Annotated in this window: 55 protein-coding genes; 33 read left to right on the top strand and 22 right to left on the bottom strand. The window is 65.3% G+C overall.

What is annotated here, in order from left to right:
* Positions 1 to 58: 58 nt before the first annotated feature.
* From JEY66_RS37750 to uca, 6 genes are read left to right on the top strand one after another with little or no spacing between them, the layout of a single operon-like run.
* A complete protein-coding gene (locus JEY66_RS37750; protein WP_016847037.1) occupies positions 59 to 1132 on the top strand; it encodes a putative urea ABC transporter substrate-binding protein in 1074 nt (357 codons plus the stop codon).
* Positions 1133 to 1164: 32 nt separating this feature from the next.
* The gene (locus tag JEY66_RS37745) at positions 1165 to 1983 is read left to right on the top strand and encodes an ABC transporter permease (protein ID WP_016847036.1); all 819 of its coding nucleotides are present in this window, start codon (positions 1165 to 1167) and stop codon (positions 1981 to 1983) included.
* Positions 1980 to 2813 carry an ABC transporter ATP-binding protein gene (locus tag JEY66_RS37740; protein WP_016847035.1) on the top strand — a complete coding sequence of 278 codons (834 nt, stop codon included), beginning with the start codon at positions 1980 to 1982 and terminating at the stop codon, positions 2811 to 2813. The genes JEY66_RS37745 and JEY66_RS37740 overlap by 4 nt, the downstream gene beginning before the upstream one ends.
* Positions 2810 to 3655 (top strand): urea amidolyase associated protein UAAP1, encoded by an 846-nt coding sequence (locus tag JEY66_RS37735; protein WP_016847034.1) that lies wholly within the window; start codon positions 2810 to 2812, stop codon positions 3653 to 3655. Before JEY66_RS37740 ends, JEY66_RS37735 begins: the two co-directional genes overlap by 4 nt.
* Positions 3652 to 4305: an urea amidolyase associated protein UAAP2 gene (locus tag JEY66_RS37730; protein WP_016847033.1), complete on the top strand. Its 654-nt coding sequence runs from the start codon at positions 3652 to 3654 to the stop codon at positions 4303 to 4305. The genes JEY66_RS37735 and JEY66_RS37730 overlap by 4 nt, the downstream gene beginning before the upstream one ends.
* A 3-nt stretch (positions 4306 to 4308) precedes the next feature.
* Positions 4309 to 7851 (top strand): urea carboxylase, encoded by a 3543-nt coding sequence (gene uca, locus JEY66_RS37725; protein WP_016847032.1) that lies wholly within the window; start codon positions 4309 to 4311, stop codon positions 7849 to 7851.
* A gap of 18 nt (positions 7852 to 7869) precedes the next feature.
* Here uca and JEY66_RS37720 read toward each other — a convergent pair whose 3' ends face one another.
* On the bottom strand, positions 7870 to 8160 hold the full coding sequence (locus JEY66_RS37720) for a hypothetical protein (protein WP_016847031.1): 291 nt from the start codon (positions 8158 to 8160) through the stop codon (positions 7870 to 7872).
* 304 nt (positions 8161 to 8464) lie between these two features.
* On the opposite strand from JEY66_RS37720, the gene JEY66_RS37715 reads away from it, so the two are divergent.
* Positions 8465 to 9511, top strand: a complete 1047-nt coding sequence (locus JEY66_RS37715) for an AraC family transcriptional regulator (protein ID WP_240537204.1) — start codon at positions 8465 to 8467, stop codon at positions 9509 to 9511.
* Positions 9512 to 9803: 292 nt separating this feature from the next.
* Here JEY66_RS37715 and JEY66_RS37710 read toward each other — a convergent pair whose 3' ends face one another.
* From JEY66_RS37710 to JEY66_RS37685, 6 genes are all read right to left on the bottom strand, one after another.
* Entirely contained in the window at positions 9804 to 10499 is a 696-nt protein-coding gene (locus tag JEY66_RS37710) for an ABC transporter ATP-binding protein (RefSeq protein ID WP_016847028.1), read from the bottom strand.
* Positions 10499 to 11248 (bottom strand): ABC transporter ATP-binding protein, encoded by a 750-nt coding sequence (locus JEY66_RS37705; RefSeq protein WP_016847027.1) that lies wholly within the window; start codon positions 11246 to 11248, stop codon positions 10499 to 10501. Before JEY66_RS37705 ends, JEY66_RS37710 begins: the two co-directional genes overlap by 1 nt.
* Positions 11245 to 12537 (bottom strand): branched-chain amino acid ABC transporter permease, encoded by a 1293-nt coding sequence (locus JEY66_RS37700; RefSeq protein ID WP_016847026.1) that lies wholly within the window; start codon positions 12535 to 12537, stop codon positions 11245 to 11247. Before JEY66_RS37700 ends, JEY66_RS37705 begins: the two co-directional genes overlap by 4 nt.
* The gene (locus tag JEY66_RS37695) at positions 12534 to 13481 is read right to left on the bottom strand and encodes a branched-chain amino acid ABC transporter permease (protein WP_016847025.1); all 948 of its coding nucleotides are present in this window, start codon (positions 13479 to 13481) and stop codon (positions 12534 to 12536) included. The genes JEY66_RS37700 and JEY66_RS37695 overlap by 4 nt, the downstream gene beginning before the upstream one ends.
* A 162-nt stretch (positions 13482 to 13643) precedes the next feature.
* Positions 13644 to 14882: a branched-chain amino acid ABC transporter substrate-binding protein gene (locus JEY66_RS37690; RefSeq protein ID WP_016847024.1), complete on the bottom strand. Its 1239-nt coding sequence runs from the start codon at positions 14880 to 14882 to the stop codon at positions 13644 to 13646.
* A 396-nt stretch (positions 14883 to 15278) separates the two neighbouring features.
* Positions 15279 to 16505 carry a TetR/AcrR family transcriptional regulator gene (locus JEY66_RS37685; RefSeq protein ID WP_162136767.1) on the bottom strand — a complete coding sequence of 409 codons (1227 nt, stop codon included), beginning with the start codon at positions 16503 to 16505 and terminating at the stop codon, positions 15279 to 15281.
* Between the two features lie 246 nt (positions 16506 to 16751).
* On the opposite strand from JEY66_RS37685, the gene JEY66_RS37680 reads away from it, so the two are divergent.
* Together JEY66_RS37680 and JEY66_RS37675 are read left to right on the top strand one after the other, a co-directional pair.
* Positions 16752 to 17816 carry a ketopantoate reductase family protein gene (locus JEY66_RS37680; protein ID WP_016847022.1) on the top strand — a complete coding sequence of 355 codons (1065 nt, stop codon included), beginning with the start codon at positions 16752 to 16754 and terminating at the stop codon, positions 17814 to 17816.
* 141 nt (positions 17817 to 17957) lie between these two features.
* On the top strand, positions 17958 to 18152 hold the full coding sequence (locus JEY66_RS37675) for a hypothetical protein (protein ID WP_016847021.1): 195 nt from the start codon (positions 17958 to 17960) through the stop codon (positions 18150 to 18152).
* 5 nt (positions 18153 to 18157) lie between these two features.
* On the opposite strand, the gene rnk is transcribed toward JEY66_RS37675, so the two are convergent.
* The 3 genes from rnk to JEY66_RS37660 form a co-directional block, all read right to left on the bottom strand.
* The gene (gene rnk, locus JEY66_RS37670) at positions 18158 to 18577 is read right to left on the bottom strand and encodes a nucleoside diphosphate kinase regulator (RefSeq protein WP_038376471.1); all 420 of its coding nucleotides are present in this window, start codon (positions 18575 to 18577) and stop codon (positions 18158 to 18160) included.
* A 303-nt stretch (positions 18578 to 18880) separates the two neighbouring features.
* On the bottom strand, positions 18881 to 19411 hold the full coding sequence (locus JEY66_RS37665; protein ID WP_016847018.1) for a chromate transporter: 531 nt from the start codon (positions 19409 to 19411) through the stop codon (positions 18881 to 18883).
* Positions 19408 to 19974 (bottom strand): chromate transporter, encoded by a 567-nt coding sequence (locus JEY66_RS37660; RefSeq protein WP_016847017.1) that lies wholly within the window; start codon positions 19972 to 19974, stop codon positions 19408 to 19410. The genes JEY66_RS37665 and JEY66_RS37660 overlap by 4 nt, the downstream gene beginning before the upstream one ends.
* Positions 19975 to 20090: 116 nt before the next feature.
* On the opposite strand from JEY66_RS37660, the gene JEY66_RS37655 reads away from it, so the two are divergent.
* Complete coding sequence (locus JEY66_RS37655; RefSeq protein WP_026192226.1) at positions 20091 to 21008, top strand: LysR family transcriptional regulator; 918 nt, start codon at positions 20091 to 20093, stop codon at positions 21006 to 21008.
* Between the two features lie 190 nt (positions 21009 to 21198).
* Positions 21199 to 21747, top strand: a complete 549-nt coding sequence (locus tag JEY66_RS37650) for a carboxymuconolactone decarboxylase family protein (RefSeq protein WP_016847015.1) — start codon at positions 21199 to 21201, stop codon at positions 21745 to 21747.
* A gap of 54 nt (positions 21748 to 21801) precedes the next feature.
* Here the strand turns inward: JEY66_RS37650 and JEY66_RS37645 are convergent, their stop codons facing one another.
* Positions 21802 to 22797: a GlxA family transcriptional regulator gene (locus JEY66_RS37645; protein ID WP_026192227.1), complete on the bottom strand. Its 996-nt coding sequence runs from the start codon at positions 22795 to 22797 to the stop codon at positions 21802 to 21804.
* 64 nt (positions 22798 to 22861) lie between these two features.
* Here JEY66_RS37645 and JEY66_RS37640 point away from each other — a divergent pair, with 64 nt between their 5' ends.
* Positions 22862 to 23575, top strand: coding sequence for a DJ-1/PfpI family protein (locus tag JEY66_RS37640; RefSeq protein ID WP_026192228.1), 714 nt, complete (start codon positions 22862 to 22864; stop codon positions 23573 to 23575).
* Positions 23576 to 23582: 7 nt separating this feature from the next.
* On the opposite strand, the gene JEY66_RS37635 is transcribed toward JEY66_RS37640, so the two are convergent.
* On the bottom strand, positions 23583 to 24074 hold the full coding sequence (locus JEY66_RS37635) for a hypothetical protein (RefSeq protein WP_370145377.1): 492 nt from the start codon (positions 24072 to 24074) through the stop codon (positions 23583 to 23585).
* Between the two features lie 247 nt (positions 24075 to 24321).
* Here JEY66_RS37635 and JEY66_RS37630 point away from each other — a divergent pair, with 247 nt between their 5' ends.
* The 5 genes from JEY66_RS37630 (at position 24322) to JEY66_RS37610 (ending at position 30188) form a co-directional block, all read left to right on the top strand.
* Entirely contained in the window at positions 24322 to 25386 is a 1065-nt protein-coding gene (locus JEY66_RS37630; protein ID WP_026192230.1) for an amidohydrolase family protein, read from the top strand.
* Positions 25387 to 25453: 67 nt separating this feature from the next.
* Positions 25454 to 26566, top strand: coding sequence for an amidohydrolase family protein (locus JEY66_RS37625; RefSeq protein WP_016845317.1), 1113 nt, complete (start codon positions 25454 to 25456; stop codon positions 26564 to 26566).
* A gap of 231 nt (positions 26567 to 26797) precedes the next feature.
* Positions 26798 to 27211 (top strand): Rieske (2Fe-2S) protein, encoded by a 414-nt coding sequence (locus JEY66_RS37620; protein ID WP_016845318.1) that lies wholly within the window; start codon positions 26798 to 26800, stop codon positions 27209 to 27211.
* 226 nt (positions 27212 to 27437) lie between these two features.
* Positions 27438 to 28052, top strand: coding sequence for a glutathione S-transferase family protein (locus JEY66_RS37615; RefSeq protein WP_016846446.1), 615 nt, complete (start codon positions 27438 to 27440; stop codon positions 28050 to 28052).
* Between the two features lie 60 nt (positions 28053 to 28112).
* Positions 28113 to 30188, top strand: a complete 2076-nt coding sequence (locus JEY66_RS37610; RefSeq protein ID WP_018269728.1) for a 2Fe-2S iron-sulfur cluster-binding protein — start codon at positions 28113 to 28115, stop codon at positions 30186 to 30188.
* A 406-nt stretch (positions 30189 to 30594) separates the two neighbouring features.
* On the opposite strand, the gene JEY66_RS37605 is transcribed toward JEY66_RS37610, so the two are convergent.
* Positions 30595 to 30951, bottom strand: coding sequence for a hypothetical protein (locus JEY66_RS37605; RefSeq protein ID WP_018269729.1), 357 nt, complete (start codon positions 30949 to 30951; stop codon positions 30595 to 30597).
* 132 nt (positions 30952 to 31083) lie between these two features.
* Complete coding sequence (locus JEY66_RS37600; RefSeq protein ID WP_016846449.1) at positions 31084 to 31659, bottom strand: TetR/AcrR family transcriptional regulator; 576 nt, start codon at positions 31657 to 31659, stop codon at positions 31084 to 31086.
* A 125-nt stretch (positions 31660 to 31784) separates the two neighbouring features.
* Between JEY66_RS37600 and JEY66_RS37595 the strand changes: the two genes are divergently transcribed.
* Positions 31785 to 32762, top strand: a complete 978-nt coding sequence (locus JEY66_RS37595) for a zinc-dependent alcohol dehydrogenase family protein (RefSeq protein ID WP_016846450.1) — start codon at positions 31785 to 31787, stop codon at positions 32760 to 32762.
* Between the two features lie 89 nt (positions 32763 to 32851).
* Here JEY66_RS37595 and JEY66_RS37590 read toward each other — a convergent pair whose 3' ends face one another.
* From JEY66_RS37590 to JEY66_RS37580, 3 genes are all read right to left on the bottom strand, one after another.
* On the bottom strand, positions 32852 to 34852 hold the full coding sequence (locus JEY66_RS37590; protein ID WP_244620800.1) for a hypothetical protein: 2001 nt from the start codon (positions 34850 to 34852) through the stop codon (positions 32852 to 32854).
* Between the two features lie 192 nt (positions 34853 to 35044).
* On the bottom strand, positions 35045 to 35458 hold the full coding sequence (locus JEY66_RS37585; RefSeq protein ID WP_016846452.1) for a sulfite exporter TauE/SafE family protein: 414 nt from the start codon (positions 35456 to 35458) through the stop codon (positions 35045 to 35047).
* Positions 35459 to 35612: 154 nt separating this feature from the next.
* Complete coding sequence (locus JEY66_RS37580) at positions 35613 to 36011, bottom strand: hypothetical protein (protein ID WP_038376309.1); 399 nt, start codon at positions 36009 to 36011, stop codon at positions 35613 to 35615.
* Positions 36012 to 36189: 178 nt separating this feature from the next.
* Between JEY66_RS37580 and JEY66_RS37575 the strand changes: the two genes are divergently transcribed.
* Positions 36190 to 36561, top strand: a complete 372-nt coding sequence (locus JEY66_RS37575; RefSeq protein ID WP_018269731.1) for a cupin domain-containing protein — start codon at positions 36190 to 36192, stop codon at positions 36559 to 36561.
* Positions 36562 to 36583: 22 nt separating this feature from the next.
* On the opposite strand, the gene JEY66_RS37570 is transcribed toward JEY66_RS37575, so the two are convergent.
* Positions 36584 to 37192: a TetR/AcrR family transcriptional regulator gene (locus tag JEY66_RS37570; RefSeq protein ID WP_016846455.1), complete on the bottom strand. Its 609-nt coding sequence runs from the start codon at positions 37190 to 37192 to the stop codon at positions 36584 to 36586.
* 112 nt (positions 37193 to 37304) lie between these two features.
* On the opposite strand from JEY66_RS37570, the gene JEY66_RS37565 reads away from it, so the two are divergent.
* From JEY66_RS37565 to JEY66_RS37530, 8 genes are all read left to right on the top strand, one after another.
* A complete protein-coding gene (locus JEY66_RS37565; protein WP_018269732.1) occupies positions 37305 to 38000 on the top strand; it encodes a PspA/IM30 family protein in 696 nt (231 codons plus the stop codon).
* Positions 38001 to 38056: 56 nt separating this feature from the next.
* Positions 38057 to 38332 (top strand): YiaA/YiaB family inner membrane protein, encoded by a 276-nt coding sequence (locus JEY66_RS37560; RefSeq protein WP_016846457.1) that lies wholly within the window; start codon positions 38057 to 38059, stop codon positions 38330 to 38332.
* 184 nt (positions 38333 to 38516) lie between these two features.
* Entirely contained in the window at positions 38517 to 39584 is a 1068-nt protein-coding gene (locus JEY66_RS37555) for a hypothetical protein (protein ID WP_018269733.1), read from the top strand.
* A complete protein-coding gene (locus JEY66_RS37550) occupies positions 39581 to 40456 on the top strand; it encodes a HesA/MoeB/ThiF family protein (protein ID WP_016846459.1) in 876 nt (291 codons plus the stop codon). The genes JEY66_RS37555 and JEY66_RS37550 overlap by 4 nt, the downstream gene beginning before the upstream one ends.
* Complete coding sequence (locus tag JEY66_RS37545) at positions 40453 to 41652, top strand: hypothetical protein (RefSeq protein WP_018269734.1); 1200 nt, start codon at positions 40453 to 40455, stop codon at positions 41650 to 41652. The genes JEY66_RS37550 and JEY66_RS37545 overlap by 4 nt, the downstream gene beginning before the upstream one ends.
* Positions 41649 to 42770 carry a hypothetical protein gene (locus tag JEY66_RS37540; RefSeq protein ID WP_016846462.1) on the top strand — a complete coding sequence of 374 codons (1122 nt, stop codon included), beginning with the start codon at positions 41649 to 41651 and terminating at the stop codon, positions 42768 to 42770. Before JEY66_RS37545 ends, JEY66_RS37540 begins: the two co-directional genes overlap by 4 nt.
* A complete protein-coding gene (locus JEY66_RS37535) occupies positions 42767 to 43762 on the top strand; it encodes a nitroreductase family protein (protein WP_016846463.1) in 996 nt (331 codons plus the stop codon). The genes JEY66_RS37540 and JEY66_RS37535 overlap by 4 nt, the downstream gene beginning before the upstream one ends.
* An 82-nt stretch (positions 43763 to 43844) precedes the next feature.
* Positions 43845 to 44051 carry a hypothetical protein gene (locus tag JEY66_RS37530; protein WP_026192232.1) on the top strand — a complete coding sequence of 69 codons (207 nt, stop codon included), beginning with the start codon at positions 43845 to 43847 and terminating at the stop codon, positions 44049 to 44051.
* 349 nt (positions 44052 to 44400) lie between these two features.
* On the opposite strand, the gene JEY66_RS37525 is transcribed toward JEY66_RS37530, so the two are convergent.
* Entirely contained in the window at positions 44401 to 44769 is a 369-nt protein-coding gene (locus JEY66_RS37525; RefSeq protein ID WP_075968996.1) for a DUF2478 domain-containing protein, read from the bottom strand.
* A 220-nt stretch (positions 44770 to 44989) separates the two neighbouring features.
* On the opposite strand from JEY66_RS37525, the gene JEY66_RS37520 reads away from it, so the two are divergent.
* Complete coding sequence (locus JEY66_RS37520; RefSeq protein ID WP_018269736.1) at positions 44990 to 45370, top strand: hypothetical protein; 381 nt, start codon at positions 44990 to 44992, stop codon at positions 45368 to 45370.
* A gap of 262 nt (positions 45371 to 45632) precedes the next feature.
* On the opposite strand, the gene JEY66_RS37515 is transcribed toward JEY66_RS37520, so the two are convergent.
* Positions 45633 to 46484: an SDR family NAD(P)-dependent oxidoreductase gene (locus JEY66_RS37515; protein WP_026192233.1), complete on the bottom strand. Its 852-nt coding sequence runs from the start codon at positions 46482 to 46484 to the stop codon at positions 45633 to 45635.
* Between the two features lie 192 nt (positions 46485 to 46676).
* On the opposite strand from JEY66_RS37515, the gene JEY66_RS37510 reads away from it, so the two are divergent.
* Positions 46677 to 48173: an aldehyde dehydrogenase family protein gene (locus tag JEY66_RS37510; RefSeq protein WP_016846468.1), complete on the top strand. Its 1497-nt coding sequence runs from the start codon at positions 46677 to 46679 to the stop codon at positions 48171 to 48173.
* A gap of 474 nt (positions 48174 to 48647) precedes the next feature.
* Here JEY66_RS37510 and JEY66_RS37505 read toward each other — a convergent pair whose 3' ends face one another.
* Positions 48648 to 49031 (bottom strand): winged helix-turn-helix domain-containing protein, encoded by a 384-nt coding sequence (locus tag JEY66_RS37505; protein WP_016846469.1) that lies wholly within the window; start codon positions 49029 to 49031, stop codon positions 48648 to 48650.
* Between the two features lie 160 nt (positions 49032 to 49191).
* On the opposite strand from JEY66_RS37505, the gene JEY66_RS37500 reads away from it, so the two are divergent.
* The 3 genes from JEY66_RS37500 (at position 49192) to JEY66_RS37490 (ending at position 52692) form a co-directional block, all read left to right on the top strand.
* Positions 49192 to 50319, top strand: a complete 1128-nt coding sequence (locus JEY66_RS37500; RefSeq protein WP_016846470.1) for an alkene reductase — start codon at positions 49192 to 49194, stop codon at positions 50317 to 50319.
* A gap of 62 nt (positions 50320 to 50381) precedes the next feature.
* Entirely contained in the window at positions 50382 to 50897 is a 516-nt protein-coding gene (locus JEY66_RS37495; RefSeq protein WP_018269737.1) for a GFA family protein, read from the top strand.
* Positions 50898 to 51027: 130 nt separating this feature from the next.
* The gene (locus JEY66_RS37490; RefSeq protein WP_018269738.1) at positions 51028 to 52692 is read left to right on the top strand and encodes a thiamine pyrophosphate-binding protein; all 1665 of its coding nucleotides are present in this window, start codon (positions 51028 to 51030) and stop codon (positions 52690 to 52692) included.
* A gap of 188 nt (positions 52693 to 52880) precedes the next feature.
* On the opposite strand, the gene JEY66_RS37485 is transcribed toward JEY66_RS37490, so the two are convergent.
* Positions 52881 to 54263: an LLM class flavin-dependent oxidoreductase gene (locus tag JEY66_RS37485; protein ID WP_018269739.1), complete on the bottom strand. Its 1383-nt coding sequence runs from the start codon at positions 54261 to 54263 to the stop codon at positions 52881 to 52883.
* Between the two features lie 238 nt (positions 54264 to 54501).
* Here JEY66_RS37485 and JEY66_RS37480 point away from each other — a divergent pair, with 238 nt between their 5' ends.
* Positions 54502 to 55887 (top strand): M20 family metallopeptidase, encoded by a 1386-nt coding sequence (locus JEY66_RS37480; protein ID WP_038380180.1) that lies wholly within the window; start codon positions 54502 to 54504, stop codon positions 55885 to 55887.
* The last annotated feature ends 177 nt before the right edge of the window (positions 55888 to 56064 follow it).

The following is a 56064-nucleotide window of genomic DNA, read 5'->3' as shown; positions in this document are numbered from 1 at the left end:
CGGAGCGATGGTCTTTTCGCCAGTCCCTTTTTGTGAAATTTCGCAAGAGGGATCGGCAATGAACAAATTCGTTTTCTTCCTTCGCTCTGTTGTCATCGGCTGCGCGGTCGTGCTCGCGGCTGCGCCTGCGGCCGACGCCGCGCCGAAGAAAAGCTTCAAGGTCGCCTGGTCGATCTATGTCGGGTGGATGCCGTGGGGTTATGCGGCCGACACCGGCATCGTCAAGAAATGGGCCGACAAATACGGCATCGCGATCGAGGTCAAGCAGTTCAACGATTACGTCGAATCGATCAACCAGTACACCGCCGGCGGCTATGACGCCGTCACCATCACCAACATGGACGCGTTGTCGATTCCGGCCGCCGGCGGCGTCGACACGACAGCGGTCGTGATGGGCGATTTCTCCAACGGCAACGACGCGGTGATCCTGAAGAACAAGGCCGATCTCGCTGCGATCAAGGGGCAGACGGTCAACCTGGTCGAGTTCTCGGTGTCGCATTATCTGCTGGCGCGCGCGCTCGAGACCAGCAAGCTGAGCGAGAAGGACGTCAAGGTCGTCAACACCTCCGACGCCGATATCGCGGCCGCCTACAAGACGCCCGACGTCAGCGCTGTGGTGACCTGGAATCCGATCGTGACCGAAATCCTCGGCTCGCCCGACGCGAAGAAGGTGTTCGATTCCTCGCAGATCCCCGGCGAGATCATGGACCTGATGGTGGTGAACACCGCGGTCGCCAAGGACAATCCGGATTTCGCCAAGGCGCTGGTCGGCATCTGGTACGAGACGCTGTCCAAGATGACGGCGAACGATGCCGCGGCGAAGGCCGCCAAGGAAGCGATGGCCAAGGCCTCCGGCACCGACCTCGCCGGTTTCGACAGCCAGCTCTCGACCACAAAACTGTTCGACAAGGCGATCGATGCCGAAGCCTTCACGCGCAGCCAGACGGTCGGCGCGACCATGGATCGCGTCCGGAAATTCCTGTTCGAGAAGGACCTGCTCGGCAAGGGTGCGAAATCGGCCGATGCGGTCGGCATCGAGCTCGCCGACAAGTCGGTGCTGGGCGACAAGTCGAACGTCAAGCTGCGCTTCGACCCGACCTACATGGACGAGGCCGCCAAGGGCAAGCTGTGACCAAGTAGTGCCGCATCAGGCAGGAGCGGACCATGCGACTTGTGAACATACGGCCGGGACGGCAGACGCGGTTCTATCTGCTCGCGCTGCCGTTCGTATTGGTCGCAATCGCCTACTTCGCCGGCTCCAGCGCGCGGCTCGCGCAGAACCCCAACGACAAGCTGCTGCCGGCGCTGCCGAGCATGGTGCAGGCCGTCAAGCAGATGGCGTTCGAGGTCGATCCGCGCACCGGCAGCTATCTGATGGCCTCCGACACCGTCGCCAGCCTCGGGCGGCTGGGCTCGGCGCTGGCGATCTCGACGGTGGCGGCGCTGGTGCTCGGCATCGTGATCGGGCTGTTGCCGGGCGCCAACGCTCTGCTCGGGCCGTTCGTGTCCGTCACGTCGATGGTGCCGCCGCTGGCGCTGTTGCCGATCCTGTTCATCGTGATGGGGCTTGGGGAGAATTCCAAGATCGCGCTGATCGTGATCGGGACGCTGCCTTGCATGATCCGCGATCTCGCCATGAAGGTGCAGGAACTGCCGCGCGAGCAGATCGTCAAGGCACAGACGCTCGGCGCCTCGACCTGGCAGATTGCGCTGCGCGTCGCGATGCCGCAAACCCTGCCGCGGTTGATCGACGTGCTGCGCCTGCAGCTCGGGCCGGCGTGGCTGTTCCTGATCGCAGCGGAGGCGATCGCCTCCGATTCCGGGCTCGGCTACCGGATATTCCTGGTGCGCCGCTATCTCGCGATGGACGTCATCATCCCCTACGTCGCCTGGATCACGCTGCTGGCGTTCCTGATCGACGTCGGCCTGCGCGTCACGCAGCGGAAACTGTTTCCCTGGTTTGCGTCGGTGAGGGCGGAATGAGCGCGATCCGTTTCGACGACGTCTGGAAGGAATATGGCGACCACATCGTGCTCGAGCGCATCACGATGGAGGTCGAGCCGCGCGCCTTCATCGCGCTGGTCGGCCCGTCCGGCTGCGGCAAGACCACGCTGCTGCGCATGCTGCTCGGCGAGGAACAGCCGACCCGCGGGCAGATCCTGGTCGACGGCAAGCCGTTGCCTGGCGAACCGGACGCCGACCGTGGCGTGGTGTTCCAGCGCTACTCGGTTTTTCCGCATCTGACGGTCTTGCAGAACGTCATGCTCGGCCGCGAACTGCGCGACGCCAAATTCACCGGCCGGCTGTTCGGCGCCGCGCGCCGCGCTGCTACCGACGAAGCAATGAAGCTGCTCGCCGAGGTCGGGCTCGCCGGCCAGGAGAGCAAATATCCGTCGGCGCTGTCGGGCGGCATGCAGCAGCGGCTCGCGCTGGCGCAGGCGATCATGCGTGGCCCGAAGATCCTGCTGCTCGACGAGCCGTTCGGTGCGCTCGATCCGGGTATTCGTGCCGACATTCACCTCCTGATGAAGCGGCTCTGGAACGAGACCCATCTCACCGTCGTGATGGTGACGCATGACCTCAGCGAGGCCTTTGGGCTCGCGACGCGTGTGATCGCGCTGGAGCGGCAGCGCAACCGGCCGGAGGAGCGCGACCGCTACGGCGCCACGGTGTCGCGCGACCTCGAGATTTTCCCACGCCGCAGCGCAGAGCTGCGGTCGTCAGTTCAACCAGCTCCGACCGGGACGACCCGGTCAGGCAAGGAGCATCAGCCGGGACGGCCCGGCGCTCTCGTCTTGAAGGAGCAACCATGATCCTGTCAGAGGAACAGAAGGCCGAGATCGCGGCGCATACCCGGCGGTATAACGAGCTGAAGGCAGCGGGACAGGAGCACGCGCCGCGAGCACTGCCGGCGCCGACTGCGCGCGACGCCGCGCCGATCGATGCCGACGCGGTCATTCACCGTGAAACGATCCCGTCCGGCTGGTACTGGACCACCCGGCTGAACCGCGGCGATACGCTGCGCATCGTCAACACGTCGGGGGCGTCGACCGTCAGCCTGCTCGCCTGGAACAGCGCCGACACCACCGAGCGGCTCAACCACGCCGACACCATCAAGGTGCAGTGGGCGGCGCGGCTGCAGAAGGGACGGGTGCTGCTGTCTGACATGGGGCGCGCGCTGCTCGGCATCACCGAGGACAGCAGCGCCGCGCATGATGCCGTAGTCGGCGGCTCGACTGCGGCGACCAACGTGGCCAAATACGGCGACGGCAATTTCCGCAACACACGCGACAATTTCATTCTCGCCGCGGCCAAGCTTGGCCTTGATCGCCGCGACGTCCATCCCTGTGTCAGCTTCTTCGCGCCGGTCGCGATCGACGCCGACGGCAAGTTCATCTGGTCGGAGCAGCGGCGGCAGCAGGACGATTTCGTCGATCTGCGCGCGGAGATGGAGCTTCTGATCGCGCTGTCGAACTGCCCGCATCCGCTCGATCCGGCGAAAGCCTATCCGCAGGCGAGTGTGGAGATCGTGCGCTATCGCGCGGCCGCGCCCGCGGCCGACGATCTGTGCCGGACCGCGACCGCGGAAGCGGTCCGCGCCTATCAGAACAATGCGCTGTATCTCGGCGAAACCCTGGAAGGAGCCGTGCGATGACCGTTCAATCTGTTCGCACCGGCGGCCGCATCGTCCTCGATGTCGAAATTCCCGCGCGCAAACCGTGGTCGGCGATCATCCGCAAGGGACAGACGCTGCGGATCACCGATAGCCATGGCCAGCAGGCGGTCGACACGCTGTTCTATTGCGCCAGTGATTTCGGCGAGCGCTACAGCGGCCAGGATACGCTGCGCGCGCAGGGCTCAGCCTATGTCGGGCTGGGCACCAGGATCATGTCCAACGAAGGTCGCGTGATGCTGCGCGTGACGGCCGACAGTTGCGGCCTGCACGACACCTCGGCGGGCGCCTGCTCCTGCGAGAGCAACACCGTGCGGTTCGGGCACCAGACCCGCTACCAGCACGCCTGTCGCGAGAATTTCGTGATCGAAGCCGCGAAACACGGCATGTCGAAGCGCGACATCGTGCCGAATCTCAACTTCTTCATGAACGTGCCGATCGATCCCGCCGGCAATTTCACCGTGGTCGATGGCGTCTCCAAGCCGGGCGACGCCATCGAGCTGGTGGCCGAGATGGACGTGCTGTGCCTGATCTCGAACTGTCCGCAGATCAACAATCCCTGCAACGGCTTCTTCCCGACGCCGGTGCAGGTCACGATCTTCGACGTCGCGATCGTCGAGCCGGAGGCGTGAGGCATGTTCAGCAAGGTCCTGATTGCCAACCGCGGCGAGATCGCCGGGCGGATCGGCAGAACATTGCGCCGCATGGGCATCTCTTCGGTCGCGGTCTATTCCGACGCCGACCGCTTCACCCGGCCGGTGCTCGACGCCGACGAGGCGGTGCGGATCGGTCCTGCGCCCGCCGCGGAGAGCTATCTCAATGTCGATGCGATCATGGCGGCGTGCCTTGCCACCGGTGCGCAGGCGGTGCATCCCGGCTACGGCTTCCTGTCGGAGAACCGCCGCTTCGCCGAGCGGCTCGCCGAGCATGGCATCAAATTCATCGGGCCGCGGCCTGAGCATCTCGACGCTTTCGGCCTCAAGCACCGCGCGCGTGAGATTGCCGAGCGCAGCGGCGTGCCGCTGCTGCCGGGCTCAGGCCTGCTCGAGACCATCGACGAGGCGGTGCAACAGGCGGAAGCGATCGGCTTTCCGGTGATGCTAAAGAGCACGGCGGGCGGCGGCGGCATCGGCATGCAGCTGTGTCACGACATGGCGACGCTGCGCGAGCGCTTCGAATCGGTGCAGCGCACCGCGCGGGCAAGCTTCGGCGACGCCCGGGTCTATCTCGAACGGTTCGTCGCCCGTGCCCGCCATATCGAGGTGCAGATCTTCGGCAATGGCAAGGGCGACGTGGTCGCGCTCGGCGAACGCGATTGCTCGCTGCAGCGGCGCAATCAGAAGGTCTTTGAGGAGACGCCCGCGCCGGGGCTGTCCGCCGACATCCGCCGGCGACTGCACGCGGCCGCGGTCTCGCTGGGCAAGGCGGTCTCGTACGAGTCCGCCGGCACGGTCGAGTTCATCTACGACGTCGAGCGCGAGGATTTCTACTTCCTCGAGGTCAACACCCGCCTGCAGGTCGAGCATCCCGTCACCGAGCAGGTCACGGGCGTCGACCTCGTCGAATGGATGATCCGGCAGGCGGCCGGCGATGACGTGCTCGGCCAGGCGGGCGCGCTCGCGCCAAAGGGAGCTGCGATCGAGGTCCGGCTCTATGCCGAGAATCCGGGCACCGGCTTTCGCCCGAGCGCGGGCCGCCTGACGCAGGTCAGCTTTTCGCCGGATGCACGGATCGACGGCTGGATCGAGACCGGCACCGAAGTGTCGCCGTTCTACGATCCGATGCTGGCCAAGATCATCGTTTCAGCCGAGACGCGCGAGGCCGCGATCGCGCGGCTTTCACAGGCGCTGGACGATACGGTTGTGGCCGGCATCGAGACCAATCTGGACTATCTGCGCGCGATTGCTGCCTCCGACGTGTTCCGCGGCGGCCAGGTGGCGACCAGTGTGCTCGGCGCCTTCGCCTATCGCCCGCGCACCATCGACGTGGTCGCGCCGGGTGCGCAGAGCGGGGTGCAGGAACTGCCGGGCCGCTTGCATCTCTGGCACGTCGGCGTGCCGCCGAGCGGCCCGATGGATGAACGGTCGTTTCGCCTCGCCAATCGCGTGGTCGGCAATCCGGAAGTAACGACGGCGCTGGAGCTGACGGTCAACGGACCGACCTTGCGCTTCAACACCGATGCGATCGTCGCGCTCTCGGGCGCGCGGATGAGGGCATCGCTCGACGGCACGGATGTCGCGTATGACGAACCGCTCGCCGTGCGCGCCGGCCAGACGCTCGCGATCGGCAGCATCAAGGGTCCCGGTCAGCGCAGCTATCTCGCCGTGCGCGGCGGCATCGACGTGCCCGAAATTCTCGGGTCGCGGGCCGTATTTGCGCTCGGCGCCTTCGGCGGCCATGCGACGGGTTCGCTGAAGGCCGGCGACGTCTTGCATATCGGCGCCGAGCCATCGGGCCTTGCGGCGCCGCGGCGCGCCACGGAGGACGAGCGGCCGCAGCTCACATCGGCGTGGCAGATCGGCGTGGTCTACGGCCCGCACGGCGCGCCGGACTTCTTCCTCGACGAGGATATCGAAACGCTGTTCGCGGCAAGCTATGAGGTGCATTTCAACAGCGCGCGCACCGGCGTGCGGCTGATCGGGCCGAAGCCGCGCTGGGCCCGCGCCGATGGCGGCGAGGCCGGGCTGCATCCGTCGAACATCCACGACAACGCCTACGCGGTCGGCTCGATCGACTTCACCGGCGACATGCCGATCATCCTCGGCCCCGATGGACCGAGCCTCGGCGGCTTCGTCTGTCCGGCCGTCGTCGCACGCGACGAGCTCTGGAAGGTTGGCCAGCTCAGGCCCGGCGACACGGTCCGCTTCGTTCCGGTCAAGCGCGACGATCCGGTGGCCGGCCCCACGGTGCTGCGCGCGCCCGAGCTCGGCTCGGCAGTTGTCGGACGTAACGATGACGGCCCGATCCCGGTGGTGTACCGGCGCGCCGGCGACGACAATCTGCTGGTCGAATACGGCCCGATGGAGCTCGACATCGCGCTGCGGCTGCGCGTGCACGTGCTGGCGCAGGCGCTGGAAGAGGCGAAGCTCGCCGGCCTGATCGATCTGACGCCCGGCATCCGCTCGCTGCAGATCCATTATGACGGCACCATGTTGTCGCGCGGAAAATTGCTCGACGTGCTGCGGCGGATCGAGCGCGAATTGCCGCCGGTTGACGCCATGCGGGTGCCGAGCCGCACCGTGCATCTGCCGCTGTCGTGGCGCGATCCGCAGGCCGAGCTCGCGATGCGCAAATATCAGGAGCTGGTGCGCGCGGACGCGCCATGGTGTCCATCGAATGTCGAGTTCATCCGGCGCATCAACGGGCTTGCGAGCGAGGATGATGTCCGCCGCATCGTGTTCGACGCCGACTATTTCGTACTCGGCCTCGGCGACGTCTATCTCGGCGCGCCAGTGGCGACGCCGCTCGACCCGCGGCATCGGCTGGTGACCACGAAGTACAACCCGGCGCGGACCTGGACGCCGGAGAACGCGGTCGGGATCGGCGGCGCCTATATGTGCATCTACGGCATGGAGGGGCCGGGCGGCTACCAGCTGTTCGGCCGCACCATCCAGGTCTGGAACACCTGGCGCACCACGCGGGTGTTCGAGCCCAATCATCCCTGGTTGCTGCGGTTCTTCGACAAGATCCGCTTCTTCCCGGTCGACGCCGATGAACTGCTCGACGCGCGCGCCGCGTTCCCGCACGGGCAATACGACATCCGGATCGAAGAGGGCGAATTCTCCTACGCCGACTACGCCAAGTCGCTGGCCGAGGCGCGGCCGTCGATCGCCGCGTTCAAGGCGACGCAGCAGTCCGCGTTCGACGCCGAGCGCCAGCGCTGGCGCGAGATGAAGCTCGACGAGACGCCGGTGGAGTCGATCGATGCGGGTGTCACGGCGACGGGGATTCCCGACGGCCAGATCGGCGCCTTCTCCGAAGTGCCCGGCAACATCTGGAAAGTCCTGGTCGAGGAGGGCGCCAAGGTCGCGGCCGGCGACGTGCTGGCCATCATCGAATCCATGAAGATGGAGATTTCGGTGCACGCGCCCGCCGCGGGCCGCATCGCGTCGGTGCCGGTGAAGCCCGGCCAGACACTGCGCGCGGGCGATGTCGTGGCGTTGCTCCGGCCGGGCTAGAGCGGCTACACAGCCGCACTAGTCCTTGGGATCGGCCGGTGGGTCGAGCGGAGGGGGCGTCTCGACCTCCTTCTCCGGCCGCTGCGAGCGTTGATCATCAATTGACGCGTTTTGCCTTAACACCCGATCGATCTTCATCCTTACGCGGCGTGCCGCCAGCAATCCCAGGACCGCCTGAACCGTTCCCGAGAAGTTGCGATCGCGGACGGAAAACGAGTAACGCCAGGTGCCCGCAGCCTCGCCTTCAATGATCGTGTAATGAACTGAACGATGAATGCCGCTATGCTGGGCACGTGTTTCTTCAACCACGACCTAGCTCATATGGTCGTTCGCTTCGGCGCCAATCGCCTGTCCCAGCGAATTTGCATGCTTGACCAAGCCCATGACGAGTTCGCCCCCGCGCGGGCCCAATTGGAAGCCGACTGCCGTCGTTTCAAGGCAGCAATGGAGTGGCCGCGAAGCAATCGGCTAGACGATTTGCGTCCGTTGCGTCTTGCGATCCCGGGTCATTAAATTGCGAGATGGTGTCAGACCGGATGGGCTCATTTGACATAGGTCAAAATCGGATCCCGGAAGCTCCCGACGCTGCGCCACGAACACAGTTCGGTGCCGAATGAAAACCGCCATACGCCTTGCAAGCGCCTTGCCGTCAATACCGAGCTCTGCCGGGGGAATCGCGCGTCTCACATGTGCCCGGCTGCGCGAGGCGCAGGTTGATCCGGCCCCGATCGTGTCAGCTGCGGGCCTGGCAATCGACGACGTCGAGGACCGCAAGCGCCGCATCGATGCGCGAGCGCAGGTCAGGCTGCTCGAACTCGCCGCAAGGGAATTGCAGGACGACTGCTTCGGACTCCATCTGGCTCAAGGCTTCGAGCTGGGCGAGATCGGGCTTCTGTACTACGTCATGGCTTCATCGGAGCATCTCGTTGACGCCTTGCGAATCGGCGGACGCTACTGCGCGATTAACAACGAGGGTGTGCGGTTGCGGAGCTCGCTGGATCGCGGCTTCGCCATCGGGTTCGAATATGTCAACATCGATCGGTCGTCGGATCGTCACCATGCGGAATTCTGGCTGGTTACGCTGATCCGTATTTGCCGCGCACTGACTGACGGCAGGCTGGTCCCGAAGCAAATCAAGTTGAAGCACGCCAGACGAGAAACGCCGTTGGATGTGCGATCCCTTCTCGGATGCGAGATCGAATTTGCAGCGGACAGGGACGAGCTCTTGTTTCCGTCCCGGATCGGCGCATTGCCTGTCGTGGGTGCTGATCTGCATCTCAACAGGATGTTGCTTCAATATGCCGACGAAGCGCTTCGTAACCGGGCATCGAGACGAAGCAGCGTGCGCTCTCGCGTCGAAGGCCATATCGCCCAGCTGCTTCCGCACGGCAAAGCCAATGCCGAGGCGGTCGCGCGTCGTCTTGGCATGAGCCGCAGGACGCTCGCTCGAGCGTTGTCGTCGGAGGGGGCGGACTTTTCAGACGTTCTCAAGGCGTTTCGAATTGCCCTTGCCCGCCATTACCTCGAAGACGAGGAGCTGCCGATTTCCAAAATCGCGTGGCTATTGGGCTACAGCGAGGTCTCTTCCTTCACACATGCGTTCGTCCGTTGGACCGGCCTGACGCCAAGGGCCTATCGCAGTTCGAATGGCGATCGGTGATGGGCTGACACGAGCTCTCAAGTAGCTGGCACAGACTAGCAAGACCTGGCGGAGCGCACTCCGCTAGGGCAGTCCCATGCGGTCGAGCCTCTTTTCCCAACTCGCGTGTCGCTGTCGCCGCGCTTCGGCCGCGGTTTTCGGCCCCATGACCAGAGACGACTGGCTATTCCTGGCTTCGATAATTTGTTTCCACAGTCTCTTGGTCGTGCTGGTCTGGGTCGTGTTCGCGAACTGACCGATGGCGCTGCTAGGCCGACGTTCGATCGCTTTGTCGATCCGCCGGTGTCCCGCCTCAAACCTCGAGCCATTCCTCGCGGACGGCGGCATTCGACTTGAGCTGGTCGGGGGTGCCTTCGAACACGACGCGGCCGTGGCCCATGATGTAGACCCGGTTCGAGATCTTCATCGCGATCGACAGCTTCTGCTCGACCAAGAGGATGGCGACGCCGGCCTTGGCGATCCGTGCGATCAATTCGCCGACCTGCTGCACGATCAGCGGCGCCAGGCCTTCGGTCGGCTCGTCGATCATCATCAGTTCGGGGTCGCCGAGCAGCGTGCGGCAGGTGGTCAGCATCTGCTTCTCGCCGCCCGACAGCACGCCCGCCGGCGTGTCGGCGCGCGCGGCGAGGTTCGGGAACATGTCGAGCATCTCCTGCAGCCGCCACTTGCCGGGGCGGCGCGGGTCCTTGATGCCGAGGATCAGGTTCTGGCGAACTGTCAGCCCCGGGAAGATGTCGCGATGCTCGGGCACATAGCCGAGCCCGAGGCGGGCGATCTTGTGGCTCGGCAGGCCTGCGATGTCCTGGCCCTTGAAGCGGATGGTGCCCTGCGGCGGCACCTCGCCCATGATCGCCTTGACCGTGGTGGAGCGGCCGACGCCATTGCGGCCGAGCAGGCTGACCACCTCGCCGGCCGCGATGTCGAGATCGACGCCTTGCAGGATGTGGCTCTTGCCGTAATAGGCGTGAAGATTCCTGACCTCGAGCATCAGTCGATCTCCTCGCCGAGATAGGCTTCCTTGACCTTGGGATTGCCGCGGATCTCCTCCGGCGTGCCGGAGGCGATGATGTGGCCGTAGACCAAGACCGAGATGCGGTCGGCGAGGCCGAACACCACGCTCATGTCGTGCTCGACGATGACCAGCGTGCGCCCCTCGGTGAGGCGGCGGATCAGGGCGACGGCGCGCTCGGTCTCGGCGTGGCTCATGCCCGCGGTCGGTTCGTCCAGCATGATGACGCTGGCGCCGCCGGCGATCGTGATGCCGATCTCGAGCTCGCGCTGCTCGGCATAGGTCAGAAGGCCCGCCGGCACGTCGCGGCGGTGGCTGAGATGGATGTCGTCGAGGATCTGCGCGGTGCGCTGCTTCACCTCGGGCAGATTGTCGACGTTCTTCCAGAACGCGTAGCGGTGGCCGGTCGCCCACAGCACGGCGCAGCGGACGTTCTCCCACACCGTCATGCGGGCGAACACGTTGGTGACCTGGAACGAGCGCGACAGCCCGCGCCGGTTGATCTCGAAGGGCCGCAAGCCCGAGGTCACCTCGCCGTTGAGGCGGATCTCGCCCGAGGTCGGCTTGATGTGACCGCTGATCAGGTTGAACGTCGTCGACTTGCCGGCGCCGTTGGGGCCGATGATGGCGTGACGCTCGCCCTTGGCGACGCTGAGATTGAGATCGCGGATGATCTGGACATTGCCGAAGCTCTTCTCGACGGCGTTGACTTGAATGGCAGCGGTCATGCGAGATACCCCCGGTCACGGGCCACCGTCGCGGCGCGGTCCCAGGCTTCCGCGACGCGCCGCCAGGTGATGCGTGCGACCAGGAAGCCGCCGACGAGCAGAACCGCCGCGGTCGCCCAGGTCGTCGGCGCCGTCGCGACGAACGGGATGCCGAGCAGATTGATCGGCTCGCCGCCCGAGAAGCGCGCAACGGTCTCGATGGTCAGGATGACGCCGAGCGCCAGCGCCAGCGTCGGGATCGCCGCGACCAGATAGGACGGGATCACGGTGCTGAGGGTCCCGGCGCGGATCAGCGGACGGTGCTTCATCAGGATGCCGGCGATGCCGCCGGGCGCGAACATCACGATGCCGATGAAGATGATGCCGAAATAGAGCTGCCAGACCGAGGTGACGCTGGTCAGCCCGAGCTGCAGATAGGTCACCAGGATGGCGCCGAGGATCGGACCGAAGAAATAGGCGGTGCCGCCGATGAACGCGGAGAACAGCACGAGGCCCGATTGCGTCGCGCCGAGATAGGCCGAATTGGCGATCTCGAAGTTGATCGCGGTCAGCCCGCCGGCGATGCCGGCAAAGAAGCCGGCGAACATGTAGGCGAGGTAGCGCACCACATGCGGATCGTAGCCGATGAACTCGACGCGTTCCGGATTGTCGCGCACCGCGTTGCAGATCCGCCCGAGCGGCGTGCGGGTCAGCGCATACATCGCGATTGCCGACACCATCACCCAGAACGCGATCAGGTAATAGACCTGGATCTGCGGCCCGAAGGTCCAGCCGAACATCGGCATCAGCGAGGTGCGGTCGGTGGTGATGCCGGACTCGCCGCCGAACACGCTGCGCAGGATCAGCGACGACGAGGCGACCAGTTCGCCGATGCCGAGCGAGATCATCGCGAACACGGTGCCGGCGCGCTTGGTCATCACCCAGCCGACGAGGAGGGCGAACGCCATGCCGCCGATGCCGCCGACCAGCGGGATCACCGGCAGCGGGATCGGCCAGTTGTGGCTGGCGACCGCATTCATGACGTGCACGGCGAGGAAGCCGCCGAGGCCGTACTGCACGGCGTGTCCGAACGACAGCAGCCCGGTCTGGCCGAGCAGGATGTTGTAGGACAGCGCAAAGATGATCGCGATGCCGATCAGGCAGAACGAGGTCAGCGAGCCGCCGGCGCCGAACACCAGCGGCAGCACGACGAGCGTTATGGCTGCGAGCAGCCAGACGGCATAGAAGCTCAGGGCGCTGCCGGGCTCCTGCTTGGCCGCAGCGATGGAGGGCGTGGAAGCGTTGGTCATGACTCGCGCGTCCCCAACAGGCCCATGGGGCGGAAGATCAGGACCAGCACCAGCAGCACGTAAGGCAGGATCGGCGCGATCTGCGCGATCGTGACGTTCCAGATGTCGGTGAGCGGCGAGGGACCGAGGCTCGGATCGAGCGGGCCGAATACGCTGGCGAGCGACCCGTTCAGCGCGACTGCAAAGGTCTGGATCAGGCCGATCAGGAGCGATGCGATGAAGGCGCCGGGCAGCGAGCCGAGCCCGCCGAACACGATGACGACGAACAGGATCGGACCGAGCAGCGCGGCCATGTCGGATTGCGTCACCAGCGAGGGACCGGCGATGACGCCGGCGAGGCCCGCGAGCGCGCTGCCGACGCCGAACACCAGCATGAACACGCGTCCGACATTGTGGCCGAGATGGCCGACCATGCTCGGATGGGTCAGCGCGGCCTGCACGATCAGGCCGACGCGCGTCTTCTTCAAGGTGACCAGCAGTGCGATGAAGATCACGACCGAGATCACCAGCATGAAGATCTTGTAGGCCGGGTAGTTGGTGGAGAACACGGTGAAGGCGGGGAAGTCGAGCGCCGCCGGGACGCGGTAGTCGACCGGGCTCTTGCCCCAGATCATCGAGACGATCTCTTCGATCGCGAACGCCAGTCCGAAGGTCAGCAGCAGTTCGGCGACATGGCCGTGCTTGTGGGTGTTGCGCAGGCCGTAGCGCTCGACCGCCATGCCGACCGCGCCGACCAGCAGCGGCGCCAGCACCAGGGCAGGCCAGAATCCGATCCAGCGGGTGAGCTGAAAGCCGAAAAACGCGCCGAGCATGTAGAAGCTGGCATGCGCGAAGTTCAGCACGCCCATCATGCTGAAGATGACGGTGAGCCCGCTGGACAACAGGAACAGCAGCATGCCGAACAGGACGCCGTTGAGCGTCGAGATGACGATCAGCTCAGCCACGGCGCACTCGCTTGAGACTGGAACGGTTCACGTGATCAAAGACCTGTCGAACGAAAGGAACTTACCCGTCATTCCGGGCGATGCGAAGCATCGAACCCGGAATCTCGAAATTCCGGGTTCGCTCGCCAGCGCGAGCGGCCCCGGAATGACGGAAGTGGCCGATCAGGGCCGCTTCATGTTGCAGGTGGTCGGAAGCATCGTCTGCGCGGTGTCGATCTTGGACACGATGCGCCAGCCCCAGCCGGTGTTTTCCTCGTCGAACGGCTCCTTGGTCTTGTCGGCCAGCGAGCCGAACGAGGAGATGTAGATCGGCTGGAAGAACTGGTGGTCGTCCTTGCGGATGAAGCCCTCGCCGCCGTCGAACACTTCGAACTTCATGCCTTCGAGCGCGGCCGCGACTTTCACCGGATCGATCGAATTGGCCTTCTCGGCGGCCGCCTTGAACATCCGCATCTCGTTGACCGCGCGCGGATACCACACGGAAATGCCGGTCTTGGCGCGGAAGTCCTTCTCGAAATCCATCGCCGCCTTGTTGCCGGAGTTCGGGACGCCTTCGCTGATCTGGAACACCTGGCCCTCGAGGCCGGCCTGCTTGATCGCGGTCGGTCCGCCGGCGCCGCCGGCATAGTAGGTGTACCAGTTGACCTTGAGGCCGGCGTCAGCCGCCGCCTTCAGCAGCAGCGCGAAGTCCTGGCCCCAGTTGCCGGTCACGACAGTGTCGGCGCCGGACGCCTTGATCTTGGCGATGTAGGGCGAGAAGTCGGTGACCTTGAGCATCGGGTGCAGTTCGTCGCCGACGACCTGGATATCCGGCCGCTTTTCGCCCAGCATCTTGCGCGCTGTGGTGCGCACCGACTGGCCGAACGAATAGTCCATGTTGATCAGATAGACCTTCTTGATGGACGGCTGGCCCTTCATGTAGTTGGTCAGCGCTTCCATCTTGATGTCCGAGTTCGCATCCCAGCGGAAATGCCAGTAGCTGCACTTCTCGTTGGTCATCGCCGGATCGACCGCGGCGTAGTTGAAGTAGAGCACTTCCTTGCCGGGGTTGCGCGAATTGTGCTTGGTGACGAAATCTTCCAGCGCCGCGCCGACCGACGAGCCGTTGCCCTGGGTGATGTAGTGGACGCCGGCGTCGACCGCCTTCTGCGCCTGCACCAGGCTTTCCTGCGGATTGGTCTTGTTGTCGAGCGGGACGATCTCGACCTTGTGGCCGAGGATGCCGCCCTTGGCGTTCAACTCGTCGGCGAGATACTGAAACGTCTTCAGGCCGCCTTCGCCAACGCTGGCGCCGCCGCCGGAGAGCGGATCGATATAGCCGATCTTGATGGATTCCTGCGCGGACGCCGCGCCTCCCAACACCGTCAGCGCTGCCGCGGCGGCAACGATCAGCCTATGCATCCTGCGTTCTCCCTTGCTCGTGTTTCTTGATCTTTAGCGATCGAGGCCGTCTCATAACCCCAATCGCCGAACCTTCGCAACTTTCGCTTTGAATACTGCGTCAAGTTTTAGCAGAAGGTATCATGATGTTATAGGCCATATGTCGCCGGAATCGGGCGCTGTTTTGAATTGCAGGTAAACTTTTGGATGAAGCTGCGGCCGCTCTCGCGCCGGTTCACCTTTGGAACTGACGTCGTACGGGGCTGCCTCAAAACCTCCCCTTGAAAAGGGGAGGTCGCTTCGCTCGTCAGAGCGAAGCGGGTGGGGATCGGCTCTCTCCGCATACATCATAGCCTGCGGCTGACCCCCATCCCCCTTTCACGGGAAGGAGAAACCTGGATCGCTACCGTGGCGGATCTAGCCCGGATGTCGGCGCGGCTTGAGGCCCGCGAGGAAGAGCCGCGCGAAATGATCGGCGATCTCGGCTGGAGACCAGTCACGCCTGGTCTTGAACCAGATCGGATACCAGTGGCCCATTCCGGTGAGAATGCGCTCTGCGAAATAGGTATCGATGCGGCGGAAACGGCCCTCCTCGATCCAGCGCTGATAGCTGTTCTGGTCTTGCCGGATCGTCGCCAGCACGTCTCCGACATAGGCTTTCCGGTCATCGTCGTTGAGATAGTTGATGTTGTGGTAGGTCGCTTTTGGGCCGCAGGGCGTGTCGTGCAGCATCAACAGCAGGCGGATTCGCTGCACGATATGATCGAATGCCCCAAGGCTGTGCTCTTGCAGATGCTCGCGAATGCTGACCTCGCCGGCAAGCCCGCGTCGCAGGCAGGCCAGCAGCAGGCTCTCCTTTTCGCTGAAATGATAATAGATGCCGGCGCGGGTCATGCCCGCATCCACGGCGATGCTCTCGAGCGACGTGCCCGAGGCGCCCCTCCGGTTGAAGCTGTCCGAGGCGATCGACAGCATCCTGTCGAACTTGGCGGCCCGCTTGTTCAACGCTGCGCGAGCCTCGAGGAACGGCGCGAGGCTGAGCGGCTCGGGCATTTTGGGAAGCGCGATCTCGCGTCGATAGACGCCATGCGTGATGATGTCGTCGATGGCATCGATCGCCTGTTGCCGCGTGTAGTAGTCGCGTTCGGACAGCCAGAACGGAACCCAGTCCAGGATGGAGATCAGCGCCACCGCCGTGAGCTGTGGCTCGTCGCAGGCGATCGAGCCGTCCGCCACGCCCCGATCGAGGATGTCCGCCAGCAGCGCGGCGTTCTGCCAGCGCTTGGCATGGACCTCGCTGCTGTAGGGCGCGGCCAGCGCATCGATATCGCTGAACAGGATCATGCGCTGGCCTTCGGGCCTCAGCCTGCCGCGCACGAAGCGTCTGATGATCTCGAGCCCGTCGATGCCGGGCTCGGCGGCCGCCTCGATTTCGTGGCGGTAGATCGCAAGGCCGCGCAGATAACAGTGGAAGATGAGATCTTCCTTGTCGCGGAAATAGTGGTACAGCGCGCCCGGCACGGCCTGCACCGATGCTGCGACCTGCTCCATCGTCACGTTGGCATAGGAGTGGCGGGCAAACAGCCGGGAAGCTGAGACGAGGATTTCTTCAGCCCGATCCGTCGGGTCGGCGGCGACTTGCAAGCTCGAATGCCCTTCCTGATCGCGGAACGAAAGTCCGCACGCGAGATAATCCCCTTGGCAGCCGCTTGTCGATCTGCGATAGACGGTGGCATACCATACACCAGGCAGTCCTGATCGTCTGGTGATTTGGCGACCGTCGGCCCGTGGGTGCGGGACGGCCAATATCGACCGGGCATCGGTTCGGCAGCAGCTTCGGACAGGATTTTGGAGAGCAAGCCTTTCGTGAGGAGGGCTATTGGAGAGAGCATGGCGCGCAACATTCTGATTTTGGGAGCTTCCTACGGCTCCCTGCTGGGGACCAAGCTGCTGATGGCGGGTCACAACGTGTCCCTGGTGTGCCGGAAGAACACCGCCGACCTGATCAACCGCGAAGGCACCGAGGTGCGGATCAAGCTGCGCGACGAGAAGGAGCACCGCTCGATCTTCTCGCGCGATCTGCCGGGCAAGCTCGACGCCGTCACGCCCGCCGATGTCGACGTCTCGCGCTACGACATGGTCGGCCTTGCGATGCAGGAGCCGCAATACACCAACCACACGGTTCGCGTGCTGATGATCAAGATCGCGGCGGCGAAGTTGCCCTGCCTGTCGATCATGAACATGCCGCCGCTGCCGTATCTGAAACGGATTCCCGCGCTCGCCGGCATGGACCTCGAGGAGGCCTACACCAACGCGCAGGTGTGGGAGCGCTTCGAGCCGGGCCTCGTCACGCTGTGCTCGCCCGATCCGCAGGCCTTCCGTCCCCCGGAGGAGAAGGCCAATGTGCTGCATGTCGGCTTGCCGACCAACTTCAAGGCCTCCGCCTTCGCCGACGACAAGCACAACAAGGTGCTGCGCGAGCTCGAAGCCGACATCGACGCCGTGACGCTCGACGGCCAGGACGTTCCGGTGAAGCTGAAGGTGTTCGATTCGCTGTTCGTACCGCTGGCCAAGTGGTCGATGCTGCTGACCGGCAATTATCGCTGCATCACGCCGACGGAGCCGCAGTCGATCCGCGACGCCGTGCATGGCGACCTCAAGCGCTCGCAGGCGATCTATGATCATGTCGACGCCATCGCGCGCAAGCTCGGCGCCGATCCCGCGGATCAGGTGCCGTTCGCGAAATACGCCAAGGCGGCGGAAAGCCTGCTCAAGCCGTCATCGGCGGCCCGCGCGGTTGCCGCCGGCGCGCCGTTCATCGAGCGCGTCGACCTGCTGGTGAAGCTGATTTCGCACCAGCTCGGCACGCCGAGCACCGAGATCGACCGCACGGTCGAGACCGTCGATCAGAAGCTGAACGAGAAGATCGTGCAGGGCGGCTCCGGCGCGGAGTGACCGAAGGCGTTGATGGCGGGGGCAGGAACGCCCTCGCCATGCACCGGCGATCTGCAATGTGCGCAATCGCGGTTGCCGGACGCATGGCTCGACCTGTCCAGATGAGATAGACTCGCTCAGCTGCGGTTGGGAGCAACGGACATGCCGAGCAAATCGCTTCCTCTCCCTGCAATCTACGGCGACCTCGATCGCGCACGCGACATCCTGCGCGCCTGGCAGCCGCTCGACCATCTCTCTCCCGAAGATGCCGAGATCGTCGTGAAGGCGATCGCCGAAGGCATCGCGCGCGGGCGCCGGCACGGGATCGAGATGGGACAGTGTCATCAGGCGGCGTAAAGCCGCTAGCCCTCATGTGTCACGGCAAGGATCGTGACCGAACGCGTCTGCTGGCTGGGCGTCTGAAAATCGATCGTCTGGCCGACCGACAATCCGATCAGCGCGGCACCGACCGGCGTCAGCACCGAGATGCGTCGCAGCGCGATGTCGGCTTCGTGCGGGTAGACGAGCACGACCTCCCTGACGTCGCCGGTTTCGTCGTCGCGGTAGCGGACAAGCGAGCCCATGCGGACCACGTCATGCAGATCGGCATCGTCGGCGACCAGCTGGGCGCGGTCCGTCTCGCGTGCAAGGAACTGGGCGACGCGGGGAAACACCGCCATGCTGGAATCGGCCAGCGCGCTGAGGCGATGCGCCTCGCTCGCGGTGATCACGATCGGCGGCAATGCCGGGGCGGTAAAGCTGCTCTGAATGGTTCGGGTCATGTCGGTTGATCTTTGTGGTTGATCGGAGGCGCACGAGCGCCGGCGCGCGGATATCTCGCGACGCGACGGACTGAAATGATTTGATGGCGTCGAGGAATCCGGACGGCGTGCGATCGCCGGCCGGCTAATTGCCTGCGTGCAAACGTCCGGCGCGCAATTCGCGGCGCGCGATACGGGTGTCGATGCGGAGCGTGTCGATCATGGCATTATCAACATAGCCGCTGGCGACGTCGCATCCATTGCGGCGAAAGCGCGCACTCGGCCGCGTGGAACGATGCGCCATCGCCGCAAACGGCGCGGGCGTCAGGGCTGTCCGATGCCGGACAGGCCGAGCACGGCGCCGGCGGCAAGCGCGACAAGCGGATGGATGCGGGTCGTGGTGGTAGCGATCGCGACCATTGCCGCGATCAGGATGGTGCCCCAGCTCGAGGCCGATGCCTGGGTGATGACGATGGCGCTGGCGGTGACGAGCCCGGCGGTGACCGGAACCAGCCCGGCCTGCACGGTGCGGCGCCAGGGCCGGTCCTTGAAGCGTTCCCAGAGCCGCAGCGCGAAGCCCGTCACCAGCGACGACGGCCCAAACTTGGCGAGCGACGTCACCAGCACGCCGGAGAAGCCCGCGACATGCCAGCCGACCAGCGGCACCACCATCATGTTCGGCCCGGGTGCTGCCTGCGCCAGCGCGAACAGCGCGCCGAATCCCTGCGCCGTCATCCAGTGATGGACGTCGACCACCTGACGCTGCATCTCCGGCAGGATGGTGTTGCCGCCGCCAAAGGCGAGCAGCGAGAGCTCGGCGAAGATCAGCGCGAGCGTGACGAGGGTTGCGCTCATGACGCCTGCCGCGACCTGAGGACAATGCTGAGCGGCGCCAGCGTCAGCAGGGTCGGCAGCAGCGGCAAGCGGAACACGGCGATCGCCAGCACGCAGAGCGCGCCGATGAACAGGCCGAGCACATCGCGCCGCAGCGGCCAGGCGATCTTGATCGCGGTGGAAATCAGCAGCCCGGCTGCCGCGGCGGCGAGACCGCCGAACAGATGGCGGACGACCGGGTCGTCGGCGAAGCGGCCATAGATCACACCTAGGCCGATCACGACCGCGGTCGGCACCGCGATCAGGCCGAGGATCGCCGCGAATGCGCCGGGAATGCCGCGAAACTTCAGCCCGACCGCGACCGACATGTTGATGATGTTGCCGCCGGGCAGGAACTGGCACAGCCCGAGCAGGTCGGTGAACTCCGCGCCGGTGAGCCAGCCACGCTTCTCCACCATCATGTGGCGCGCCAGCGGCAGCACGCCGCCGAAGCCGGTCAGTCCGAGGATGAAGAAGCCCGTGAACAACTCGCCGACATCAGGTGCGACATGCTTGGTGGTTTGCGCGGCGGGGATGGCGTCCATCGGCGGGGCGGCTCCGGTTCGATTGTTCTTTGAGCCGACTCTAGTTGGCCGCATGCCAAATATCCAATATATGGATACGGGAATTTGCATATCCATTGCATATGGACTGCCTGCCCATGATCGAACTGCGCCATCTCCGCTATGCCGTCGCGGTCGCCGAGGAAGGCCATATCACCCGCGCCGCCGCGCGACTCGGCATCCAGCAGCCGCCGCTGAGCCAGCAGATCCGCGCGCTGGAAACCGCGATCGGCGCGCCATTGTTTCGCCGGCAGCCGCGCGGGGTCGAGCTGACCGCCGCCGGCCGTGCCTTTGTCGGCAAAGCGCGTGCGATCCTGCGCGATGCCGAGCTCGCGGTGGAAGCCGCACGCCGCGCGAGCCGCGGCCAGGAAGGCCAGCTGGCGATCGGTTTCACCTCATCGGCCGCATTCCATCCCTTCGTCACCGGGGTGATGCGCGAAATGCGCGAGCGCGCGCCGGCGATCACGCTGTCGCTGGAAGAAGCCTCGACCGGCGAACTGATCGCAGCCGTCGAGGCCGATCGGCTCGATGCCGCATTCGTGCGTGCGCCAAGCGAGCGGCTGGAGAACCTCACGATCACGCATCTGCTCGACGAGGAGATGGTGGTCGCACTGCCGGACCATCATCCGCGCGCCCGCAAGGACACCCGCCGGCGGATTTCGCTGGCCTCGCTCGCCGACGAGCCGCTGATCCTCTACCGCCGTCCGACCGGGCCTGGCCTCTATGACAGCATCATCGCCGCCTGTCGCGCCGCAGGCTTCAGCCCGAAGGTGGCGCAGGAGGCGACGCGGATGGTGTCGACGCTGAGCCTGGTCGCGGCCGGGCTCGGCATTTCGATCGTGCCGGAATCGATGGCGCGGCTCGAGACCGCCGGCGTGTCCTATCTTCGCCTCGACCGCGCCACCGGCCTCGCCGCGCCGCTGGCGCTGGCGCGCAAGAAGGGCCCCGCCGCCGGCACGCTCGGCCGCCTGCTCGGGATCGTGACGCGGCGGGTGAAGGACCGCGCCGGCGGTTAGTGGGGACTGCGCGACGTAGCCCAACGTCGCCGCTGCTGCCGGTGGCGCGGAATGTGGGGAGTTTGGCGAACGCGCGCGTCCGGGCGCGGCTAGACAGCTCCATCAAACTCGATTGCCAGCGCGCAGATCGCAACGGCTCAGCTGCGTCCGGAGGCTTCGGGTTCAATCAACATCGCGAAAGGCATTTCCGATGGCGCGCTTTCCTGTCCATACGCTCGAGTCTGCCCCTGAAGCCTCGAAGCCTGTCCTGCGCGAGGTCGAGGCGCGGTTTGGCATGATCCCGAACCTTGCGGCGGCGATGGCGACGTCGCCGGTGCTGATCCAGAGCTTCATCGGCATCTTCGACAAGGTTCACGGCGGCAGCTTCACCGAGCAGCAGATCCAGACCGTACTGCTCACCGACGCGGTGACCAATGGCTGCGCCTGGGCGGTCGCGCTGCATTCCGCGCTCGGCTTGCAGGCTGGGCTCGATCCGGCCGATGTCGATGCGATGCGTGCCGGCCGCTCGCCTACCGACAAGACGCTCGGCGCGCTCTCGACGCTGGCGCGGTCGCTGATCGAAAAGCGCGGGCGGCTCGACGATGAGGAGATCGAACGATTCCTGGCGGCCGGGTTCTACAAGGACCTCGTGCTCGAGGTGATCACCATCGTGGCGGCGTCGACCATCACCAACTACACCGGCAGCGTCACCAATCCGCCGCTGGAGGCGGCGTTGCAGGAATGTGCCTGGAAGGGTTGAGGCGATCGCGCTCCAGGGTTTTTACTGCACGCTGGCTGCGGATCGAAGCGCATTCTAGCCCGCAAATCTGGCGCGGTAGTCCTGCGGCGTGGTCGACAGCAGGCGCAGGAAGCTGCGGCGCATCGTCTCCTCGGACCCAAAGCCGCAGCGCTGCGAGATGCGCTTGATCGGCAGGCGCGTTTCCGAGAGCAGATGCCGCGCGCCCTCGACCCGGAGCCGCTCGATCGCGCGCGCCGGCGTCAAGCCGGTCGCTTCAGCGTAATGGCGGCTGAAGCTGCGCTCGCTCATGCCGGCCTGTTTCGCCAGCGTCGACAGCGAGAGGTCGCCGGCCAGATGGTTGCTGATCCAGTCGTGCAGCACGCTGAACCTGTCGTCGGTTGCCTGCAGTGACAGGATTTCGCTGAATTGCGCCTGTCCGCCCGGCCGCTTGAAAAACACCACGAGATAACGGGCGACGGCAAGCGCCGCGGTGCGGCCGAGATCCTCCTCCACCAGCGCCAGCGCCAGATCGATGCCGGAGGTGACGCCGGCCGATGTCCAGAACGAACCGTCGCGCACGAAGATCGGATCGGGCTCGACGTGGACATCGGGAAAGCGCTCGGCGAGCTCTGCGCAAAATTGCCAATGGGTCACGGCGCGGCGGCCATCGAGGGCGCCGGATGCGGCGAGCAGGAACGCGCCGGTGCAGACCGATGCGGTGCGGCGCGCCTGCCCGGCGCGTTCGCGCACCCAGTCCACCAGGACGGCATCGGCCGCCGCGGCGTTGACGCCGTCGCCGCCCGGAATCACCAGCGTGTCGACCGCGGTGTCGATCGCGGGCAGCGGATGCACCGCGAGCCCGACGCCTGCGGATGACTCGACGTTCGGGCCATCCTTTGCAACGACGCGGACGTCATATGGCTCGGCGTTGCCAGCCTTTGTCGCCAGCGCATTGGCGGACGCGAACACCTGCAACGGTCCGGTGACGTCGAGCAGCTGCACGGCCGGATAGGCCAGCACTTCGATCGAGCGGCGGCGGTTTGGCGAAAAACGTGGGCTGGTTGGCGTCATCGCCGAAACCTGCCGCGCTAGATTCGCTTTGTCCATAGTGCAAGGAAAGTTCGAGGAAAGTTCGATGATTGCTCACGATGTTCATCTGCGGATCGGTTCGCTGCTGTTCGAAGGCGTCGATCAAATCGATTTGACCGGGCCGTTCGAGGTGCTGTCACGGATTCCGAATTCGACCTGCCGCATCTACGGCAAGACCGCCGAGCCGGTCCGCGACATCAAGGGATTGCGGCTGACACCGGACGCGACGCTGGCCGATGCGCCGCCGCTCGATGTGTTGCATGTGCCGGGCGGGTTCGGTCAGGAAGCCCTGATGGAAGATGCGGAGGTGCTCGGCTGGATCAGCCGGCAGGCGGCGGGCGGATGCCGCATCTTCTCGGTCTGTACCGGTGCCCTGCTGTGCGGAGCGGCCGGCCTGTTGAAGGGACGCAGGGCCACGACGCATTGGGCCTCGCTGCATCTGTTGCCGTTCTTCGGCGCTGTTTCCGTGAATGAGCGCGTGGTGATCGACGGCAGCTACATCTTTGCCGCCGGCGTGACCTCAGGCATCGACGGAGCGTTGCGGCTGGCCGCTGAATTGCGCGGCGACGATGCCGCGCGATCGATCCAGCTCTATATGGCCTATGCACCGGAGCCGCCGTTCGACAGCGGCACGCCGGAGACGGCGCCGCCCGCGATCCTTCAACAGGCCCGGCAAGCCGTGCGCGCGATCACGGCGCAGCGGGAAGAAACCGCGCGCCGCGTCGCGGCGAGGCTGGGCGTCGTCGTGCAAGGAGTCTGAGCGTGGACTAGTTTCCCGGCTCGAAGCTGCAGTCGGCGCCGCCGCCGGCCTTGTCCTTGATCACTTTCGGATCGAGCGTGCAGGACAGTTTCGACAGCGCCTCGTAGATCGTACCGGCGGCGCCGTCGGGCGGCACGCCGGCCAGCGCTTCGGTGGCGAAGATCGCGTTGGCCTCGCGTCCCGTCACGGTACGGGTGTTGCCGCCGAAGGTCAGCGCGCAGGAGCGCGAGGTGATGTCGACATTGCTGGCGCGGCAGACGACCTTGTCGGCGGTGACGGTGATCTTGCTGGTGATGGGGACATTGCTGTCGCCATTGAAGAACGCGGCGACCGCCTTCTTCTCCTTGGCCGGCAACGGCGCGTAGGGCGCCACCACGCCGGCGAGCGCCAGCGCGACCGAACCGGAGGTGGTCGCAGGCCCAGCCCATGCGGCCGACGCGGCCAGCGACAATGAACATGCGAGGATCGTCAATCGGCCAAGCCTCATTCCAAGTCTCATTCCCGTCTCCTGTATCTGCGCTTGTATCTGCGCTTTCCGCGGCGCGGAATCGCTAGCACGTCTCGCGGCCTGAACAGGTGACGCCATTCACACGCGATCCCGCAACTTCGTGTGCGACGCGGATGCGCACAGGGCAGGGCGGCCCCGCGTGGACCCGCTTGCACGATCGCGCCATCGGCGTCACAGTCCGGTCCGTGGCAGCGATGCCGCCAACAACGACGACAAGAAGATCAATCCGGGGAACGCCATGGCGGCCACGCGCATCGACTGCGACATCCATCCCGCGGTGGGGGGAACGCGCACCACGCTGCTGCCCTATCTGAGCGATCACTGGAAGGAACAGCTGGTCAGCCGCGCCATCGACGGGCTCGACCTCAATTCCTATCCGCCGTCGATGCCGCTGTCCGGCCGCGCCGACTGGCGTCCGGCGGACGGCAGCAAGCCCGGCAGCGATCTTGCCATGGTGCAGCGCGGCGCATTCGACCAGCTCGGCGCCAGCCACGCGATCTGCAATGTCGTCTATGGCGCGCAGGCGGTGTTCGATTCCTACATGGCGGCGGACTTCTGCAAGGCGATCAACGACTGGATCGCAGCCGAATGGCTTGCCAGGGACAAGCGGCTGCGCGCCTCGATCGTGGTGCCGATCCAGGCGCCGGATCTCGCGGTCGAGGAGATCGAGCGCAGGGCCGGCGACAATCGCTTCGTCTCGGTGCTGGTGCCCTCGCAAGGCGAGACGCTGCTCGGCCGGCGGCATTACTGGCCGATCTACCAGGCCGCGGAGAAATACAAGCTGCCGATCGCGATCCACGCCGGCAGTGCCTACCGCGGCGCGCCGAGCTCGATCGGCTGGCCGTCCTACCGCTACGAATATTATCTCGCCGAGGCGCAGGCGTTCCAGGCGCAGACGCTGAGCCTGATCTATGAGGGCGTATTCGGGAAGTATCCCGGATTGACCGTCGTGCTGATGGAGTCGGGCGTCAGCTGGCTGCCGGCGTTCATGTGGCGCGCCAACAAGACCTGGCGCGGCGTGCGCGTCGAGGTGCCGTGGGTGGAGCGCGAGCCGGCCGCGATCATCCGCGACCATTTCCGCGTCACCATGCAGCCGTTCGACGCCCCGCTGGATCCTACAAGCGTCGCCGACATCATCGACCAGATCGGCTCCGACAAGATGTTCCTGTTCGCATCAGACTATCCGCACTGGCAGTTCGACGGTGACGATCCGATCCCGCCGCATCTGCCGAGAAGTCTCGTCCAGCGGATGTGTGCTGACAACCCGCTGGAAACCTTTCCGCGTCTCAAGTTGAATTCGTAGCGCATGATCCGGAAAAGTGAAAACCGGTTTTCCGACAAGATCGTGCGCAAACAAGAAGGAGGATCGCATGAGTGACGTCATCGACCGCCCGATGCTCGACCAGGAGAAGACCGCGGCGTCGCGGCTCAGAATCATCGATTGCGACATCCATCCGAGCATTCACGCGCACAGCGACCTCAACGAGTTCCTGCCAAAACGCTGGCAGCAGCATCTGAAGGAATATGGCAGCCATCTGCGCACGCCCTATATCGGCACCACGCCGTATCCGCGTTCCTCGCCGCTGATCGCGCGGCGCGATGCCTGGCCGCCGACCGGCGGCGTGCCGGGCTCCGATCTCGATTTCATGCGCAAGCAGCACCTCGACCCCTTCGACGTCGAGTTCGGCATCCTGCAGGTGCTCGACCTCTTCATCTTCTCGCAGCAGAATCTGGAATTCGGCGCCGCGATCCAGCGCGCCATCAACGACTGGCAACTCGCGTTCTGGGCGCATCGCGATCCGCGCCTGAAGGCCTCGATCCTGGTCGGGCAGGACGGCTCCGACCTCGGCCTCGCCGAGATCGAGCGCTGCGCCAAATCAGGCGAATACATCCAGATCAACGTCTCGCCGCGTGCCAACGAGCCGCTCGGCCGCCGCCGCTACTGGCCGATCTATGAACGCGCGCAAGAGCTCGATCTGCCGCTCGGTATCCATGTCGGCGGCTATGGCGGGCATGCGCCGACCGGCGGCGGTTGGCCGTCCTATTATTGCGAGGAGCATCAGTCCAACGCGCACACGGTGGCCTCGAATCTCACCAGCCTGGTGCTGGAAGGTGTTCCCGAGCGCTTCCCGAAACTGAAGATCGTGTTCATCGAGGGTGGCTTCGGCTGGATCCCCGCCACGATGTGGCGGATGGATCAGCACTTTGAGCGCTTCCGCAGCGAGGTGCCGCATTTGAAGCGCAGGCCGAGCGAATATGTGAAGCAGCATTTCTGGTTCACGACCCAGCCGATCGACGAGCCTGATGAAGCCAGGCACCTGCGCCAGCTGATCGAATGGGTCGGCATCGACCGGCTGTTGTTCTCGTCGGACTATCCGCACTGGGACTATGACGACGCGCGCTACGCCTTCAAGACACCGCTGACGGACGCCGAGCGTCGCAAGATCTTCAACAGCAATGCCCGCGCGGTTTACAAGTTCTGAGTACGATGAGATCGGATCCAGCAGCAACCGCGACGGAACTGCGCTCCCTCTCCCGCTTGCGGGGGAGGGTTGGGGTGGGGGTGTCGCCGCTTGAGACACTCTTTGTGTCGAGAGAGCCCCCACCCGTATCGCATCTGGCGATGCGATACGACCTCCCCCGCAAGCGGGAGAGGTGCAGCGGGCCTGTTGCCCGACCGCTTAAAGCTGACTCCACCCAGCGCTAGGACCCAGATGGCCCGTCACATCGTCGCGCGCACCAGTGAGATTCCGGCCGGCGGCAACAAGGTGTTCGGCCTCGAGGGCCGCGACATCGTCGTGTTCCACGTCAATGGCGAGTTCTTCGCGCTGCTCAATCGCTGCCCGCATGAGGGCGCGCCGCTGGAGAAGGCGGCCTGCGTCGCGCGCCTGACCTCGCCGGAGCCCGGCATCTATCAGCGCGACCGCGTCGGCGAGATGCTGCGCTGTCCGTGGCACGGCTGGGAATTCGACATCCGCAACGGGCAGTCCTGGTTCGATCCCAAGCGGTTCAGGATCCGCTCCTATCCGGTCGCGGTCGAGAGCGGCGCCGAGTTGCAGAGGGGGCCGTATGTCGCCGAGACGTTCCCGGTGCACATCGAGGACAATTACGTGATCGTCGAGGTCTAAGGGGCTGCCCCGAATTTCGTCGTCATGCCCGGCCTCGTGCCGGGCATCCACGTCTTGCTTTGCTGCAGAAAAGACGTGGATGGCCGGGACAAGCCCGGCCATGACGTATTTATTGCATCATACGCAATAATGAAGTGCCATCGACGGCAATTATAATAACCGTTGCAATGGGCCACCTTGAGCTGGCGGTCGGGAATGGACCCGTCCACCACATCAGGAACGGCACATGAAGCTCTACCACTTCGCTCTCTCCGGCCACGCGCATCGCGCGCGCCTGTTTTTGTCCCTGCTCGGAATTCCGCACGAGCTGGTCGACGTCGATCTCAAGTCCGCCGCGCAGAAGCGGCCGGAATTTCTCGCGCTCAACCCGTTCGGCCAGGTACCGGTGCTGGACGATGACGGCACCATCATTTCCGACTCCAACGCGATCCTGGTCTATCTCGCGACCAAGCTCGGCCGCACCGACTGGCTGCCGCAGGATGCAAAGGGCGCTGCCGCGGTCCAGCGCTGGCTGTCGGTTGCTGCCGGCGATCTCGCGTTCGGGCCCGCTGCGGCACGCCTCATCACCGTGTTCGGCGCCAAGCACAATCCGGACGACGTGATCGCGCGGGCGCATGTTCTGCTGAAGCGGCTCGAAGCCCATCTCGCCGGTCGCGACTGGCTGGTCGGCGCGGCGCCGACGATCGCAGACGTCGCGCTCTACAGCTATCTGTCGAGCGCGCCCGAAGGCAATGTCGATCTCTCCGCCTATGCGCGCGTCACCGCGTGGCTGCGCCGGATCGAGACGCTGCCGGGCTTCGTGGCCTTCGCCAGGACTCGCGTCGGTCTGGCGGCTGCGTGACCTGCTGACCGGGCGTGCCGTCAGGCGCGCCCGTCCAACCCCGAAGGGGAGGGCGATACGATGAGCGACAGACGAACCAAGAGCAAGCTCGCGACCTGGCACGCCGGCGAAAAGGCGATCCAGCAGCAGGTCGGCGTCGCCGAGAAGATGGAGGTCGTCGGCCAGCGCGCGGTGCGCGACTTCATGCCCGACCAGCATCGCGATTTCTTCGCGCAGATTCCCTTCATCGTCGTCGGCAGCGTGGACCGAAGCGGCGACGCCTGGGCTTCGCTGCTGGCCGGCAAGCCCGGCTTCATCTCCTCGCCGACGCCGCGCAGCCTCGAGATCGATGCGCGGCCTGACGCCAGCGATCCGGTCAGCGAAGGCATGCGCGAGGGCGATGCGATCGGACTCTTGGGGATCGAATTGCACACGCGGCGCCGCAACCGGGCGAACGGGCTGCTGCGTGCAGCATCAGGCAAGGCGCTCAGCTTCGAGCTCGATCAGAGCTTCGGCAATTGCGCGCAGTATATCCAGCTCCGCGATTTCGCCTTCGCGCGCGAGCCGGATGAACCTTTTGCGGGAGAGATCGAGGCGAGCACGACGCTCGATCAGGCCGCGCGCGACACGATCAAGGCGGCCGACACGTTCTTCGTGGCGTCCTATGCCGAGCGCGACGACCGTCGCCAGGTCGACGTCTCGCATCGCGGCGGCCGGGTGGGCTTCGTCCGCGTCGCCGACGACGGCACGCTGACGATTCCCGATTTCGCCGGCAATCTGTTCTTCAACACGCTCGGCAACATCCTCGTCAACGGCAAGGCCGGGCTGCTCTTTGTCGATTTCGAAACCGGCGACTTGCTGCAGCTGAGCGGCGATGCCGAGGTGATGCTGGACTCGCCGGAGATCGCGGCGTTTCAGGGCGCCGAGCGGCTCTGGAGTTTCCGTGCCCGCCGTGTGGTGCGCAGACGCGGCGCGCTGCCGCTGCGCTGGGCGTTCCGGGCCGAAGGCTGGTCGCCGAATTCGCTGATGACCGGTGACTGGACACAGACCGCCGAGCGGATCCGCGCGGCCGGGCGCGCGACGCAGTGGCGGCCGTTCAAGGTCGCCAGGATCGTCGACGAGAGCCGATCGATCCGGTCGTTTCATTTGCAGCCGGACGACGGCGCGGGGCTGCTTCCGCACCAGGCGGGACAGCATTTGCCGATCCGTCTCTCGCTGCCCGGCATCGACAAGCCAGTGATCCGCACCTACACGCTGTCGGTCGCGCCGTCGGACGGCATGTACCGCATCAGCGTGAAGCGCGACGGTGTCGTATCGCAACATCTGCACGACACCATCCATGTCGGCGACATCGTCGAAGCGCGCGCACCAGCCGGCGGCTTCACGATCGATGCGCGCGAGAAGCGGCCCGCGGTGCTGCTCGCCGGCGGTGTCGGCATCACGCCGCTGCTCGCGATGCTGCGCCACGTGGTCTATGAAGGGTTGCGCACCCGCGGCATCCGGCCGACATTCCTGTTTCAGGCCGCGCATGCGAAACAGGACCGCGCGTTCGGCGACGAATTGCAGCAGCTGGTGGATGCCGCCGGTGGCGCCGTGCGGATCATCCGCGTCCTCGGCGATGTCGACGGCGCCGAGCAGGGCACAGACTACGACGCCGCGGGACGGATCGACATGGCGTTGTTGTCGCGCGTCCTGCCGTTCAATGACTACGACTTCTATCTGTGCGGACCGCCGCAGTTCACCCAATTGCTCTATGACGCCCTGCGCGGCTACAACATTGCCGACGGCAGGATTCACGCCGAAGCATTCGGTCCTTCATCGCTGGTCCGGAAGCCCGACCTCGTCACCGCAGCGCCGCCGCGCCGACCGCCGGCGACGACGCCGATCCCGGTCGCCTTCACCACATCGTTGAAGGAGGCGCGCTGGACGCCGGAGGCGGGGACGCTGCTCGAATTGGCGGAAGCGCGCGGTCTCAGTCCCGCCTTCAGCTGCCGGGAAGGCAATTGCGGAACCTGCCGAACCCGATTGCTGGCTGGCGCCGTGACCTATGTGAAGCAGCCCGCCGCCGAGGTGGCCGATGACGAGGTGCTGATCTGCTGCGCGGTGCCGGCGAAGCCGGAGGCCGACGGCGAGGATCGGATCCAGCTGGATCTCTGATCAGCCGTGCCGCAGGACGCCGGCCTGCGCAGCTTGGTCGCCCAAGGCATGATGAGATTAGATTGAATGGCAATCGCAAGGTGGTGCGCTTGCGGGCAGGGCAATCGCATATGGGATGAACCGATTCTTCCGCGCCGTCATGGCCGGGCTTGTCCCGGCCATCCACGTCTTTTCTTCGCGTGGAAACGAAGACGTGGATGCCCGGGACAAGCCCGGGCATGACGAGTTTGTGAGAACTCCGATTACCTCAAACGGCCATATGCGATTGCCCAACGCTTGCGGGGGAGGGCTGGGTGGGGGCTCTCTCCGCGAGTCGCGCTGCGGAGAGAGGCCCCACCCACAAAAGCGGGAGAGGGGAGGTGTAGTCAGCGCGTCGTGAGATTGATCGAACTAACTTCATCCCGCTTCAGCCCATGCTGCCCGGCATGAAGCAGCGCGGCCTCGGGTGTCCGTCGAGGTAGTACGGCCAGACCATGGTGCGGCCGGCGCGGTTCGGTCCGGCGACGACGGCCTCGTCGGGAACGTCGACCCACTCACCCTCGAGGCGCACACGATAGTGGCCATCCCTGGTGTCCCAATCGGCGTCATCGACACGCTTCGCGTCGCTGCCGTCGCAGCAGGGGCCCTTGACGCTGCGCAGGCTCTCATACCAGGCGTTCAATTCGGGTTGCTGGTGGTCATGGGCCTGCGCCGGACCGATCGCCGGCTTCGCCAAGAGGGCCGTGACTGCAACGAGCGTCGCACGCCAAAACCGTTTGCTCATCTGATCCTCAAATCCGGAAAGCCCATGACAGCCAATCCGGACATGGTCATCGGGATCAGGACATCAATCAGATGATGATCGACATATCATCACATTCGTGCGAGCGCAGCGGAAGGCCGGGTGCTGACAATCTCAGGCGAGCAGGCTCATCACCTGGTCGATCACGGCCTTCACCTGTTTCCAATCCGGCCTCTGGTGCGCGAGCGCCAGCAGTCCGGCATGCACCACCATGATGGTGTGGGCGGTGACGTCAGGGTCAAAGCCCTTGCTGAACTGGGCGCGATCGGTGCGCAGCCGCGTGCGCAGCAACTCTTCAAGCCGCCGGTTGTAGCGCTCGATGCTCTTGCGGAGCTCGACCTGGTCGAGCGAGCCGTCGGTCGCGGAATTGATCGACAGGCAGCCGCGCTGTCCCTTCTCGCCCGAGCAATAGGGAATGAAGCCGGTGAGCCACTGCCTGATGACGTCCCGCGCGGGCCCCGGCTGCGCCAGCACGCGCTCGGCCCAGCCGAGGATGCCGTCGTGATAGCGGTCCAGCACCTTCAGGAACAACGCGTTCTTGTCGCCGAAGGCCGCATAGAGGCTGGGTTTCGCGACGCCGCTCGCCGCCGTGATCTCGTCGAGCGAAGTCGCCTGAAAGCCCTTCTGCCAGAACATCTGGCGGGCGATTTCCAGGACATCGTCCGGATCGAAGCTGCGCGGCCTTGCCATATCCGTCTTTTATGTACTCCCGCGTCGGATGTGAAGCCTTCACCTTGCCGTGAAGGCAGGTCCCGCTATTGACGTAATCCCAATTCTGTACTTAGAAGTACATAATAAAATCGGGAGATCGCGCCATGAAAGCGGTTCAGGTCGTTGCATTCGGACGTGCAGCGGATGTGGTCAAGCTCAACGAGGTGCCGGATGTCGGCAGCCCCGGCCCCGACGAGGTCGTGGTCGCGGTTGAGGCCGCGCCGATCAACAATTCGGATTTCATGATCATCGCCGGGCGCTACGGCTATCTGCCGTCACCGCCGGCCACGCTCGGGATCGAGGGCGTCGGGCGGGTTGTTGCCACCGGATCGCAGGTGAGGAACCTGAAGGAGGGCGACCGCACGCTGATTCCCTTCACGGTCCCGTCCTGGACCGAGCGGGTCAAATTCACAGCGTCGTGGCAGCGCGCGCTGCCCGACAATGCCGATGTCCAGCAACTGTCCATGATCGGGGTCAATCCGGCCACCGCCTATCTGCTGCTGACCGATTTCGTGAAAGTCCCGCGCGGCGGCTGGGTGATCCAGAACGGCGCCAATTCGGCGACGGCGCGCGCGGTGATCGCCATCGCCAAGTCGCTCGGGCTCAAGACCGTCAACATCGTCCGCCGCGAGGACGTCGTGGACGAGGTCAAGTCGGTCGGCGGCGATATCGTGCTGCTCGACGGGCCGGATCTCGCCAAGCGCGTCGCCAGGGAAACGGGTAGGGCGCCGATCCAGCTGGCGCTCGACATGGTCGGCGGCTCATCCGCCTTGAACCTGATGAACTGCCTCGCGCCAAAAGGAGTGCTCGTCATCTACAGCGCGATGAGCGGACAGCCGTTCTCCGGCTCGGCCTTGAGCGTGATCTTCAACGAAGTGTCGGTGCGCGGCTTCTGGCTCGGCCATTGGGGCAAGACCGCGACCGATCAGGCATTGGCCGGAATGTACGACCATCTGGTGCCGATGGTCGCATCGGGCGCGATCAGCGCGCCGGTGGTCGGGGCCTATCGCCTGGAGGATTTTTCGCAGGCGATCGCGCAGGCGGCGGCATTCAAGGGCAAGGTGATCTTCACGCCGAACTAGGTCGTACCCCGCGGCATTCGCCGGCGCGACGCGGCACCGCGATGCCCGTTTTCGTCGGCGCATATCCGCACGACGTCACGCCGGGGCAGCTAGACGATGGTCGAGAGCGTGAACGCGTGCCACGCACTCCAGTCAATGCCATCGTACGCGCGCACATACATCGTTTCAGTGCCGGTGGTGGCGCCGCCACGCATCCAGACATCATCGAGGTCGGCGGCATTGACGTCGATCACGGTGCTGGCTGCCCAATGGGAATTCGCAGAGGTCCAGAAATAGCCGCTGTCGGCGTTGCCGCCGCCATCCCAAAACTGATAGGCGGTCGCGGGATTTGCGTCAGCGTCGGCATAGGACACCAGGTTGCCGACCTGGCTCCACTCGTTGACGTGCAAGGTCTGGTTGCTGATCGAGGCATCGGGGGCGTGGTTTGCCAGACTGGTCACGGTGAAGCTGTCCCAGGTACTCCAGCTGGTTCCGTCGAACGCGCGCACAAACATGGAATCGGTACCGGCCGTGGTGCCACCTCGCACCCATACATTGGCGAGATCCGACGCCGAGACGTCGATGACCGTGCTGGACGCCCAGTGTGAATTGTCGGGCGTCCAGAAATAGGCGCTGGTCGCAGCCCCGCCACCGTCCCACAACTGGTATTGGGTGATCGCATCGCCGTCGGCGTCGGATGCCGTCGTCCAGTTGACGAGCTGCGCCCATTGCGCGGCGTTCAGGGTATGATCGTTGATCGTCGCGGTAGGAGCCGTATTCGTCGACGTCAGGGTAAAGCTGTCCCAATTGCTCCAGGCGGTGCCGTCGAATGCCCTTACCCACATCGTCTCGGAACCGGTTGTCGAGCCGCCCTTTATCCACACATTGGCCAGATCGGATGCTGAAACGTCGATCGTCGTGTTGGCAGCCCAGTGGGAATTGTCGGGTGTCCAGAAATAGGCGCTGGTCGCGCCCGCGCCGGCATCCCAGAACTGATACTTGGTGATCGTGTCACCTTCGGCATCGGTGGCAGTGAGCCAGCCTTGCGGTTTGACCCATTGATTGACGTGCAGCGCCTGGTCGTTGATCGTTGCGACCGGCACCGTGTTCGGCGTCGACGTCACGGTGAATGTGTCCCAATTGCTCCACTCCGTTCCGTCGAATCCCCTTACCCACATCGTCTCGGAACCGGTTGTCGAGCCGCCATGGATCCAGACATTGGCGAGGTCCGCAGCCGAAACGTCGATCGTCGTGTTGGCAGCCCAGTGGGAATTGTCGGGTGTCCAGAAATAGGCGCTGGTGGCGGCGGTGCCGCTATCCCAGAATTGGTACTTCGTGATCGCGTCGCCATTGGCATCGGTCTTGGTCAACCAGTTGTCGACGGTGACCCATTGATCGATATGTATGGAATGATCACCGGCAGTCACGACGGGCGGAGTATTGACCGACGTCAGCGTGAAGCTGTCCCAGTTGCTCCAGTCCGTTCCGTCGAACGCTCTGACCCAGAACGTCTCGGCACCGGTTGTCGAGCCGCCCTTGATCCAGACATCGGCCAGGTCGGCGGCCGCCACTTCGATCGTTGTGTTGGCAGCCCAATGGTCATTGGTGGAAGTCCAGAAATAGGCGCTTGTTGCGGAGGTGCCGCTGTCCCAGAATTGGTATTTGGTGGCTGCATCCCCATTGGCATCGGAGTAGGTCAGCCAATTCTTGGCTTGCGTCCATGTATTGGTGTGCAGCTGCACGTCGGGGACCGTGACGACCGGCACAGTGTTTGGAATCGTCGTGAGCGTGAAAGACGTCCAGTTGCCCCAATCGGTCCCGTCGAAGGCGCGTACCCACAGTGTCTCGGTGCCGCCGACCGCACCGGCACGCACCCACACGTCGGAGAGGTCAGAGGCCGCAACTTCGATCGTCGTGTTGGCGGCCCAATGGTCGTTGGTGGAAGTCCAGAAATAGGCGCTGTTCGCAGCTGAGCCGCCGTCCCAGAACTGAAATTTCTGCGCGGGATTGCCGTCGGAGTCGGCATAGGTGAGCCATGGCTGCATCTTTTGCCACTGATTGTACAACAGGCTGTGGTTACCAATCGTGACGACCGGTGCGGAATTGGCCATGGTTTGCGTCCTCGTGGGGTGCGCCGGTCGAGACCGGCTAATTTCCAAGGTGCAAGGCAATTAATTTTGGCCCGTGAGGCGGGCCAGGCTGAGATAGTGTCGTCCGGCTGAGATCAGCGCTAAAGAAATCGTTAATATCAAATTCAGGATCGCAGAATTTGAATGCAGCATCTATGATGGGTGTCACACCCATCAGTCAGGTCGCGTGCGGCAAAATGTCATAGGTATCCGGTTCCGAGCGGCCTCGCGTGCCTCGTGCCGCCTTTGAAACCGCAGCGAGGGATAAGCGGCCGCCGCAGCAGCGAGAAGAATCACTCCGGTCGCGACGTTATACAGACGTTCGTCAAGAACGATGAACCCGCCAACAAGAGCGGTCGGGAGCGACGCAATGAGGAGCAGCCTTAGCTTGGCCCAATCAATCAGGCCCCCGCGATGAAAGCGCCAGGTCGAATAGGTGGCTGCGATGATATTGAGTAGCAGCGCCGTCGGACGCATCTCGTTCGAAGGGAACGAGGCGAACGCCATGAGAGCAAGAAATGCTGTCCCGCCAGCCTGACCAACCGTAGCATAGAGCAGCGAGACGCCGGCGAACATCAACGTCAGCATTGCCGTTCTTTCCCAAGCGCGGCGAGGCTAACAGAACGTCAGGACGACCCAAAGGCAAAAAAACGTTCCGTCGATACGATAGGCGGCGCGATCGTGACCACGAAATGGTCGCGGTCCGCGCGACAAGCCAGCTGCAATGTCTCGAAATCGATGACTACTTGATCGTCGCGTGCACGGTGATGACCGAGGTGCCGGATGTCTTCGGCCCCTGGCCCGTCGCCTTGATGGCAAAGGTGTCGCTGCCCTTGTACTTGGCCTTCGCCCTGTACTCGAAGGTCGATGCGTTGATCTTCTTCAGCCTGCCATAGGCCGGCTTTTGCGAGATCGACGAGTCCGTCACCGTGCCGCGGATACCGATCGGGATCTGGCAGCTTTGGCCTGACGCGACGTCGATATCGCCGGTCGAATTCTCGCCCCAATCCGCCAACGTCACCGACATCGAGCATTCCGGCACGGGCTGCGCCGAAGACGCTGGCACGACACTTGATGCCGCAAGGATGAACGCCAAAGCGGCTGCCGTCGACAACCGTGTCGTGACGATACTCGTTTTCATGCAAGGTCCACTGCTGAAGGTTCTCGGCGCAGGAATCCTGCAACGTCGGGGCAGGGGTGGCAAGGACTTCGGCTCATGTGCACGGCGGGCGTTGGATCGGCGATCGGACATCTTGTTGCCTCGGCGAGGCGCCCATAGTCGTCGGCACGACGGCTCGCGTGGCAGACAAGAGGTTCCAATGGTTGAAAGCAGCGACGGTCAGGCAAAAGCTCAACAAGCCGGATTTGCCGGCGTCACCCGCAGGACCCTCGAGCGTCTCGCTTTGCCCGGCGATGATCGCGAGCTTGTCGTTGCCGAGGTGACCTATCCGCCCGGCGGGGTCGCTCCGCTGCACCGGCACCCCGTTGGCGGCGTGGTCTTCATCGTCGAAGGCGTCGCCGAGTCCGCGTATGGCGACGAGGCGCCGCGCCAGTATCGGGCAGGCGAGACCTTGCAGGATCGACCCGGCGTTCCGCACACTCTGTTTCGCAATTGCGATCCGGACCGGCCGCTGCGCTTCCTGACCATCTACGCGCTCGAGCCCGGGCGCGCCTACACGATGGAGCCGTGAGGCGAGGGCGCGTCCGGAAATCCTATTCCTTCCTGGCCGTCAGCCCGTCGACCATCGCGCGCGTCAACGTTGCGATCTCGCTGCGCAATGCGCCGATCGGCACCGCGATCAGCTTGTGCTCGAGCCCGAGCGCGACCATGCCATGCACCGCGGAGAACAGGCTGCGCGCGGTGACGCCGAGCTGCGCCGGCGAACGCTGCGGAAACAGCGCGGCGAGCGGCTTGTAGATGTGACGGAACAATTCCATCTGCTCGGTGATCGCCCATTCCGGCACCGGCTTGCCGGGCTGCATGCGATGCTCGAACAGCGCGCGCCACAGTTCGAGATTGTCGGCGGCGAAGTCGCAATAGGCGACCGCGATCCGCACCAGCATCTCGCGCGGCGCCGCAGCCCCGCCGATCTCGGCCAGCGACAGCGACGCATCGAGCCGCGCCAGCGTGCGCGAGCCGACGCGCAGGATCAGCTCGTCGACATCCTCGACCAGATTGTAGACGCCGCCATTGGCGACCCCGATTTCCTGGGCCAGTTCGCGGGTTTTCAGGCCACCGAGACCCTTTGCCGCAATCGCCCGCTCCGCCGCCTCGATCAGCGCTTCCCGCAGTTTTGCTCGTCGTTCCAATGCCTTGGACATCTTTGATCCTTCGTTAACCATCACCTTGAGCGATGCTCAAATAATTCTTGAGCGTTGCTCATTATGTGGTACAAGAGATTCATGAGCGATGCTCATAACAGGGAGTGACCAAATGTTCAAAACTGTTTTGACGCTTTTCCGCGGCAGCGTGGCAGCAGCGGAGGAGGAACTGCAAGACCGGACAGCGCTGGTCATCCTCGACCAGCAGATGCGCGATGCCGCCGCCGCCGTCGACCGCTCGAAGCGGACCCTGGCGCTGGCGATCGCCGGCGACCAGCAGGAAGGCCGCCGGCTCGACGCCACCAACGCCCGGATCGCCGATCTCGAGGTACGCGCGTCGGCGGCACTCGAGGGCGGCCGGGAAGATCTCGCCCGCGAAGCCGCGCAGGCGATCGCCAATCTCGAAGCCGAGCGCGATGCCGCGATGACCGCACGCGCGCTGTTCGCCTCCGAGATCACCCGGCTGAAGCGCCATGTCGGCAACGCCGAGGCGCGCATCGCCGAGCTCGATCGCGGCCGGCGCCTCGCCCGTGCATCGGAAGCGGTGCGTTCGCTGCGCCGGAGCGGCATCGAGGCAGCGCGCCCCTACGAGTCGACGCTGCCGGAAGCGGAGGCGACGCTGAAGCGGCTGCGCGAGCGGCAGATGGAGATCCAGGCCGCCGACGAGGCGTTGATCGAGATCGACGCCGCCGCGGGACCGCTGGCTACCGCCGAGAAGCTCGCCGAGCAGGGCTTTGGCCCGCGCATGAAATCGACCGCCGACGACGTACTGGCGCGGCTGAAAGCCAAGCGCCCGAACGCAGCCTGAAACCTCAAGCCTGAAACTGATCCTTCGTCAAATTTCGCAACATCAAGGAGATTACCATGAACCAGACCATCCAACCCCACAGCGGCAGCTGGGTTACCTTCACCTACGCGTCCTTCGCGGCTTCCGCCTTCCTCGTCGCCGTCGGCGTGTTCTTCCTGCCGATCGATCTCTGGATGAAGGGCTATCTCACGATGGGCATCGTGATGCTGGTCCAGACCTGCGTCACGCTGACCAAGACGGTGCGCGACAATTACGAGAGCAGCAAGTTCGTGAACCGCATCGAGGACGCCAAGGCCGAGCGCCTGCTGATGGAGGTCTCCAAGGCGGCGTGAGAGGGACGCCCGAGCCGGAGCCAGGACCAAGCGGCGGGTGCTTTTCACCCGCCGCTTTCGTCGTCCGGACCAACTTTGTTTCGTTTCCGGAAGGCCTTGTTTACCCTGCGGCCAACAGCGTCAGGTTGCGCTCATGGCTCCTTAACAGGGGCGAGTGCAGAGATCGCGCCCGAGGGACAGAGAAATGGCGTCCACGGAAAATCCCACGCCGGCTTCGCGCGGCAGCAAGAACCTTGGCAAGCACCTCGGCAAGGCGCGCGCCGCCTTTGACGGCCTGCGCAGCCATGGCGGCTTCTGGCTGAAGGCGCTGTCGCAGCCGACCATCGATCTCAGCTTGCGCACCCAGGCCGGCCAGCGCACCCGCATCGTCGAATCGCCGGGCCTGTCGCTGCCGAGGGACGAGCTCGACGCACTGGTCGAGCAGCTGCGCATCGTCGCCGCCAAGACGCTGCCCGAGGAGAGCCTGACCTATGGCATCTTCTCCGGTGAACCTGAGCGGTTGTCGCGCGCCGTCGTCACGCTGATCTCGGAGGAAGACACCGGGCGGCCGATCGCCTTCAACGCGCTGTCGGTGATGGACGTGCCGCTCGACGGCGAGCCGGCCGAGGTCACCCATCTCGGCCTCGTCATGGTCGATCCCGATGTGCGCGGGCAGGGGCTGTCCTGGGTGCTCTACGGCCTGACCGCGCTGGTGCTGTTCGCCCGCGACGGGCTGCGGCCGAAATGGATCTCCAACGTCACCCAGGTGCCGGCGGTGGTCGGCATGGTCAGCGACACCTTCTCGGACGTGTTCCCTTCGCCGCTGCCGGGCGCGCGACAGAGCTTTGCGCATCTCCAGTTGGCGCGCGGCATCATGGCAAGGCATCGCGCGGTGTTCGGTGTCGGCGAGGAGGCCGGGTTCGACGAGGCGCGCTCGGTCATCACCAACGCCTATACCGGCGGCTCGGACGCGCTGAAGAAGACCTTCGAGATCGCACCGAAGCACCGCAATGCCGTCTACAACGAGTTTTGCGCGCGCGAGCTGGACTACACGCGCGGCGACGACGTGCTGCAGATCGGCCGCATCGATCTTGCCGGCGCGCGCCGTTACATTATGAGCGAGGTGCCCTCGGGCTCGCTGCCGTCGCTGCTCGCGGCATCCGCGATGCTGGCGCTGCAGCGGCTGGTGCTGCCGGTGGTCTACTGGATGGACGACAGCCGCGCCTTCGGCACGCTGCGTCCGCGCAAGCAGGATAGCGGGGCCGCGCGATGAATTTCGACTACTACTCCTTCACCGGCCGCAATATCGGCTTCATCGACGAGCACGAGCAGCAGCTGCTGCGTCAGGCGCGGGTGTTCGTCTGCGGCGTCGGCGGCATGGGCGGCGCGGCCTTCATGGCGCTGGCGCGCGCCGGCGTCGGCAAATTCGTGATCGCCGACATCGACCGCTTCGAGGTTTCCAACCTCAACCGCCAGGTGTTCGCCTTCGCCGACGAGGTCGGGCGCGAGAAGGCGGCGGTTGCCGCCGAAGCCGCAAGGCGCATCAATCCGACCATCGAGATCGAGGTGCTTGGCGAGAACTGGACCAGCGCGCTGGCCGGGATCGCCGCGCAGTGCCCGGTCATCGTCAACGGCATGGACGATATCGCCGCCGGCGTTCATCTGTACCGGACCGCGAAGCGCGCCGATGCAACCGTGATCGACGCCTACATGTCGCCGCTGCCCTCGGTGATCGTGGTGCGCCCGCACGATCCGCGGCCCGAGCAGCGCCTCGGCTTTCCCACGCTCGGCAAGGCCTGGACCGATATCACCGAGGACGACCGCCGCGCCGCGATGCGCGCCGAGATCGAGCACGTGATGCTGCACTCCTCGTCGCGCAACTATGTCGACCTCGCCATCGCCGGCGAAGTCGCCGCCGGCCGCCGCAGCCGGATGTCGTTTGCGCCGATGGTGATCTCGACCGGCATGCTGATGGCCTATGAGGCGGTCGCGCTGATCCTCGGCCGCACCTCCGGCACCGATTGCCGCGGCTGGTTTCTCAACCCGCATCGGCCCGCGATCGAGAAGCCGCGCAATGCGCTCGTCGCCGCCCTGATGCGTCCGCTGGTGCGGCGGGCGATCGACGAACTGACGGGCGGCAAATGACCTCCGGGGTGATCGCCGATTCCATCGTCAATCTGTGCGGCGCCATCGGGCTCGCCGTAGCGATGATGACGTTCTACCGGCGCGATCCGAGGAGCCCGTTGACGCGCCGCCTGCTGCTCGCGCTCGGCGTGATCGCGATCCTGTTCCTCGACCGCGGTCTTGCCTGGTGGACCGGAAGCCGCCTGCTCGACCGCCTCTCGGTGATCCCGGCCTCGCTGGTCCCGCTCGGCGCCCTGATCGTCACCGAAGGCATTTTGCGGCGCCACGCGCCGCGCGCGGTCAAGATGGCGGCGCTCGCGGGCGCCATCCTGCTCGGCCTCGGCGGCCTGTTCGGGCTGCAACGGCTGGCGATGCCTTACGCGATCGCGCTGGCGCTGTTCCAGCTCCTGGGCTTCGCCACTTGCGCGTTGCTGCTGGCGACGCGGGATCGCGCCGCGCTGATGGCTGCGGAAAACCGCAGCATCGGCCGCATGGCGGTCGGCGCGCTGGTCGTGATCCCGTTCATCCTGACCGATTTCCGCACGCTGTTTCCCGATATCCCTGTGCGGCTCGGCGCGCTGGGCGCGCTGCTCACCGTGACCGTGATGCTGATCGCCGGCGGCGGCGCCGAGACCCGCCGGCACGGCCTTGCGATGATGGCGCTGCGGTTGATCTCGTCGGGCCTGCTCGGCCTCGCCGCCGCCTTCATGGCGCCCGACGTCGACGCCGCCCAGATGGTCCGTTTCGTCGCGGTTGCGATCGCCGGCGTGCTGACCATCGGATTGATGACGGACGCGCTGCGGGCGCTGTTCGAATCGCAGGAGCCGGGCGTACTCAATTCGGTCGCGGCATCGCCGGCGCAGACCCGCGAGCAGTTGATCGCCGAGCTGGCGCGGCATCCGATCTTCGAAAGCGCGCGGCGCTTCCGCGAGAACGAGCTCGCGCTCTATGATCCGCCGCTGCTGCACGACTTCCTGTCGACGCGGCGCGTGCTGCGGCGGTCCGATGCGCCATGGGGACTGGCGCCGACCGATCCCGCGGCCGAGCGCATGGTCTCGCTGATCTCGGCCAACAACGCCTCCCATGTCATCGTGCTCGGACATGATCCGCTCGACCTGATCGTGCTCGCGGTGCCCGTCACCGCGGCCGATCCCGCCACTGAAACCGCGCTGGCGCTGGTACGCCGGCTCTTGGCGTTGACCCCGGAGGCCAAATGACATCAGAGATCCGCGAAGGCGACCGCAGGGCGGCCTTCGACGCCGCGCTCAATGCCTATGGGTCCGACAGCCTCTACGTGCCGCCGCTGTGGAGCGATTTCGACCGGATGTTCGATCCGGCGAAGAACCCGTTCGTCACCGAAGGCCACGGCCGCTATGCGCTATTTTCAGCGCATCGCGATGGGCGGCCGGTCGGCCGCATCGCCGCCTCGATCCACGACGCGTCCAACCGCAAGCACGGCACCCGCCATGGTGCATTCGGCTTCTTCGATTGCATCGACGACGTCGAGGTGGCCGATGCGCTGCTGCGCGCCGCCGAGCAATGGCTGTCGGCGCGGGGCATGAGCCGCGTCGCCGGCAATTTCAATCTGACGGCGATGCAGCAGATCGGCGTGATGACCGACGGGTTCGACCATGCGCCGTTCACCGACATGATGTGGTCGCCGCCGCACATCGCAAAGCATCTCGAACGCGCCGGCTATGCCGCGACCTTCCCGATGACGACATTCGAGATCGCGCTCGACGGCGGCAAGCCGGAGCAATTGCTCGGCGACAAGCAGCGCGCGGTGCTCACTGACCCGGATTTCGTCTGGCAGCCGATCAAGCGCTCCGCCTTCAAGGTGCGGCTGGAGGACGCGCGGCTGATCCTCAATGACGGCTTTGCCGACAATCCGATGTTCGTGCCGCCGACCGCCGCCGAATATCTGTTCCAGGCCGGCGACATGATGTGGATCATCGACAAGCGGATTTCGACCGTGGTCTATCACCGCGGCCGGCCCGCCGGCGCGATCATCGCGATCCCCGACCTCAATCCGCTGATCAAGGCGATCGGCGGCCGGGTCGGGCTGACAGCGCCGTTCAAATTCGTGCAGCACCGCATCATGAACAGGCGCGCCGTGCTGATCTATCAGTCGGTCTGCCGCGACCTGCACAATCGCGGCCTCAACGGCGCGATGCTCTACCGCACCGCGCTGGCGTTGCAGGAGGCCGGCTACCGCACGCTGGGCGGCACCTGGATCGCCGATATCAACGGTCCCTCCCTGCGCCAGGTCGAGAAGGCCGGCGCAACGCCGCTGCACCGGCTGCATCTGTTCGGCAAGCGGCTGGCCGCGGCATGAGCGAGCTGACGCCGGATTTGCTGCGCGAGCTGGTCGCGGAGGCGCGGCTGGCGCCGAGCGTCCACAACATCCAGCCGACCCGCTGGCGCCTGCTCGGCGATGGGCGGCTGGCGCTGGTCGACGCGACCGGCGTCCGCGCGCCGATCGCCGACCCCGCGGGGCACGACGTTCGGGTGTCGCACGGCGCGGCGCTGGAGGGCATGAGCCTCGCGCTCAACCGCCGTGGCCTCGCAATCACGGGCATGACCACGATCGAGCAGCCGCTGTCGCCGCAGTTTTCCGTACTCTGCTCTTTTGCGATCAGGCAAGGAGCTGAGCCCGATCCGCTGGCGGACCTCGTGGCACGCCGCATGTCGTGGCGCGGCAAGTTCGCGGTGTCGGCTGACGATGCGGCGGCGCTGGCGCAGCTGGCTGCCGCGCGCGACGATGTGACCTGCATTGCCGATCGCCGGGCGATTGCCGATATCGCCGGCTGGGTCGACTGCGCCGAATTCTCTTTTGTTCGCGGCGACGACTACCGGGCCGAGCTGCTCGCATGGATGCGGCTGTCGCCCGGCCATCCGCATTATCTGCTGGACGGGCTCAACCGCGATGCGCTCGTCATGAATGCGCTCGAGGCCGCCGCCGCGCGCTACGTGCTCGGCACCCTGTTCAAGCCGCTCGATCGTCTCGGCCTCGCCGCGTCGTTGTTCGCCGATGGCGCCAAGACCGCGTCGGCGTCGGCGATCGTGCTGTTTTGCCGTCCCGTCGGTGAGGATCCACTCACGACCGGACGGCATTTCTACCGCGCCTGGCTGGAGATCGATCGCGCCGGTTTCGCGGCGTGCCCGATTTCGGCGCTGGCCGATCATCCTGATTTCAACGACCGGCTGCGAAAGCTCGGCAACATTGGCGCCGATCTGCGCCTCGTCAACGTGTTCCGCATCGGCCGGCCATCAAAACCGTTGAAACCGCGGCATTTCCGGTTGCCGGTTGACCGGCTCATTGTCTGAAAATTAAGCTGCAATCCCCGCTGTCAAAACTTCACGCGGTCGTGCTATGACGCCGCCCGCTAACCAACGACCGGTGGAGATGATGTCGAAGCAATCGCTGCGCGAGGAGGCCGAACGCCTCATCCGCGAGACCATGGAAAAGCGGAACCTCGTCATCAAGCAGGGCATGACCCGGATCGAGGCCGTTTGCGGCAAATGCGGTGCGCCGAACCGGGTGCAGGTGGAAAAGGGCCAGTCCCGCGTCAAGTTCACCTGCAAGAACTGCGACCACAAGCAGGAGACGCTGTGAGCGGGGCCGCTCTCCCGTCTCCTGAGAGAGAATGTGAATGTATTCAGCGTCGTCCTGGCGAAAGCCAGGACCCATTGCCCCAACCGCTTGTTGTTGTGCGACGCTGGGGCCACTATCGCACGCGCAATCGAATTCGGTGGTTATGGGTCCTGGCTTTCGCCAGGACGACGGCGTACTGAGGGCGCTCGCTACAATTCTCATACCGTCACCCTGAGGAGCGGCCTTTTGGCCGCGTCTCGAAGGATGTACGGCCCGGCCGGTGGCCGTCGATCCTTCGAGACGCGCGCGATGCGCGCTCCTCAGGATGACGGATTGGCTGGGCGCAATCCACCCACCTGACCAAGCGCCTCTACTTGAATGCTTCGCGGACCGTGGTGTGATCCGGCGCGGTCCGGGCCGCGGCCCGCAGCGAGACGTTGTGCCACCAGGCATCGAGCGCGTGGCGGTCGCAGGCGAGCTTCACGCTCATCCCGCCGGCGAACTTGATCCAGTCCGCAAAGTTCGCGCGCGACACCGCGATCACGATGGGGATGTCGGCGCCGAGCGCGCGCTCGATCACAAAGCCGAGGCCCTTGCCGTCGCGCTCCCGCTTGCCGAAGCGGTTGATGACCACGAGATCGGCGCCTTCAGCCAGCGCATCGGCGACGCGGATACCGGCGGCCTGCAGCCGCGACAGATCGAGCTTGCAGCCGGCGCGCGCGGCACTGCCGAACCGAATGAATTCCCTGGAAATCGTGAAGAAAAATCAGCCTGAGCTTCGTGCTGATTTATTTCGCGGTTGCCCGCCCGGCGTCAATCGGGGCACCGCGGGCTTCAATAGATTCTAATGCCGCGCGCGCCTCTGCCGGTCACCGCCGCGGCTATACTTTTTAAGGGCTGGACGCTGGTCGTCTTCGCGATATATTGAATGGAATATAACGATGATCCGGAGTGCCGGCATGCAGATCGAAACCCAGGAGCTCACCACCTGCGAAGTCGCGTCCGACGGCTGCGCCATTTCGCTGGGCTTCGTGGACGGCAAGGGCGAGCCCGCAACCATCCGTCTGTCGATCAACCAGGTCGGCGCGCTGGTCATGACCTTGCCCGGGCTGATCAGCAAGGCGCTGCAGACCCGCTTCGGCGACCAGACCTTGCGCTACGCCTATCCGCTGGATTCCTGGGTGATCGAGCAGTCGACCGATCCGGCCCAGGGCATGATGACGCTCAAGACGTCGGACGGCTTCAGCGTCTGCTTCTCGATCCCGCGCGCCCAGCAGAGCGAGCTCGGCGAGGCGCTGGTGGCGCAGCCGGTGACAAGGGTGCAGATGCGCGCGAATTAGCGAGGGATGCGTAGGGTGGATTAGCCGAAGGCGTAACCGACAATTCTCTCGGTTGTGAGCAGAGTGGGTGGGTTTCGCTGCGCCAACCCATCCTACGCACTGTCCGCCATATATTCCGCTGTCATGCCCCGCTTCACGCGGGGCATCCAGTACGCCGCGGCCCCTCGGTTCAAGCATTGAAGTCTCTGGAATACTGGATCGCCCGGTCAAGCCGGGCGATGACAGCACGAATGGGGAAAGGGTTAGCCCATCCTACGTAGTCTTACTTCCTCTTCACGAACGCGGCGAACGCGTCGCCGTAATCCGGATGCCAGCGCGACAGCGGCGGGCGGTTCTCGACGATGTCGCCGGCGGCCCACAGGATGCGGCGTTCGTCGAGCGCGCGCGGCACGTCGTTGTCGGGGCAGAGGATGTAGAAGTCGCCGGCATCGAGGCGTTCGATCATGAAGTCGACGGTCTGCTCCGCCGTCCAGGCGCCGGCCGGCTTCTCGGTGCGGCCGCGCGCGGTCAGCCCGGTAAAGACAAAGCCCGGGATCAAGAGATGCGCCGTGATCTTGCAGCCGTCGGTGTTGCGCAGCTCGTGCTGCAGCGCCTCGGTGAATGCCTTCACGCCGGCCTTCGAGACGTTGTAGGCGGGATCACCCGGCGGCGTGGTGATGCCCTGCTTGGAGCCGGTGTTGATGATCAGCCCCGGCCGGCCGCGCTTGATCATGCCAGGCGCGAACGCCTGCGTGCCGTTGATCACGCCCCACAAATTAACGCCGAGAATGCGCTGCCAATTGTCCGCGGGCCCGAACATCGCGCTGCCGGGCTGGATGCCGGCATTGTTCATCAGGATGTCGGTGCCGCCGAATTTTTTCGCGACCGTGTCTTCGAGGCTTGCCACTTCGTCGGCGCGGCTGACGTCGACCGCTGACGTCATGATATCAGCCGCGCCACCCGGCGCCGCAGATGACAGTTTTGTCCCAGCATCCTTCAGCCGGTCGTCGCCGAGGTCTGCGATGCAGACCTTCATCCCGGCCTGCGCGAACCGCAATGCGGCGGCGAGCCCGATTCCGGAGGCGCCGCCGGTAATCACGGCAACATGATTGGCTGATATCACGGGGTGGGGCATCGGCGGTCTCCGGACACATATGTGGCTGAGGTTCAGTCGCTATCGTACCATGCACGCGGGCGCATGGGAGGCTTTCGTGTGTGCCGCCCTGATCAACGCGGGCTCGGCTTTACGGTTTCGCGTTCGCGCTGTAGAATTCGGGATATAACGCTTCCAAAAGACCTCAGCCGACATTTTACAGGGAGTGCAAACATGGCTGTTTCGCAGGCTATTCCGATCACGCGCCATCCTTATGCCGATGGCTCCTACAAGAAGATGCTGATCGACGGCAAATGGGTCGACGCCGCCTCCGGCAAGAAATTCGAGACGCATAATCCCGCCACCGGTGAGTTGCTCGCGTCGGTCGCCGAGGGCGATGCCGAGGACATCAACCGTGCGGTCGCGGCGGCGCGCCGCGCGTTCGAAGGGCCCTGGAGCAAGGTGAAGCCGTTCGAGCGGCAGAACATGCTGCTCAAGCTCGCCGAACTCGTCGAAGCCAATTTCGAGGAACTGTCCCAGCTCGACACGCTCGACATGGGCGCACCGATCAGCCGCACCCGCGGCAACCGCCTGCGCGCGCTCGGCATGCTGCGCTACTATGCCGGCCAGGCGACCGCGATCCATGGCGAGACCATCGAGAACTCGCTGCCCGGCGAGATCTTCTCCTACACGCTGAAGGAGCCGATCGGCGTGGTCGGCGCGATCATTCCCTGGAACGGGCCGCTGACCGCCTCGATCTGGAAGATCGGCCCGGCGATCGCGACCGGCTGCACCGTGGTGCTGAAGCCGGCCGAGGAATCGCCGTTGACCTCGCTGCGCATCGGCGAGCTCTGCATGGAGGCCGGGATTCCGCCCGGCGTCGTCAACGTCGTGCCGGGCTATGGCGAGACCGCGGGCGCCGCGCTCGCCTCGCATCCGGATGTCGACAAGGTCGCCTTCACCGGCTCGCATGTCACCGGCCAGTCGATCATCCGTGCGTCGGCCGGCAACCTCAAGCGCGTCTCGCTCGAGCTCGGCGGCAAGTCGCCGGACATCGTGTTTGCCGACGCCGATCTCGACGCCGCGGTGCCGGGAGCTGCGATGGCGGTGTTCGCCAATTCGGGCCAGATCTGCAGCGCCGGCACGCGGCTGTTCGTCGAGCAGAAGGTCTATGACGAATTCGTCGGCCGCGTCGCCGAGTTCGGCAGGAAGCTGCAGGTCGGCAACGGCCTCGACCCCAACACCCAGATTGGTCCCCTGGTGTCGCAGCAGCAGATGGACCGCGTCTCGGGCTACCTCGACATCGGCCAGAAGGAGGGCGCCAAGGCGCTTGCCGGCGGCGGCCGCCTCACTGAGGGCGCGCTGTCGAAGGGCTATTTCGTGCAGCCGACCGTGTTTGCCAATGTGCAGGACAACATGCGTATCGCGCAGGAGGAGATTTTTGGCCCGGTGATCTCGGCGATCTCGTTCAAGGATCCGGACGAACTGATCAAGCGCGCCAACGCCACCACCTTCGGCCTCGGCTCGGGCGTCTGGACCACCAATGTCAGCAAGGCGCACCAGGTCGCCAAGGCGCTGCGCGCCGGCTCGGTCTGGGTCAATTGCTACCAGGCGATGGATCCGGCGGTGCCGTTCGGCGGCTACAAGATGAGCGGCTACGGCCGCGAGTCCGGCAAGCAGCACGTCGAGGAATATCTCAACGTCAAGGCGGTCTGGATCAAGACCGGCTAGGGCTGGTCCCGCCGTTTCTCTTCACCTCTCCCCGCTTGCGGCAGGGCAATCGCAGATGGCCGTTTGAGGTAATCGGAGTTCCCATAAACTCGTCATGCCCGGGCTTGTCCCGGGCATCCACGTCTTCGTTTCCACGCGAAGAAAAGACGTGGATGGCCGGGACAAGCCCGGCCATGACGGCGCGGAAGAATCGGTTCATTCATATGCGATAGCCCTGCCGCCTGCGGGGAGAGGTCGGATTGCATCGGTGATGCAATCGGGGCGAGGGGGTACAGGTCTCAACGCTTGGCGTGCTCGCAGAACGGAAGCCCTTCACCCCAACGCCCACACGATTTCGGAATATTAGAAGAGTAGCCCTGATTTGCCCGACGCGTCAAGTTGCCTTGTCGAACGCCGGCCGCCGCCGGCTCCTTTGCATGGGGTTGTTTTCGATATTTTCGTAAGCGCCCCTGCGACAGCCGCCGGTTCCTGCGTTTACCGCCCCGCGGCCTTCTTCGGCTTGCCGATGTCGCTGCGCAGCGCCTCGAGATCCTTGCGCACGGCGCTTGCCGCGTCGCGCTCGATCTTGCGGTAGCGTGCCACCAAGGAGAGGCCGAACGGGGTCAGCACCGCGCCGCCGCCATTCTTGCCGCCGGTCTGCCGTTCCACCGCCGCCTGCCGGCAGATGCGGTTGATCTCGTCGACCAGGTCCCAGGCGCGCTTGTAGCTCATGTCCATGGCGCGGCCGGCGGCCGAGATCGAGCCGCATTCCTTGATCCGCTCCAGCAGCAGGATCTTGCCCGGCCCGATCCGGTCCTCGGCATCGAGGTCGATGCGGACGCTGAGGGAGGGGAGCGATGAGGCGCTCGATTTCGACATGGGAGACCTGTTCTCGTGGCAACAGATTGCCACTACCCGCTTTCATGAACAAGATGAACCCGTTAGATAACGGGCATGATCCGAAAAAGTGGTAACCGGTTTTCTGGGCCGATCGTGCCCACACTACAACGGAAACCACGTAAGAATATTTGGGGCAGGCATGAATCCTCCGTCGCTGTTCTCTCCGCTCAAGATTGGTCCTTACCAGCTCGAACATCGCGTCGTGATGGCGCCGCTGACGCGGATGCGGGCGTCGCGGCCGAGCCTCGCGCCGCGGCCGATGAACGCGGAATATTATGCGCAGCGCGCGACGCCGGGCGGCCTGCTGATCGCGGAGGCCTCGCCGGTGGTCGAGACCGGCTTCGGCAATCCCGGTGTTCCCGGCATCTATAGCGAGGCCCAGATCGCGGGCTGGCGCGAGGTGGTGGATGCCGTGCACGCCAAGGGCGGCTTGATCTTCCTGCAGCTCTGGCACGTCGGCCGCGTCTCGCATTCCTCGTTCCAGCCGGGTGGCGCGCTGCCGGTGGCGCCGTCGGCGGTCGCGATCCCGTCCGAGTTCAAGTGCATGACGGCGGACGGCAAGGTGGTCGACTACGAGACGCCGCGCGCGCTCGAGACCGACGAGGTCGCCCTGATGGTCGAGGCCTACCGGCAAGGCGCGAAGAACGCGCTCGTCGCCGGCTTCGACGGCGTCGAGATCCACGGCGCCAATGGCTATCTGATCGAGCAGTTCCTGCAGTCGCGCAGCAATCTGCGCACCGACCGGTATGGCGGCTCGATCGAGAACCGCGTCCGCTTCCTGATGGAGGTGACGCAGGCGGTGACCGAGGTCTGGGGCGCGAGCCGCGTCGGCGTGCGGCTCTCGCCCTACGGCATCGCCAATGGCAGCGGCGAGGCCGACCCGATGCCGCTCTACGGCCACGCCATCACGGCGCTGGACAAGCTCGGGCTCGCCTATCTGCATTTCATCGAGCCGCGCGCTTCGGGCACCGGCCGCGCCGAGGTCGACTGGCAGAACGTGCCGTCCGCGATGGTGCTGTACCGCCCGATGTGGAGCGGCGTGCTGATCACCGCCGGCAATTTCGTCGGCGACACCGCACAGAGCGCGGTCGCCGAAGGCCATGCCGATGCGATCGCGTTCGGCCGCTACTTCATCTCCAACCCGGACCTGCCGCGCCGGCTGCAGCGCGGCTATCCCTTGACCAAGTACAACCGCGCCACCTTCTATGCCGGCGAGGAGAAGGGCTACACGGATTATCCGGTGCACGACGAATTGGCGCAGGCGTAACTCTTCGTAGCCCGGATATCGCTTCGCTCGTCCGGGCTACAATGCCTTGATGGGAGACCGCGATGTTTCCGGACGACGAGTTCGAGCCGACCAAAAAACCAAAGCCCGTGGCGCTGGCGAAGCCCGCGGCCGGCCAATGCCTGTGCGGCAGGGTGAGGTTCGAGATCGATGTGCCGGCGCGCTGGGCCTGGCATGATCACACCGCCGCCAGTCGCCGCGCCCATGGTGCGGTTTATGCGACCTATGTCGGCAGCTGGAAGAAGCGCTTCCGCATCACGCAAGGTGAAGGCGAGCTGTCACGCTACGAGGACGCGAAAAGCAAGACCGCGCGCAGCTTCTGCGCCAATTGCGGCACGCCCATCGTCTACGAACGCGCGCGGTCGCCGCACATGGTCAACATCCCGCGTGCGCTGTTCTCGGGGCGCACCGGCCGGCAGCCGCTCTATCACATCGCGATCGAGGAGCTGCAGGAATGGGCCTATACCGGCGAGCCGTTGGTGCCGCTGAAAGGCTATCCCGGCGTGGTCTGGCAGCGCTCGAAAAAGAAGAAGCGCAGCGCGCGCGAGGGGATGTTCTAGCGAGCATCTTGCTTCAGGCGCGCGCCTGCGGAATGCGGCCATGACCGCTCGCTCGATTGCTCCAGCTGCGCAAGTTTGGTCATCTGCCTCGATCCCCGTCGGTCAACGCGCCGACAGGCCTGGAGGGAACATGAAGAATCGCATTACCGGCCGCTCGGCATTTCTGGCGCTGCTGAAGGATGAGGGCGTCACCCATCTGTTCGGCAATCCCGGCACCACCGAATTGCCGATCATGCACGCGCTGAAGGATCATCCCGATCTCACCTATGTGATGGCGATGCAGGAGAGCCTGGTGGTCGCGATGGCCGACGGCTTCAGCCGCGCCTCCGGCAAGCTCGTCGCCTGCAACGTCCATGTCGCGCCGGGACTCGGCAATGCGATGGGTTCGCTCTACAACGCAAGCTTCACCGGCACGCCGCTGATCCTCACCGCCGGGCAGCAGGAACAGGGCCATGGTCTGACCGAACCGGTGCTCTATGGCCCGCTGGTGCAGATGGCGACGCCGCTGGTAAAATGGGCGGTCGAGGTGACGCGGCTCGAAGACCTGCCGCGCATCGTGCGCCGCGCCGCCAAGATCGCGACCACGCCGCCGACCGGGCCGGTGTTCATTTCGCTGCCGGGCGACATCCTCAATGCGGAGGCCGGCATCGAGCTCGGCCGCTCCAGCCGGATCGACACCCGCGTCCGGCCGTCGGAGGATTCGCTCAAGGCGCTGGCCGCGCGCATCCTGAAAGCGGAGCGACCGGTGATCGTCGTCGGCGACGAGATCGTGAAAAGCGATGCGCTGCGCGAGGCGGCCGATCTCGCCGAGACGCTGGGCTGTCCGGCCTGGCAATCGCCGACGCCTTATGGTTCGCATTTCCTCTCCGAAAGCCCGAGCTTCATGGGCGCGATCGCGCGGCTGCAGAAGGTCGCGCGCGACGTGCTGGCGCCGCATGATCTGTTGATCGCGCTCGGCGGCGATCCGTTGCGGATGTCGGTCTACAGCGAGGTCGATCCGCTGCCGGACGGGCTCTCGATCGTGCAGGTCGGCCTGGTCGACAGCGACCTCGCCAGGAACTACGGCGCCGAGATCGCGCTGAAGGCGGACGTCAAGGAAACGCTGCGCGCGCTGGTCCCTGCGTTGAAGGAGGCCGGCGGCGGCGCGCTGGAGGCGCGCGCCAGGCAGGGGCTCGCGGCGCTGTCGACAAGAAACTGGGCGGCGAAGCGGAAGGCGCTGGTCGAGCAGATCTCGAAGGCGAGCCAGACCTCGCCGATCGATCCGGACTGGCTCGCGTTGCAGGTCGTGGAGGCGATGCCCGACAATGCGATCCTGGTCGACGAGGGCCTGACCTCGTCGCGCCAGATCATCGGCTTGAGGCCGCATCGCGACCGCTACGGCTACCACGCGCTGGCCTCCGGCGGCATCGGCTGGGGCCTGCCGGCCGCGGTCGGCGTCAGCCTCGCCAATCCGCAGCGGCCGGTGGTGTGCTATTCCGGCGACGGCTCGTCGATGTACTCGATCCAGTCGCTGTGGACCGCGGCCAATCACAAGCTGCCGCTGACTTTCGTCATCGTCAACAATGGCGGCTACCGCATCATCAAGCAGCGCCTGCTCGCGTTCCATGGCGACGATCATTATGTCGGCATGGACTTCATCGACCCGCCGGTCGATTTCACCGCCCTCGCACGCTCGCTCGGGCTGGAGGCGATCAGGATCACCGACCCGCAGGAGCTCAAGGGCGCGATGAAGTCGGCGTTCAGCCGCCCGGGCGCGAAGCTGATCGAGGTGGTGGTGAGCAATTCGGTGAATTGAGCGCGCGGAGGGCCGCGCGCTCTTCTCTATCACCGTCACCCTGAGGAGCGCCAACGGGTCCGCGCGAAGCGTGGCCCGATGACAGGCTCCGCGCGTCTCGAAGGGTGCACGGCCCGGCTGCTGGCCGTCGATCCTTCGAGACGCGCGCAAGAGCGCGCTCCTCAGGATGACGGGACGAAGAGCACCCTCTACTCCGCTGCAGCGCTCTTCACCCGGTACCGGCTCGCCGGATGCGTCGTGTCTAGCCTCGCGCGCCCTGCGCCGAACAGCTTCTCGCGCAAGGTGCCCTTCGCATACTCCCGCTTGTAGCGGCCGCGCTTGACGAGCTCCGGCACCAGCATGTCGGCGATGTCCTCGAAATCGCCGGGCGAGATCGCAAACGCGACATTGAGGCCGTCGACGTCGGTGTCCTCGAACCATTGCTCGATCTTGTCGGCGACCTGCTCCGGCGAGCCGACCACCACGGGGCCGGCGCCGCCGATGCCGACATGCTCGGCGACCTCGCGCACGGTCCAGACCCGGTCGGGATCGGCGCGGGTGACGTTGTCCATCGCGGAGCGGCCGGCGTCGTTCTGCACGTGCCGCACCTCCTGGTCGAGCGAATAGGTCGAGAAGTCGACGCCGGTCCAGCCCGACATCAGAGCCAGCGCGCCTTCATGGCTGATATGGCTGCGATACTCGGCGTACTTCGCTTTCGCCTCCGCCTCGGTCGGCGCCACCACGACGCACATCATCGAGAACATCAGGATCTCGGCCGGGTTGCGGCCCTTCGCGGCGGCGAGCTCGCGGATCGCCGACACGCGCGGGCCGATCACCTTCGCCGACGGTCCCGACATGAACACGCATTCGGCATGCTCGGCGGCGAACTGCCGGCCGCGCGGCGAGGTGCCCGCCTGGTAGAGCACCGGCGTGCGCTGCGGCGACGGCTCCGACAGGTGGATCGCGTTGAGCCGGTAGTTGTTGCCGTCGTGGTGTACCGGATGCACCTTGCTCGGATCGGTGAAGATGCCGCGCGCGACGTCGCGGATCGCGGCGTCGTCCTCCCAGCTGCCTTCCCAGAGCTTGTAGACCAGCTCCATATATTCGTCGGCGAGCTCGTAGCGGTCGTCATGCGCGGTCTGCTTGTCCTTGCCGGCGCCGCGCGCGGCACTATCGAGATAGCCGGTCACCACGTTCCAGCCGACCCGGCCGCCGGTCAAATGGTCGAGCGTCGACATCCGCCGCGCGAACGGGTAGGGCGGCTCGAAGGACAGATTGCTGGTGACGCCGAAGCCGAGATTTTCGGTCACCGCGGCCATCGCCGGGATCAGCATCAACGGTTCGTTGGCCGGGGTCTGCGCCGCGTTGCGCAGCGCCGCATCCGGACTATTGGCATAGACGTCGTAGACGCCGAGCACGTCGGCGAGGAACAACCCGTCGAACCGGCCGCGCTCGAGCGTCTTCGCCAGATCGATCCAGTAGGACAGCTTGTTGTAGTCCCTGGTGCGGTCGCGCGGATGGGTCCACAGCCCCGGCGACTGATGTGCCACGCAGTTCATGGCAAAGGCGTTGAGCCGGATTTGTTTTGTCATTGTCGAAAACCCTGGTCGAAACCTTGCGCGCCGCTTCGATTGCTGCCCGGTCGATGCCGGGCGTCCCGCATCAACTTGTTGCGACTTCCCACGTTTTGGCAAGGCCCATTCGCATTTCGCGCCCTTCCGGTCGCGATCCGATCCCGATAGGTTGCGCCCCTCCAGAAGCATGATCGGGACGCAAAGCGTGGCGTTCCGGTGCGATCATGCCAAGACGCGACCGGACGAAGGAACAATCATGGCGACACGGGCCGACGCAATCGCAAAGGTGCGAGAGCATTTTCAATCGGGAGGGTTCCTGAAGGAGCTGGACCGCAGGGTCGGCTACCAGACCGAGAGCCTGAATGCCGACAAGGCCGATGCGCTGCGCGCCTATCTGGTGGAGAATCTGCAACCGGCCTTCGCCGAGCTCGATTTCAAGACCCACCTGATCGAGTCGCCGACCGGCCGCGGGCCCTATCTGATTGCCGACTACCAGGAAGATGCTTCGCGGCCGACCGTGCTGACCTACGGCCATGGCGACGTCGTCGACGGCATGGTCGGCGAGTGGCGCGACGGGCTCAATCCGTGGCAGACCACGGTCAAGGGCGAGCGCGTCTATGGCCGCGGCACCGCCGACAACAAGGGCCAGCATTCGATCAACATGGCCGCACTGCGCGCGGTGAAGCAGGCGCGCGGCGGCAAGCTCGGCTTCAACGCCAAATTCATCATCGAGACCGGCGAGGAGATCGGCTCACCCGATCTGCGCGAGGTCTGCGAGGCGCATCGCGAGGAGCTGAAGGCCGACCTGTTCATTGCCTCCGACGGGCCGCGGCTGTCGGCGGAGCGGCCGACCATCTTCCTCGGCTGCCGCGGCGGCAACCGCATCCATCTCGACGTCAATCTGCGCGAGGGCGGCAATCATTCCGGCAATTGGGGCGGCGTGCTCGCCAACCCGGCCACGATCCTGGCGAGCGCGATCGCGAGCCTGGTCGACGGCAAGGGCCGCATGAAGCTCGAGATCCTGAAACCGCCGCCGATCTCGAACCGCGTCCGCGCCGCGCTCGCCGACGTCGAGGTCAAGCCGACCGCGGACGAACCGGCGCTGGCGGAAGACTGGGGCGAGGAGGGCCTGACCGCGGCAGAGCGGCTCTATGCCTGGAACACGCTGGAAGTGCTGGCGATGTCGTCGGGCAATATCGACAAGCCCGCCAACGCGATTCCCGGCAAGGCCAATGCCGTGCTGCAGCTCCGCTTCGTCGTCGGCACCCGGCATCTCGAGGTGATCGACGCGGTGCGGGATTATCTGCACAACAACGGTTTCCCGATGGTCGAGGTCTCGGGCACGCAGCGCTTTGCCGCCTCGCGCACCGACATGGACAGCCCGTGGATCGACTGGGCGGCGAACTCGATCCGCGCCACCACCGGCAAGGCGCCGGCGGTGCTGCCGAACTTCGGCGGCTCGCTGCCGAACGACGTGTTCTCCGAAGGCCTCGGCCTGCCGACCATCTGGGTGCCGCATTCCTATCCGGGCTGCTCGCAGCACGCCCCCGACGAGCACATCCTGCTGTCGGTGACCGAGGAGGCGCTGACCATCATGGCCGGCCTGTTCTGGGACCTCGGCGAGGCAAAGCACAAGGGGTGAGGAGCGAGGCTCGCTTGTTCCCCGTCATCCTGATTTTCCCCGTCATCCTGAGGAGCGCGCTCTTGCGCGCGTCTCGAAGGATCGACGGCCACCGGCGGGGCCGTGCATCCTTCGAGGCTCGCTCCGCTCGCACCTCAGGATGACGGGGGGAAACGAGGATCGTCAGCACATAGGCGA

The organism is Bradyrhizobium elkanii USDA 76 (assembly GCF_023278185.1).
GTDB classification, from domain to species: Bacteria; Pseudomonadota; Alphaproteobacteria; order Rhizobiales; family Xanthobacteraceae; genus Bradyrhizobium; species Bradyrhizobium elkanii.
Note: the sequence above shows the minus strand (reverse complement) of the source record. Positions and strands in the feature narration are given on the sequence as shown.

Coding starts and splice junctions, on each gene's coding strand:
- JEY66_RS37750 (WP_016847037.1), top strand. CDS start 59: ATGAACAAATTCGTTTTCTTCCTTCGCTCTGTTGTCATCGGCTGCGCG.
- JEY66_RS37745 (WP_016847036.1), top strand. CDS start 1,165: ATGCGACTTGTGAACATACGGCCGGGACGGCAGACGCGGTTCTATCTG.
- JEY66_RS37740 (WP_016847035.1), top strand. CDS start 1,980: ATGAGCGCGATCCGTTTCGACGACGTCTGGAAGGAATATGGCGACCAC.
- JEY66_RS37735 (WP_016847034.1), top strand. CDS start 2,810: ATGATCCTGTCAGAGGAACAGAAGGCCGAGATCGCGGCGCATACCCGG.
- JEY66_RS37730 (WP_016847033.1), top strand. CDS start 3,652: ATGACCGTTCAATCTGTTCGCACCGGCGGCCGCATCGTCCTCGATGTC.
- uca (WP_016847032.1), top strand. CDS start 4,309: ATGTTCAGCAAGGTCCTGATTGCCAACCGCGGCGAGATCGCCGGGCGG.
- JEY66_RS37715 (WP_240537204.1), top strand. CDS start 8,465: ATGAAAACCGCCATACGCCTTGCAAGCGCCTTGCCGTCAATACCGAGC.
- JEY66_RS37710 (WP_016847028.1), bottom strand. CDS start 10,499: ATGCTCGAGGTCAGGAATCTTCACGCCTATTACGGCAAGAGCCACATC.
- JEY66_RS37705 (WP_016847027.1), bottom strand. CDS start 11,248: ATGACCGCTGCCATTCAAGTCAACGCCGTCGAGAAGAGCTTCGGCAAT.
- JEY66_RS37700 (WP_016847026.1), bottom strand. CDS start 12,537: ATGACCAACGCTTCCACGCCCTCCATCGCTGCGGCCAAGCAGGAGCCC.
- JEY66_RS37690 (WP_016847024.1), bottom strand. CDS start 14,882: ATGCATAGGCTGATCGTTGCCGCCGCGGCAGCGCTGACGGTGTTGGGA.
- JEY66_RS37680 (WP_016847022.1), top strand. CDS start 16,752: ATGGCGCGCAACATTCTGATTTTGGGAGCTTCCTACGGCTCCCTGCTG.
- JEY66_RS37675 (WP_016847021.1), top strand. CDS start 17,958: ATGCCGAGCAAATCGCTTCCTCTCCCTGCAATCTACGGCGACCTCGAT.
- rnk (WP_038376471.1), bottom strand. CDS start 18,577: ATGACCCGAACCATTCAGAGCAGCTTTACCGCCCCGGCATTGCCGCCG.
- JEY66_RS37665 (WP_016847018.1), bottom strand. CDS start 19,411: ATGAGCGCAACCCTCGTCACGCTCGCGCTGATCTTCGCCGAGCTCTCG.
- JEY66_RS37660 (WP_016847017.1), bottom strand. CDS start 19,974: ATGGACGCCATCCCCGCCGCGCAAACCACCAAGCATGTCGCACCTGAT.
- JEY66_RS37655 (WP_026192226.1), top strand. CDS start 20,091: ATGATCGAACTGCGCCATCTCCGCTATGCCGTCGCGGTCGCCGAGGAA.
- JEY66_RS37650 (WP_016847015.1), top strand. CDS start 21,199: ATGGCGCGCTTTCCTGTCCATACGCTCGAGTCTGCCCCTGAAGCCTCG.
- JEY66_RS37645 (WP_026192227.1), bottom strand. CDS start 22,797: ATGACGCCAACCAGCCCACGTTTTTCGCCAAACCGCCGCCGCTCGATC.
- JEY66_RS37640 (WP_026192228.1), top strand. CDS start 22,862: ATGATTGCTCACGATGTTCATCTGCGGATCGGTTCGCTGCTGTTCGAA.
- JEY66_RS37635 (WP_370145377.1), bottom strand. CDS start 24,074: ATGAGACTTGGAATGAGGCTTGGCCGATTGACGATCCTCGCATGTTCA.
- JEY66_RS37630 (WP_026192230.1), top strand. CDS start 24,322: ATGGCGGCCACGCGCATCGACTGCGACATCCATCCCGCGGTGGGGGGA.
- JEY66_RS37625 (WP_016845317.1), top strand. CDS start 25,454: ATGAGTGACGTCATCGACCGCCCGATGCTCGACCAGGAGAAGACCGCG.
- JEY66_RS37620 (WP_016845318.1), top strand. CDS start 26,798: ATGGCCCGTCACATCGTCGCGCGCACCAGTGAGATTCCGGCCGGCGGC.
- JEY66_RS37615 (WP_016846446.1), top strand. CDS start 27,438: ATGAAGCTCTACCACTTCGCTCTCTCCGGCCACGCGCATCGCGCGCGC.
- JEY66_RS37610 (WP_018269728.1), top strand. CDS start 28,113: ATGAGCGACAGACGAACCAAGAGCAAGCTCGCGACCTGGCACGCCGGC.
- JEY66_RS37605 (WP_018269729.1), bottom strand. CDS start 30,951: ATGAGCAAACGGTTTTGGCGTGCGACGCTCGTTGCAGTCACGGCCCTC.
- JEY66_RS37600 (WP_016846449.1), bottom strand. CDS start 31,659: ATGGCAAGGCCGCGCAGCTTCGATCCGGACGATGTCCTGGAAATCGCC.
- JEY66_RS37595 (WP_016846450.1), top strand. CDS start 31,785: ATGAAAGCGGTTCAGGTCGTTGCATTCGGACGTGCAGCGGATGTGGTC.
- JEY66_RS37590 (WP_244620800.1), bottom strand. CDS start 34,852: ATGGCCAATTCCGCACCGGTCGTCACGATTGGTAACCACAGCCTGTTG.
- JEY66_RS37585 (WP_016846452.1), bottom strand. CDS start 35,458: ATGCTGACGTTGATGTTCGCCGGCGTCTCGCTGCTCTATGCTACGGTT.
- JEY66_RS37580 (WP_038376309.1), bottom strand. CDS start 36,011: ATGAAAACGAGTATCGTCACGACACGGTTGTCGACGGCAGCCGCTTTG.
- JEY66_RS37575 (WP_018269731.1), top strand. CDS start 36,190: ATGGTTGAAAGCAGCGACGGTCAGGCAAAAGCTCAACAAGCCGGATTT.
- JEY66_RS37570 (WP_016846455.1), bottom strand. CDS start 37,192: ATGTCCAAGGCATTGGAACGACGAGCAAAACTGCGGGAAGCGCTGATC.
- JEY66_RS37565 (WP_018269732.1), top strand. CDS start 37,305: ATGTTCAAAACTGTTTTGACGCTTTTCCGCGGCAGCGTGGCAGCAGCG.
- JEY66_RS37560 (WP_016846457.1), top strand. CDS start 38,057: ATGAACCAGACCATCCAACCCCACAGCGGCAGCTGGGTTACCTTCACC.
- JEY66_RS37555 (WP_018269733.1), top strand. CDS start 38,517: ATGGCGTCCACGGAAAATCCCACGCCGGCTTCGCGCGGCAGCAAGAAC.
- JEY66_RS37550 (WP_016846459.1), top strand. CDS start 39,581: ATGAATTTCGACTACTACTCCTTCACCGGCCGCAATATCGGCTTCATC.
- JEY66_RS37545 (WP_018269734.1), top strand. CDS start 40,453: ATGACCTCCGGGGTGATCGCCGATTCCATCGTCAATCTGTGCGGCGCC.
- JEY66_RS37540 (WP_016846462.1), top strand. CDS start 41,649: ATGACATCAGAGATCCGCGAAGGCGACCGCAGGGCGGCCTTCGACGCC.
- JEY66_RS37535 (WP_016846463.1), top strand. CDS start 42,767: ATGAGCGAGCTGACGCCGGATTTGCTGCGCGAGCTGGTCGCGGAGGCG.
- JEY66_RS37530 (WP_026192232.1), top strand. CDS start 43,845: ATGTCGAAGCAATCGCTGCGCGAGGAGGCCGAACGCCTCATCCGCGAG.
- JEY66_RS37520 (WP_018269736.1), top strand. CDS start 44,990: ATGCAGATCGAAACCCAGGAGCTCACCACCTGCGAAGTCGCGTCCGAC.
- JEY66_RS37515 (WP_026192233.1), bottom strand. CDS start 46,484: ATGCCCCACCCCGTGATATCAGCCAATCATGTTGCCGTGATTACCGGC.
- JEY66_RS37510 (WP_016846468.1), top strand. CDS start 46,677: ATGGCTGTTTCGCAGGCTATTCCGATCACGCGCCATCCTTATGCCGAT.
- JEY66_RS37505 (WP_016846469.1), bottom strand. CDS start 49,031: ATGTCGAAATCGAGCGCCTCATCGCTCCCCTCCCTCAGCGTCCGCATC.
- JEY66_RS37500 (WP_016846470.1), top strand. CDS start 49,192: ATGAATCCTCCGTCGCTGTTCTCTCCGCTCAAGATTGGTCCTTACCAG.
- JEY66_RS37495 (WP_018269737.1), top strand. CDS start 50,382: ATGTTTCCGGACGACGAGTTCGAGCCGACCAAAAAACCAAAGCCCGTG.
- JEY66_RS37490 (WP_018269738.1), top strand. CDS start 51,028: ATGAAGAATCGCATTACCGGCCGCTCGGCATTTCTGGCGCTGCTGAAG.
- JEY66_RS37485 (WP_018269739.1), bottom strand. CDS start 54,263: ATGACAAAACAAATCCGGCTCAACGCCTTTGCCATGAACTGCGTGGCA.
- JEY66_RS37480 (WP_038380180.1), top strand. CDS start 54,502: ATGGCGACACGGGCCGACGCAATCGCAAAGGTGCGAGAGCATTTTCAA.